Source organism: Ensifer sp. ENS07, from assembly GCF_014852185.1.
GTDB classification, from domain to species: Bacteria; Pseudomonadota; Alphaproteobacteria; order Rhizobiales; family Rhizobiaceae; genus Ensifer; species Ensifer adhaerens.
In genome coordinates, this window is record NZ_JACVBE010000001.1 from 1,117,199 (window position 1) to 1,174,616 (window position 57,418).

Below are 57,418 nucleotides of genomic sequence, written 5' to 3' on the forward strand. Positions count from 1 at the left end.
TGGCGTCGGGACGACCGATGACATCGCCGGGTCGGCGCAGGAACTGGCAGCGCTGATGCCGCGTGCGCGTGCGCTCGACATTCCGGGCCGCGACCATATGCTCGCCGTCGGCGACCGGGTTTTCAAGAAAGCGGTGCTCGAATTTCTGGCAGAGATCGATCGCATCTAGCGTATCGTCATTGCCGCCAGTCGCCATTTAAGTCACGCCTGATTTCCCCTATAGTGGTGGCAGGCACGGACAAGGAAGGAGAGCGACGATGGTCGCCAAGACCGAACTTCGCCAGGCAGAAGCGCTGCAAGTGATGGACCCGATCTGGAATAGCCTGCGCGAAGAAGCCCGGATTGCCGCCGAGCAAGACCCAATGCTCGCGGCCTTCCTCTATTCCACCGTGGTCAATCAGCACTCTCTCGAAGAAAGCGTGATCTACCGCATCTGCGAAAGGCTGGATCACCCGGATCTGCAGGCGAACCTTTTGCGCCAGACCTTCTCGGAGATGCTGGAGGACTGGCCGGAATGGGGCACCATTCTGCGTGTCGACATCCAGGCCGTCTACGACCGCGACCCCGCCTGCACCCGCTTCATCGAGCCGGTGCTCTATTTCAAGGGCTTCCATGCGATCCAGACGCATCGCCTGGCGCATTGGCTATTGAAGCGCGGCCGCAAGGATTTCGCCTTCTACCTGCAGAGCCGGGCGTCGAGCGTCTTCCAGACGGACATCAACCCCGCCGCCCGCATCGGCCGCGGCATTTTCCTTGATCATGCCACCGGCCTTGTCGTCGGCGAGACCGCGGTCATTGGTGACAACGTCTCGATCCTGCACGGCGTGACGCTCGGCGGCACGGGCAAGGAAGGCAGCGATCGCCACCCGAAGATCGCCGACGGTGTGCTGATTGGCGCCGGCGCCAAGATCCTCGGCAATATCCATATCGGACACTGCTCGCGCGTCGCTGCGGGTTCGGTCGTGCTGAAACCGGTGCCGCCGAAGTCGACGGTCGCCGGCGTACCGGCAAAGGTCGTGGGCGAGGCCGGCTGTTCCGAGCCGTCGCGCCAGATGGACCAGATCCTTGCCAGCTTCGATATCTGACATGCGGGAACCGGTGTGTAGCCTCTTTCGAGGGGTTTACACCCGCCGATGCAGCGTGCGAGAAGCGCCGCACAGTTTAAACGGCTACGGAGACGTGTTTTGAAGCCCGAAGAAATCCGCAAGCTTGAAGCCTACTTCAAGCGCACCTTCAATCAGCAGATGGTCGTCAAGGCTCGCCCGAAGAAGGACGAGTCCGCTGAAGTCTATCTCGGTGACGAGTTCCTCGGTGTGGTCTTCCGCGATGAGGAAGACGGCGAGCTTTCCTACAACTTCTCCATGGCGATCCTCGACATCGACCTCTAAGTCGCGACGCCGGACGCTTTCAGTATAAACCCCGAAAATCCATGGGATTTTCGGGGTTTATTGTTTTGTGCGGGATGTTGATGTCTTGCTGGGCAATTGCTCGCTAGTGCTTATCTTGCGGCTGTAGCGAGCGCGGCAAGAAATTTCATGCCGGACCGCGATATTTCATCAAGTTGTTGCATCTGTTGTATTTTATTGCATCGCACACTCGTCTTGACTTTTTGTGCAGTGCACATAAACTGAAGCCTCCAGATCAGGCCGTCACCAAGGAGACACCGGATGTTCAACTTCGACGATGCAAACAAGAAGAGCAAGGAAGCCATTGATGTGGCTGTGAAGAGCTATTCCGCTTGGACCAAGGGTCTCCAGGCTATCGCGACCGAAGCTGCCGACTTTTCGAAGAAGTCCTTCGAGGACAGCGTCGCGCATGTCGAAAAGCTGACCAGCGTCAAGAGCGTCGAGGCTGCTTTCGAACTGCAGACCAACTTCGTGAAGTCGAGCTACGAAGGCTTTGTCGCCGAAGCAACGAAGATCGGCGAAATGTATGCCGACCTCGCCAAGGACGCCTACAAGCCCTACGAAGCGCCAGTTGCCAAGGCAACGGCAGCAGTTAAGGCCGCCGCTGCAGCAGCCTGATCACCGGCTAAAACAATTTCTCAACAAAAAGGCCGGTCGCAGCGCTTGCGACCGGCCTTTTTGTTTTTCGCATAAGCTGTGCGCAGCCCAAAGAAAGTTGATCAATCTTGCCGGTCAACGTGCGATTATGATTGCAGTGTGTTGGTTCGGTCTTAAAATCTGAAAACGAACCATTAGATAAAGGGCAAGCAGGCTGCGGCCGAGTTCGATGGGTCGCTACTGTACAAGGAACTGACAAGAATGATCGCCATGCCGGTCCGGATGCAGCAAGGTAGCGATGATGAGGGGAACGGCAACAACCGCAGCACGTCCGTCATCACGCGTACCAAGCCGAAGACCAAGAAGCCAAGTTTGTATCGTGTTCTGCTTTTGAATGACGATTACACGCCGATGGAATTCGTCATCCATATTCTGGAGCGCTTCTTTCAAAAGAACCCGGAAGAGGCGACCCGCATCATGCTCCACGTCCACAATCACGGTGTGGGAGAGTGCGGCGTCTTCACCTATGAGGTCGCCGAAACCAAGGTGACGCAGGTGATGGACTTCGCCCGGCAGCATCAGCATCCGTTGCAATGCGTCATGGAAAAGAAATGAGGAACTAACGTGCCAACATTTTCGCCCAGCCTCGAAAAGGCGCTGCACCAGGCACTGACTTTTGCCAACGAGCGCCACCACGAATACGCTACGCTCGAGCATCTGCTTCTGGCATTGATCGACGATGCCGACGCGGCGGCCGTGATGGGCGCCTGCAACGTCAATCTTGAGACGCTGCGCAAGACCGTAACCGATTACGTCGACAACGAACTGTCGAACCTCGTGACCGGCTACGACGAAGATTCCAAGCCGACGGCCGGGTTCCAGCGCGTGATCCAGCGGGCGGTGATCCACGTGCAATCGTCCGGCCGCGAGGAAGTGACCGGCGCCAACGTGCTGGTCGCGATCTTCGCCGAGCGCGAAAGTCACGCAGCCTATTTCCTGCAGGAGCAGGAGATGACCCGCTACGACGCGGTCAACTTCATTTCGCACGGCATCGGCAAGCGGCCCGGCAGCTCTGAGTCCCGTCCTGTGCGTGGCTCTGACGATCATGAGAGCGAGCAGAAGCCCGCGCGCGACAACGAAGAGGCCAGCGCCAAGAAGCAGCAGGACGCGCTGACCGCCTATTGCGTCAACCTCAATGAGAAGGCGAAATCCGGCAAGATCGACCCGCTGATCGGCCGTCACGCCGAGGTGAACCGCACCATCCAGGTGCTGTGCCGCCGCTCGAAGAACAATCCGCTCTATGTCGGGGACCCCGGCGTCGGCAAGACGGCGATCGCCGAAGGCCTTGCCAAGCGCATCATCGAAAAGAAGGTGCCGGAAGCGTTGCAGGATGCGACGATCTTCTCGCTCGACATGGGCACGCTTCTTGCCGGCACGCGCTACCGTGGCGATTTCGAAGAACGGTTGAAGCAGGTCGTCAAGGAGCTCGAGGACTATCCGGGCGCCGTGCTCTTCATCGACGAGATCCATACGGTCATCGGCGCCGGAGCTACGTCCGGCGGCGCGATGGATGCATCCAACCTTTTGAAGCCGGCGCTTTCCTCCGGCGCGATCCGCTGCATCGGTTCGACCACCTACAAGGAATACCGCCAGTTCTTCGAGAAGGATCGGGCGCTGGTCCGCCGTTTCCAGAAGATCGACGTGAACGAGCCGACGATTGCCGACGCGATCGAGATCATGAAGGGGCTGAAGCCTTATTACGAGGAATATCATCACCTGAAATACTCGAACGAGGCGATCAAGGCCGCGGTCGAGCTTTCGGCCCGCTACATCAACGACCGCAAGCTGCCGGACAAGGCGATCGACGTGATCGATGAATCCGGTGCCGCACAGATGCTTCTGCCCGCCAGCAAGCGCCGCAAGCTGATCACCGAGAAGGAGATCGAGGCGACGATCGCGACGATGGCGCGCATCCCGCCGAAGACCGTCTCCAAGGACGACGAGGCCGTGCTTGCCAATCTCGAGCGAGAGCTGCGCTCGGTCGTCTACGGCCAGGACCTGGCGATCGAGGCGCTCGCTTCGTCGATCAAGCTGGCGCGTGCCGGCCTGCGCGAACCGAACAAGCCGATCGGCTGCTACGTCTTCTCCGGCCCGACCGGCGTCGGCAAGACGGAAGTCGCCAAGCAGCTTGCGACCTCGCTCGGCGTCGAGCTCCTGCGCTTCGACATGTCGGAATACATGGAGCGGCATACGGTTTCGCGCCTGCTCGGTGCACCTCCCGGCTATGTCGGCTTCGACCAGGGCGGCCTCTTGACCGATGGCGTCGATCAGCACCCGCATTGCGTGCTGCTGCTCGACGAGATCGAGAAGGCGCATCCGGACCTGTTCAACATCCTGCTGCAGGTCATGGACCATGGCTCGCTGACGGATCACAACGGCAAGAAGATCGACTTCCGCAACGTCATCCTGATCATGACGACCAATGCCGGCGCATCGGAAATGGCCCGGGCCGCCATCGGCTTCGGTTCTTCCAAGCGTACGGGCGAAGACGAAGAGGCGCTGAACCGCCTGTTCACGCCGGAATTCCGCAACCGTCTGGATGCGGTCATTCCGTTTGCTTCGCTGCCGACACCGGTTATCCACCAGGTGGTTCAGAAGTTCGTCATGCAGCTTGAAACCCAGCTTGCCGAGCGCAACGTCACCTTCGACCTCGCGCCGGAGGCGATCGCCTGGCTTGCCGAAAAGGGCTACGACGAGAAGATGGGCGCGCGACCGCTGTCGCGTGTCATCCAGGAAAACATCAAGAAGCCGCTCGCCGATGAAATCCTCTTCGGCAAGCTGAAGAAGGGCGGGGTCGTCAAGGTGACGATCGGCACGAAGGCCGATGGCACCAAGGGCCTGCTGCTCGATGCCGTTCCTGAGACGACGCCAATCAAGCCGAAGGCGGAAGTATCCCGCCCGGCGATGAAGGCCGCCAAGCCGAAAAAGGCCGAGGACAAGGAAGAGGTGGGCGCCGAGCCTGCGCCGAAGTCCAAGCCGAAGAAGGCTGCCGCCAAGGCGTCAACGGATGACGAGGCCGGGGCGGGCGACGCGGCTCCCAGAAAGGGCCGCACGGTGCCGAAGGTGCCGCGCAAGAAGTAGCCCCCGCAAGACACGTTTGACGGTGCTGGATGCAAACCATTCGGCACCGTTTTTCTTTAAAGAAGAAATGAGAAGAGCCTGCGTGGTTTTTCGTCCGCGTGCCGGTCTGATAGCCTATATTCGGTCATGCTGATCCCGGACGATTCGATCCGGGGTGGTCGTATTCGAGTTGAAAACAATCCGGAATCGCCGATGAAGAGAGAAGAAGACGAGCAATCTTCGCTCGCCTGGTTCGGGAAAGGCATGCGCGGCATTTTCAGTCTGCCGGCCTTCATTCTGATGTTGTCCTTTGTCGGCTTCTGTTCGCTGACGGCTCAGGCCGGCATCCCGGTCGAGCAGGTGGTCTTCATGGTCGGCATGGTCTGGGCGCTTCCGGCCAAGGTCATTCTCGTCAGTTCGATGATGAGCGGAGCCGGGCTCGCGACCGCGTTCCTCGCGGTCTCGCTGTCGTCCGTCCGGCTGATGCCGATGGTCGCCGCGCTGATACCGGAGCTGCGCGGGTCGCGCACGCCGACTTGGCTTCTGCTCTTCCTGTCGCATTTCGTCGCGATCACCGCCTGGGTGTTCGCGATGGAGAAGGTGCCGCACGTGCCGCGCGAGCGTCGCGTCGCCTTTTTCGCGGGCTTCGGCATCACGCTGGTGGCGGCAAACATGCTGCTCGTCGCTGTCGTCTACCACTTCGTCGCCGATTTCCCGCCGATCGTTGCCGGCTGCCTTTTCTTCCTGACGCCGGTCTACTTTCTCGCCTCGATCTGGCATTCGGCGCGCCATCCCGTCGTCTATGTGGCGTTGCTCTTTGGTCTTGCAGGCGGGCCGCTGTTCTACTGGCTGTTTCCGGAATTCGACATCCTGCTCGCCGGCCTCGTCGGCGGCACGCTTGCCTGGCTCATCGAGCGCCTCTGGCGGCGCCGCAAGGAGGTGGGAGCATGACCTGGCAGGATGGTTGGTGGGCCTATGTCTTTATCGCGATTGCCGGCTGGCTGGCGACCGACATCTGGCGCTGGTTGGGTGTCATCACAGGCAACAGGCTGCGCGATGATTCCGAGGCGCTGAACTGGGTGAGGGCGGTTGCCACCGCGCTGGTCGCAGCGGTCATCGCCAAGCTTATCCTCTATCCGACCGGCGTACTCGAACAATCCCCGCTCTGGCTGCGCGCAGGTGCCGTCGCGCTCGGGGCGGCCGCCTTCTTCCTGTTCGGAAGAAAGCCGGCGATCGGGATCGCGTCAGCGATTGCCGCGTTGGCGCTGGGCCTGTGGTGGTTGGGTTTTTAGGCCGGGTGAGGTGCTTTCACCTGACCGTCGGTTAAAGAGCCGGCGCGTCGCCGGCTCCCTGGCTCCTGCGCGGATAGTATGAGCGCGATCAGAGCGCCTGCCGAACCTTTTCGGCATTGGCAGCCAGAACGGCGCCGTCTTCCATCGTGCCGGAATGCGGCTTCAGCGGCACGCCTGCTTGCCGCGGAATGACGTGGAAGTGCAGGTGGAAGACCGATTGTCCAGCCGGTGCTTCGTTGAACTGCATGATCGTCACACCATCGGCGTCGAAAGCTTCCTTGGCGGCAACAGCCAGCTTCTGTACGGTGGCAATCAGCGCCGGCAGCGTTGCTGCATCGGCGTCGAGCAGGTTGCGCGAAGGGGATTTCGGCACCACGAGCAGATGGCCTTCTGCCTGCGGCATGACATCCATGAAGGCGATCGTCGCGTCGTCCTCGTAGACGCGGTGCGAGGGAATTTCACCGCGCAGGATCCTGGCGAAAATGTTGTTGTCGTCGTAGCTCATTGTTCTTCCTCGTGTAATGAAGCCGGCCTTCACGAAAAGGCGGTCAGTCGTCCTGCCGTTCACCTTTGCGGAAAGGTCCGTGCTCGGCAAGAAACTCGCCCGTTTCCTCCACATCCCTGCGCTCGCGCTGAAGATAGTCGCCGACGGCGCGGGCAAGTCCCGGATGTGTGATGAAATGGGCGGAATGGGTGGTGACGGGCATGTAGCCGCGCGCAAGCTTGTGCTCACCCTGGGCGCCAGCCTCCACCCGTTTCAGCCCCTTGGCGATCGCGAAATCGATCGCCTGGTGATAGCAGACTTCGAAATGCAGGAACGGGTGATCCTCGATGCAGCCCCAGTGGCGACCGTAGAGCGCATCGCCGCCGATGAAGTTGATCGCGCCGGCGATGTAGCGGCCGTTGCGGCGTGCCATCACCAGCAGGATATCGTCGGCCATGCGCTCGCCAATGAGCGAATAGAACGCGCGCGTCAGATAGGGGCGGCCCCATTTGCGTCCGCCGGTGTCCATGTAGAAGGCGAAGAACTCGTCCCAGATCGATTCCGTCAGGTCGCTGCCGGTCAGCCAGTCGATCGAAATGCCGTTTTCGAGCGCAGCCCTGCGCTCCTTCTTCAGCGCCTTGCGTTTGCGTGAGGCAAGGGTCTCCAGAAAATCGGCGTGGGAGCCATAGCCTTCATTGGTGAAGTGGAACTGCTGGTCTGTGCGGTGCAGGAACCCGGCGCGCTCAAGCGCAGGGATCTCGGCTTCGGGCACGAAAGTCACATGTGCCGAAGAGACATCGTGTCTGCGGGCAAGCTCTTTCAGGCCCGCGGCAAGCGCATCCTGAACGGCGTTCGTATTTTCGTCCGGTGCCGAAAGCAGCCGTGGTCCGGTCGCAGGCGTGAAGGGGATGGAACTTTGCAGTTTCGGATAGTAGCGACCGCCGGCGCGCTCGAAGGCGTCTGCCCAGCCGTGGTCGAAAACGTATTCGCCCTGGCTGTGGCTCTTCAGGTAGCAGACGAGGCCGCCGCGCAATTGCCCGTCGCCGCCTTCAAGCAACAGATGCTGGCCGAGCCAGCCGGTCTTGGCCGTCGCCGACCCGGACTCTTCGAGCGCCGAGAGATAGGCATGCGAGAGGAAGGGATTGTAGACGCCGCCAGGAAACGCCTTCGATGCACCGGACAGCACATTCCAGCGTGCCGCTGGTATATCGGTGAAGGATTGCGCGATGCGGAGGGTGACGGCGTCTGACATTACTTTAGGAAACCAGGGCCTCCCGCGGGTCGAAACCCTCGAAGGTCATCTGATCCGCATGGGCAAACGTGTAGGCTTCGGCCTGCCGGTCGCGCACGGTCCAGGTGATGATCGTCTTGCCGAGCGTCCGTTCCTTGGTGATGAACGAGTTCGGCAGGTGGCCGTAGTGGTAGGAGATGAAATCGAGCCCGAGCTGCATCGCTTCCTCATGCACGAAGAAGGTCTCCGGATTGGCACCTTCCGCTGTGAGGCCCAGCGGGTAGGGCGCGTCGAGCGCCTTCAGGTCCTTGAGCAGCCAGTGATCGAAGCTCATCAGCGCAACGTGGCCCTTGTAGCCTTCGAGCGTTTCGAGCACGGCGGCGGCAAAGCCCTCGTCGTCGCCCTTGCGGCCCTTGAGCTCGATGACGAGCGGCACCTTGCCGGCAACCAAGCGCAGCATCTGCGTCAACGTCGGCACCTTGTCCTTCGTGCCGCCGATCGCCATCAGGCCGAGTTCGCCGGCGGTGCGCGCGCGAACGTCGCCCTTGATCCCGCACAGTCGCTCGGTATCGTCATCGTGGAAGACGACCGGAATGCTGTCGGCGGTATACTGCAGATCGCATTCGATCGCGAAACCGGCGTCGACGGCGCGGGAGAAGGCCGAAAGCGTATTCTCCCACACCTGCTTGTTCATGTCGTGATAGCCGCGATGGGCAATCGGTTGGGCCTTCAGCCAGGAAATATCAGCCATGCCGGGCACTCTGTCAGGCGATTTCGATGACGGCGTCGATCTCGACGGCGGCATTGAAGGGAAGGGAAGCCATGCCGACGGCGGCACGCGCGTGCTTGCCGGCTTCACCGAGCACGGTCGCAAGCAGATTGGATGCGCCGTTGATGACCAGATGCTGCTCGACGAATTCCGGTGTCGAGGCGACGAAGCCGTTGATCTTCACCAGGCGTCGGATGCGACCGAGATCGCCGCCGAGTGCTGCCTTGGCCTGGGCGAGGATGTTGATTGAGCAGAGTTCGGCGGCGCGCTGTGCGCGGGCCACGTCCACATCCTTGCCGACGATGCCGGTCACAGCGACCTTGCCGTCTTCCATCGGAAGCTGTCCGGAGATGTAGAGCATCGAGCCGCTGATGACGTAGGGCACGTAGTTTGCAACCGGGGTCGCAGCCTGGGGAAGTGTGACTCCGAGGTCCTTGAGGCGCGCTTCGATCTCTGCCGACATGGAAAGCTCCATTGTTGTCTTTTGTGTTAAAATCCTGCATTCAGGCCGGATCGCGGCGGGCACCGGCTTTTTCCTGCGAACGCCGCCTCGCTTCTGCCGAACGCTTGTTTATAGCATTGCCGGCGAGTCCAACAGGAGGAAACGGATGTTTCATAAAGGCTTCGGTCTCGTCACTTTGGGCAGCGCCTGTTTCGCCGTCATGACAGTATCGGGCGCCACGGCGGCACACGCAAACGCCCTTGTGCCGCACCGCGCCGTCTATGATCTCGAACTCAAGGATGCATCGGATCGTTCGGGCATTGCCGGAATGTATGGTCGCATGGTCTACGAGTTCAATGGCTCGGCCTGTGCGGGCTATACCGTCAGCTTCCGTTTCGTCACCCAGGTCGATACCGGCGAGGAAGTGCGCCTGACCGATCAGCAGACGACCACCTACGAAGATCTAAAGAATGGCAATTTCCGCTTCCTGACCCGCTCCTTCACCGATGAGAAGCTGGACAAGGAAGTACGCGGTACAGCGCATGAGGAAAAAGCGGGCGTTAAGGTCGAGCTGACTGCGCCGGACAAGCGCGAAATCGAGCTTGCGGCGAGCCGGTTTCCGACGGCGCACATGATGGAGGTGATCTCGCGAGCGAAGAAAGGCGAGAGCCTCTTTGAGGCGCGCATCTTCGACGGCTCCGATTCGGGTGACAAGACCTTGATCACCTCGACCTTCGTCGGCAAATCGCGCAAACCCACGGCGGACGAGCCGGATGCAGGCAAGGCGGGCAAGCTCAGCGGCGACAATTACTGGCCGGTGACGATCTCCTATTTCAACGATGACAAGAGCGGCGACGCGCTGCCGATCTACCGTATGTCGTTCAAGCTTTACGAGAACGGGATTACCCGCGACCTGACGATGGACTACGGCGATTTCGTCCTGAGCGGCAAGCTTGCGGACCTCGAAGTGTTCAAATCCGAGGACTGCAAATAGCCGATTGCGGTAAAAAGCGGCGTTTGCGGCTTGATTTCTCGGGCAGTTGCCGTTAAGGGGCTGCCCATTCCACACGTGAAGCTTGGGATGTTCCGGGAGAAATCCGGATCGTTCCGCCGGTGGGCCGGTCGAAAGACATGCTCGACGCTTCGCGGAGGTTCAACCGGAAAAGGAGAAAAGGCATGGCATTGCCTGATTTTAGCATGCGTCAGCTTCTGGAAGCTGGCGTTCACTTCGGCCACCAGACGCACCGCTGGAACCCGAAGATGAAGCCGTACATTTTCGGCGATCGCAACAACGTTCACATCATCGACCTCGCACAGACCGTGCCGATGCTGTCGCGCGCCCTGCAGATCGTCAGCGACACCGTTGCCAACGGCGGCCGCGTTCTGTTCGTCGGCACCAAGCGCCAGGCGTCCGAAATCATCGCTGACGCTGCCAAGCGTTCGGCCCAGTACTACGTCAACGCTCGCTGGCTCGGCGGCATGATGACCAACTGGAAGACGATTTCGAACTCGATCCAGCGCCTGCGCAAGCTCGACGAAATCCTCTCTTCGGAAGCTTCGGGCTTCACCAAGAAGGAACGCCTGAACCTCGAGCGCGAACGCGAAAAGCTGAACCGCGCTCTCGGCGGTATCCGCGACATGGGCGGCACGCCGGACCTGATGTTCATCATCGACACCAACAAGGAATCGATCGCGATCGACGAAGCCAAGCGCCTCGGCATCCCGGTTGTCGCAGTCATCGACTCGAACTGCGATCCGGACCAGATCGACTATCCGATCCCGGGCAACGACGACGCTTCGCGCGCCATCGCTCTCTACTGCGACCTCATTGCACGCGCTGCCATCGACGGCATCGCACGTCAGCAGGGCGCATCGGGCCGTGACCTCGGCGCATCTGCCGAAGCTCCGGTCGAGCCGGCGCTCGACGAGGCCTCCGACGCCTGATCGGGCCTTGGCGGCAGGTAAGCCTGCCGCCCCCAATGAAATGTCGGGACAAGGCCGTTTGTGATGAAAATCTGAACGGCCTTGTTCTTTTCAGCCGGGGATGGCGCTGATCCGTTCGGATCTTTGGAGCCGAGCAACCCCGTGATGGTTCAGTCATCACGGTGTCACATTGAAAAGCCATTCCCTGCCACACCTCCTGGTACCGCGCCCTCAAGGGCAGCGCGCCAACCAAACAGACAAAGAGGCAATAAGATGAGTGTAACTGCAGCAATGGTGAAGGAACTGCGCGAAAAGACCGGCGCAGGCATGATGGACTGCAAGAAGGCGCTCGCCGAAACCAACGGCGACATGGAAGCTGCGATCGACTGGCTGCGCGCCAAGGGCATCGCCAAGGCCGACAAGAAGTCGGGCCGCACGGCTGCTGAAGGCCTCATCGGTATTGTCAGCGGTGGCGTCAAGGCTGTCGTCGTCGAAATCAACTCCGAGACCGATTTCGTTGCCCGCAACGAAGCCTTCCAGGAACTCGTCCGCGGCGTTGCCAATGTAGCGCTGACCACCGACGGCTCGGTTGAAGCCATCGCGGCTGCAAACTACCCGGCAACCGGCAAGTCGGTCGACGAGACCATCAAGGACGCGATCGCCACCATCGGCGAGAACATGACGCTTCGCCGCGCAGCCCTCCTCAAGGTCGAAGACGGTGTTGTTGCTACCTACATCCACAACGCTGCCGGCGACGGCATCGGCAAGCTCGGTGTTCTCGTCGCCCTGAAGTCGATCGGCGACAAGGAAGTTCTCTTCTCGGTTGGCCGTCAGATCGCCATGCACATCGCTGCGACCAACCCGCTCGCGATCCGTGCGGACGAAGTCGACGCCGCTGTTGCCGAGCGCGAACGCAACGTCTTCATCGAACAGTCGCGCGCTTCGGGCAAGCCGGACAACATCATCGAAAAGATGGTCGAAGGCCGCATGCGCAAGTTCTTCGAAGAAGTCGCTCTGCTGTCGCAGGCCTTCGTCATGAACCCGGAAATCACCGTCGGTCAGGCCGTCAAGGACGCTGAAAAGCTCGCTGGCGCACCGATCGAAGTCACCGGCATGGCTCGCCTGCTGCTCGGCGAAGGTGTCGAGAAGGAAGAGTCCGACTTCGCTGCAGAAGTTGCAGCCGTCGCCAAGGGCTGATTTCTTCACCCATATTGGGAAAACCTTGGGGCATCGCGTGACAACGCGGTGCCCTTCGTGTATCCGGCTTCGTCAATGCGCTGGACCCGCCGGAAAATAAGCCGCTGCGGTTGAAACCATGGTGCGCAATGTGTCCTTATGCGCTGTGCGCCGCCATCGTGCGCACGCGCGCCGATCTGTTCAGGAGCGATGATGCCGGCCGAGCCACTCTACAAACGCGTTCTACTCAAAGCCTCCGGTGAAGCTCTCATGGGCAGCCAGGGCTTCGGCATCGATGTGGCGGTCGCTGACCGGATCGCCGCAGATATCGCGCAAGCGCGCGCCATGGGCGTCGAAGTGGGCGTGGTTGTCGGCGGCGGCAATATCTTCCGCGGCGTGGCCGTCGCTTCCAAGGGCGGCGACCGGGTAACCGGCGACCACATGGGCATGCTGGCAACCGTCATCAACGCGCTGGCGCTCGCAACGTCGCTGCGCAAGCTCGACATCGATACGGTCGTGCTCTCGGCAATCGCGATGCCGGAAATCTGCGAGAGCTTCTCGCAGCGCGCAACGCTCTACCATCTTTCCCTCGGCCGCGTCGTGATCTTCGCCGGCGGCACGGGCAATCCTTTCTTCACGACCGACTCTGCCGCCGCCCTTCGCGCCGCCGAAATGGGCGCGCAGGCGATCTTCAAGGGCACCCAGGTCGATGGCATCTATTCCGCGGACCCGAAGAAGGATCCGGACGCGACCCGCTTCGACCGCCTGACGCACAGCGAAGTCCTCGAGAAGGGGCTTGCCGTCATGGATGTTGCCGCCGTCGCGCTTGCACGCGAAAATGCCATTCCGATCGTTGTCTTCTCCATTCATGAGAAGGGTGGCTTTGCGGAAATATTGACCGGCGGCGGTCGCGCGACCATCGTCACAGACAATTAAGAAGCTGCAGAACGGCCCTCGGGCCGGCGAATGATAGAACGGGAGTTTCGACCATGAGTGAAGGTGTTGACCTGAAGGAACTGAAGCGTCGCATGGATGGCGCCATTTCCGCATTCAAGAGCGATATCGCGTCGCTCCGTACCGGCCGCGCGTCGGCGAACGTTCTCGACCCGGTGACCGTCGAAGCCTATGGCTCACGCGTGCCGCTCAACCAGGTGGCGAACATCACGGTTCCCGAGCCGCGCATGCTGTCCGTCTCGGTCTGGGACAAGCAGATGGTCGGCGCTGTGGATCGCGGCATTCGCGAATCGAACCTCGGCCTCAATCCGATCATCGACGGCCAGAACCTGCGCATTCCGCTGCCGGAACTCAACGAAGAGCGCCGCAAGTCGCTCGTCAAAGTGGCACATGACTACGCCGAAAAGGCGAAGGTCGCCGTGCGCCACGTGCGCCGTGACGGCATGGACGACCTGAAAAAAGCCGAAAAGGATGGCGACATCGGTCAGGATATCAGCCGTTCTCAGTCCGAGCGCGTGCAAAAGATGACCGACGAAACGATTTCCGATATCGACCGCTTGCTCGTCGAGAAGGAAAAGGAAATCATGCAGGTCTGATCTGCTCTGCTCGTGATCTGAGTCTCCTTTCGCGGACGCCTTATGCAAAACCTCACTTCCACGACCGTTCCGGAACATGTTGCCATCATCATGGATGGCAACGGGCGTTGGGCGAACGCGCGTGGTCTGCCGCGCACGATGGGGCACCGCAAGGGTGTCGAGACCGTTCGCGCCGCCGTCAAGACGGCGGGCGACTTGGGGATCCGCTACCTCACGCTTTTTGCCTTTTCCTCGGAAAACTGGAGCAGGCCGGCGGCGGAAGTCAGCGATCTGATGGGGCTGCTCAAGACCTTTATCCGCCGGGATCTTGCCGATCTGCACCGCGAGAATGTCCGCATCCGAGTCATCGGTGACCGCTCCAACCTCAGAGGCGACATTCTACCGTTGCTGGTGGAGGCGGAAGAAACGACGCGGGCAAATACCGGGATTACGCTCGTCATTGCCTTCAATTACGGCGCCCGGGACGAAATGACACGAGCCATGCGGCGGCTGGCGACGGAAGTCGCCGAAGGACGCTTGCGGCCGGAAGACATCAACCCCGAGCGTATCGCGGCGATGCTGGACACGTCGGACATTCCCGATCCGGACCTGATCATCCGCACCAGCGGCGAAGAGCGTCTCTCGAATTTCCTTCTTTGGCAGGGCGCCTATTCGGAACTGATCTTCGTTCCGGAGTTGTGGCCGGACTTTACGCGCGAAACGTTCCAGGCGGCGCTTGAAAAATACGCCTGCCGCGAGCGCCGCTTCGGCGGCGTCGCCGAGCCCACGTTGGCGGTCGGTTCCTGATGCAGACTGAACTTAAGCTTCGTATCGCTTCGGGCGTGGTCCTCGCAGCGGTGACACTAGCGGCGACCTGGTTCGGCGGTTTGGCGTTTCAGTTGCTGTCGGCGCTGATTGCGCTGCTCGTCTATTATGAGTGGTCGACGATCACGGACCTCCAGGAGCGGGATTTCCAAGGCAATGCCGTTGGTTGGCTGGGCGTCGTGATCATCGCCGGCCTGATCGTGACCGGCTATATCGGCTACAGCCTTCCGGTCCTAGCCGCTTTTGTAGTTCTCACTGTCCTTTGGGTATTTCTGCAGAAGACCAGTTGGTGGCTGCCGGGTGGCATCGCCTATGCCGGGCTGACCGGCATTTCGCTTGCGGCCCTTCGCGGCGCCGACGATCTTGGCTTGATGGCGACGCTGTTCGTCTTTGCCGTCGTCTGGGCGACCGACATCTTCGCCTATTTTACCGGCCGCGCGATCGGTGGACCGAAGCTCGCGCCACGCATATCGCCCGGCAAGACATGGTCGGGTGCCATCGGTGGCACAATTTGCGGCATTGTTGCCGGTGTTGCCGTCTTTATGGCTTATTTTTCACTGCAAGATCTCCGCATTCCGATCATTGCGCTGGTGCTTTCCGTCGCCAGCCAAGTGGGAGACTTGTTCGAATCCTTCATCAAGCGCCGTTTTGGGGTGAAGGATTCCAGCCGTCTCATTCCGGGGCATGGCGGCGTTATGGATCGGGTCGACGGGTTGATTTTCGCGTGTGTCGCGGCGTTGATTCTGGTCATGGTTCAGTATTTCGTCAGCGATGGGCGCCAGATCGCTTTCGGATCCGTCCTGTATAGCCTTTGAGCTTAGGCCCGCGGGTGCTTGAGGAACGTTCATGACATATCTGCTTGATGCCCTTCAGATTCTGACCGGCTACGTCGTCCCATTTCTTCTGGTGCTGACGCTGCTGGTCTTTGTGCACGAGATGGGCCACTACCTCGTTGGCCGCTGGTCGGGCATCCGCATTCTGGCTTTTTCGATCGGCTTTGGCCCTGAGCTCGTCGGCTGGACCGATCGGCACGGAACGCGGTGGAAACTGGCGGCGATTCCCCTTGGCGGTTACGTCAAGTTCTACGGCGACGAGGATGCGGCGAGCGTGCCGGACTACAAGCGCCTGGAGGCGCTGGCGCCGGAAGAGCGCAGCCAGACCTTCCTCGGCGCCAAATTGTGGAAGCGTGCGGCAACCGTCGCCGCCGGACCGATCGCAAACTTCATTCTCGCCATCGCCATCTTTGCCGTGCTGTTTTCCGTCTACGGGCGTCAGGTCGCCGATCCGGTGGTTGCGCGGGTGAATGAGAACAGTGCTGCTGCGCAAGCCGGTGTCGTGCCGGGAGACCGTCTGATTTCGATCGACGGCACGCCCGTCGTCACCTTCGACGACGTTCGCCGCTACGTCAGTGTTCGCCCGGAAATGCCGATTTCGATCCGAATCGAACGCAACGGCGCGATGCTCGATCTGTCCATGGTGCCGCAGCGTACCGAGCTCACGGATCAGTTTGGCAACAAGATGGAAATCGGCGTCATCGGTATCCTGACCGACCAGGAAGCCGGCAATTTCCGCACGGTCAGCTATGGTCCGATCGAGGCCGTCGGGCAGGGCGTCCTGCAAAGCTGGCACGTTGTCACCGGTACTTTCGACTATCTCTCCAATGTCGTGACCGGGCGGATGAAGGCGGATCAGATCGGCGGACCGATCCGCGTCGCCAAGGTCTCGGGGCAGATGGCGACGCTTGGAATTCCGTTTTTGCTGAATATTGCCGCGATCCTGTCTGTTTCCATAGGATTGCTTAACCTCATGCCCGTTCCGGTGCTTGATGGCGGCCACTTGATGTTCTATGCGGTTGAGGCCTTGCGCGGAAGGCCGGTGGGCCCGGCCGCGCAGGATGTCGCCTACCGGATCGGTTTTGCCATGGTGCTGATGCTCATGGTCTTTGCCACCTGGAACGACATATCGATGTTCTTCGGCTAGCGTTCGGCCGGGGAAACGGCGAGGGGGATTTCGACGGATACTGTGAACGATTGGTTTTCAACGGCTTGCGACGAAAGGTTTTGTTTACGATAAATCGAAGCTGTAGTGGCCGTTAAGCCACGGTTCGAATTGAAGTAAACAGAAATTAACGAGCTGGCTTGCTTGTATGGGAAAAGCGGTTAAAACGGCAACCGTGACCGGAGTCGGCACGAAACTGCCGCGCGACGTTTGGAAAAGGTAAGATTTGAACATGAAAGCTGGTTCAAGGTTTTTGAACGCGGTGTCGGCGGCTGCGCTGTCAACAAGCATTGTTGTTTCCGGCGCTGGTGTTGGGTTGCTCGCAGGCACGTCCGTTGCAGAAGCTGCGGTCATCAATCGTGTCGAAGTGCGCGGCGCCACGCGCGTCAGCGCTGAGACGGTTCGCGCCAACATCACGATCGTTCCGGGCAAGAGCTTCAACAACACCGACATCGACGCTTCTGTGAAGCGCCTGTATGCGACCGGCTACTTCTCCGACGTCAGCATCAATGTTTCCGGCGGCACGCTGGTCGTCAGCGTCAGCGAGAATCAGCTTGTCAACCAGGTCGTCTTCAACGGCAACCGCAAGATCAAGGACGACAAGCTGCAGGGCGTCGTGCGCACGCAGCCGCTCGGTCCTTACAGCGAAGCGACGGTCGAGACGGACATCCAGTCGATCAAGGACGCCTATGCGGCGATCGGTCGTGGCGATGTCACGGTGACGACGCAGGTCGTTCCTGTCGCCGAAGGTCGCGTCAACCTCGCGTTCGTCATCAACGAAGGCGAGCGCACCAAGATTTCTCAGATCAACTTCGTCGGCAACGAAGCCTACAGCGACGGTCGTCTGCAGTCGGTCATCGCGACGAAGGAATCGGGCATCTTCTCCTTCATTACGCGGAAGGACGTCTACAATCCTGACAAGCTGCGCGCGGACGAAGAACTGCTACGTCAGTTCTACTACAACCGCGGCTACGCCGACTTCCAGGTCGTTACTTCGGATGCGACCCTGAATGAAGCGACCAACGAATACACGGTGACGATCACAGTCGAAGAAGGTCCGCGCTACGACTTTGGTTCCGTCAATGTCGAATCGACCGTTGAGGGCATCAACGCCGAAGAACTGAAGGGGCTTATCGTCAGCCGTCAGGGTTCGGTCTACAAGGCCAAGGACGTTCAGGCGACGATGACCGAGATCTCGAAGCGCGTCGCTTCGGCTGGCTACCCGTTCGCTCGCGTCACGCCTCGCGGCAACCGCGATCTCGGCAACCACACGATCGCCGTCGACTACCTCGTCGACCAGGGCGAGCGCGCCTATGTCGAGCGTATCGAAATCCGCGGCAACACCCGTACCCGCGACTACGTTATCCGTCGCGAGTTCGACATGGGTGAAGGCGACGCCTTCAACCAGGAAATGGTAGCGCGCGCCAAGCGTCGTCTCGAGGCTCTCGGTTACTTCTCGACGGTCAACGTTTCGACCGCTCCGGGCAGCGCCGCTGACCGTGTTGTCGTGATCGTCGACGTACAGGATCAGTCGACCGGTTCGTTCGGTATCGGTGCAGGTTACTCCGCCGGTAGCGGTGGTGGCTTCCTCGTCGAAGCTTCGATCGAAGAAAAGAACTTCCTCGGCCGTGGTCAGTACATCCGCGTTGCCGCTGGTCGTGGTGACGAGAGCCGCACGTACAACGTTTCGTTCACGGAGCCGTATTTCCTCGGCTATCGTCTGGCCGCAGGCTTCGACGTCTTCAAGAACGAAAACGACTTCGATGACGACAACTACAGCTACGAAGATCAGGGCTTCAGCCTGCGCGTGACCGCGCCGATCACCGAGAACCTGTCGACGACGCTGCGTTACAACTTCACGCAGTTCGATTATAGCGGTGACCGGTCGAAGCTTTCGTCGCCCTACATTCGTGCGATCGACGGCGGCAACTGGGTCCGTTCGTCGGTGTCGCAGTCGATCACCTACAACACGCTCGACGATGCGCAGCTGCCGCATGACGGCATTCTTGCGACCTTCACGCATGAATTCGCCGGCCTCGGCGGTGACTCCGACTTCTACAAAATGACCGGTAAGGCCAAGTGGTACTACACGGTCAACGACGAAGCCGACATCATCGCCTCGCTCGGCGGTAGCGCTGGCCATATCTTCGAGACCGGTAGCGATCTGCAGGTCTTCGACCAGTTCCAGCTCGGCACCAGCGACATCCGCGGCTTCGAGCGGAACGGTATCGGCCCGCGCGAAAAGCAATCGGGTGACTCGCTCGGTGGTACGACCTATTTCACGGCTTCGGCCGAGGCGACGTTCCCGCTTCCGGGTATCCCGCGTGACAGCGGCTTCCGCGGTGCGGTCTTCGCTGACGCAGGAACGCTCTACAGCAACAAGGTCGCGCTCACCGGTCCTGGTGAATCGGTCCAGGGCAACGACGCCTCGCTGCGCGCCTCGGTCGGTATTGGTCTGATCTGGGCTTCGCCCTTCGGTCCGCTGCGAGTCGACTACGCATGGCCGGTTGCCAAGGAAGATTTCGACCGGGTTCAGAACCTGAAGTTCGGTATTTCGTCGTCGTTCTGATAAGAAGCAGTCCAGAACTGCCAGAAAAGATCGTTCTGGAGTGTACATGGAACAGAACTGGTTTTTTCCGCCCCACGATGGGATCCGCCTGGGCGACCTGGCGGATCGAATTGGGGCGGAATTGGTGGATGTCGCGGTCGCTGACCGTGCTGTCCGCTCCGTAGCGCCGGTCTATCGGGCAAAGCCCGGGGACGTCTGCTATATGTTGTCTCGCAAGAGCCGTGCCGAGCTCGAAACGTGTGAAGCATCGGCGATCATTTGCGATAAGACGATTTCGTCTCTCGTCCCTGCACATATTCCCGTCCTTTTGACAGCGCGGCCGCACACGGCCTTTGCGCTTGCCGGCACGTTGTTGCACGAGATTGCGATGCGTCCGGCACGCAATACGAGCCTGCGCGGCATCGCGCCTGGGGCGTTCGTGGATCCGACGGCGCGGCTTGAGGACGATGTCGAGGTCGAACCGACGGCTGTGGTTGGTGCCGGCGCCGAGATCGGCCGCGGCACGCGGATCGCGGCCGGCGCGGTCATCGGCCCAGGCGTGCGCATCGGTCGCGAGTGCACGATTGCCGCAGGTGCAAGCGTGCTTTGCGCTCTCGTCGGCAACAGCGTGATCATTCACCCCGGCGCTCGCATCGGTCAGGACGGCTTCGGCTATGCGCCGGGTCCGAAAGGCGGGATGATCAAGATCGTTCAGGTCGGACGGGTGATCATTCAGGATCATGTCGAGATCGGCGCGAATACGACCATCGACCGTGGCACGATGGATGACACAGTGATCGGCGAGGGTACGAAGATCGACAATCTCGTTCAGATCGGTCACAACGTGCGCATTGGTCGCTATTGCGGCATCGTCAGCGGGGTCGGCATCGCCGGCAGTACAAAGATCGGCGATGGCGTCATGATCGGCGGCGGCAGCGGCGTCAATGGCCATATCACGGTTGGTGATGGCGTCCAGATCGCCGCCATGAGCGGCGTGGCGGCTGATGTTCCCGCCGGCGAACGGTACGGCGGTATTCCAGCGCGCCCGATGCGTGATTTCCTGCGCGACGTTGCGGAAATGGCCATGCGGGCAGAGGAAAGACAGAAAAAGAAGAAGGGCGGCGCGAATGAGTGAAGCAGCAACGGTTCTCGGCACGGCGGATATTCAGGAAATCCTGAAACTGCTTCCCCATCGCTACCCATTTCTGCTCGTCGATCGCATCATCGAGATCGACGGCGACAATTCGGCGATCGGCATCAAGAACGTTTCGGCGAACGAGCCGCATTTCACCGGCCACTTCCCGGAGCAGCCGATCATGCCGGGCGTCCTGCTGGTCGAGGGCATGGCGCAGACCGCCGGCGCGATCTGCGCCCGCAAGGTGGGAACCGGCACGAACCTGGTCTATTTCATGACCATCGACAATGCCCGTTTCCGCAAGCCGGTCGTGCCCGGAGATCGCGTCGAATTCCATGTCGTGAAGCAGAAGCAGCGCGGCAATATCTGGAAATTTCACTGTGACGCAAAAGTTGACGGGCAACTTGTCGCAGAAGCTGATATCGGCGCGATGATAGTCAGCAAGGAAGACGCCTGAACATGATTGCAGCATCTGCGAAGATCCACCCGTCCTCGATCGTCGAGAGCGGTGCTGTGATCGGCGAGAACGTCAAGATCGGCCCGTTTTGCTACATCGGGCCGAAAGTCGTTCTGGGCGACGATATCGAGCTTCTCAGCCATGTCGCGGTGATCGGCCGGACGACCGTCGGCAAGGGAACGAAGATTTTCCCGAACGCCGTTATCGGCGGTGACTCCCAAAGCGTTCATCACAGTGCCGTCGACACCGAGCTTCTGATCGGCGCCAATTGCACGATCCGTGAAGGCGTGACGATGAACACCGGTACAGTCGAGCATGGTGGTAAGACGGTCGTCGGCGATAACAATCTCTTTCTCGCCAACTCGCACGTGGCGCATGATTGCCGCCTCGGCAGCAACATCATCCTGTCCAACAATGTGATGCTGGCGGGCCACGTCACGGTCGAAGATCGCGTCATTCTCGGCGGCGGCTGTGCGGTCCACCAGTTCACCCGCGTCGGCCGTCAGGCCTTTGTCGGCGGTCTGTCGGCTGTCAGCTACGACGTCATTCCCTATGGCATGCTCAACGGCAATCCCGGTCTGCTGAGCGGTCTGAATGTCGTCGGCATGAGCCGGGCTGGCATCGATCGTGCAACGATCCATGTGGTTCGCCGCGCCTACAAGCAGATCTTCGAAGGGCCGGAATCGATCCGCGCCAATGCCGCAGCGATTCGCGAAGACTATATGGATTGCGCGCCGGTCATGGAAATCCTCGATTTCATCGGCGCCGAGAGCGACCGCGCGCTATCTTCGCCGCAACGCGGCAAGGCCTGACCGTGATGTCTTCTGCTGCGAGCCGCGCGGCGACCAGCGGCCGGCTCGCAATCATCGCTGGTGGCGGCGCGCTGCCTCATCACGTTGCCGAAGCGGTTCGTGCACGCGGCGAAGATCCCTACATCATCGCGCTCACGCGTGAAGCGGAAGAAACCGATTGGGTCGATTTTGACCATTCGGTTCTGGCGATCGGCGATTTCGCCAATATCAGCCGCACATTCAAAGAAGAGGGCATCGACCGCGTCGTCTTGTCCGGGTGGGTTCGGCGTCGGCCGGAGTGGCGCGATATCCGCCCGACGTTGCGGACCCTCGCAAAGATACCGTCAGTGCTGAAGACCTTGGTCTCGGGCGGGGACGATGCGGTTCTGCGCATGGCGATGCAGCTGATCGAGGCAAGCGGCGCGCACGTCATCGGCGTGCACGAGGTGGTACCCAATCTCCTGGCCGAATCAGGCCCCATCGGTGCCGTGAACCCTGACGGTGACGACCAACGCGACATAGAAGCGGGCATCGCTGCGGCCAACGCGCTCGGCGCGCTCGACGTGGGGCAGGGGGCGGTTGCGGTCGGCGGGCGTGTCGTAGCGCTCGAGGGCGCGGAGGGCACGGACGCCATGCTGGAGCGTGTCGCTGTCTTGAAGGCGGAGGGGCGCGTCTCTTCGCGCCGGCGCGGCGTTCTCGTCAAACTTTGCAAGCCCGGGCAGGATCTGCGCGCGGACCTGCCGTCGATCGGCCCGTCCACCATCGCGCTTGCCGAGCGGGCCGGTCTTGCCGGTGTTGCCGTCGAAGCCGGACGGGCGCTGGTGCTGGAACGTAGCGAAGTGGTCAAGGTCGCCGATCAAGCGGGGCTTTTTGTCGCCGGAGTGGAGCGCACTTCCGGAGGTATCAGACGATGAACGCGCCACGTTACAAGCTCGCAGTGATCGCGGGTGAAGTTTCCGGCGACCTTCTGGGTGCCGATCTCGTCCGCGCGCTTCGGGCGCAAAGCCATTCTGACGTCGAACTCGTCGGGGTCGGCGGCGAGGCGCTGGAGGCCGAGGGCCTTCGCTCGTTGTTCGACTATTCCGAACTGTCGATCATGGGCTTCACCCAGGTGCTCGCCCGTCTGCCGAAGCTGATCATGCGTATTCGCCAAACGGCAAAGGCGATCATCGCAGCCCGACCCGACGCGCTTCTGATCATTGATAGCCCGGATTTCACCCACCGCGTGGCGCGAAAAGTGCGCGCCGCATTGCCGGATCTGCCCGTCATCAACTACGTCTGCCCGAGCGTCTGGGCCTGGAAGCCGGAGCGAGCACCGCGCATGCGCGGCTACGTCGATCACGTGCTCGCCGTCTTGCCGTTCGAGCCGGAGGCGATGGAGCGGCTGCAAGGCCCCCCGACCACTTATGTCGGCCATCGCCTTGCAAGCGACGCCAATGTGCTCGCCGTTCGCGCAAGCCGCCAGCCGCGCCTTGCGGGCGCCAAGGAGGGGCGTGTTGAGACATGCCTTCTATTGCCGGGCTCGCGCTCCAGCGAGGTCGGTCGCCTGCTGCCGATCTTCCGCGCGACAGTCGAGGAACTCGAAGCCCGCCATCCGGGAATTCGCTTCCTGCTCCCGACCGTCCCGCGCCAGGAGAAGCTGGTGCGGGAAATTACCGCATCCTGGACGATCCAGCCGGAAATTTCCGTCGGTGCGGCCGACAAATGGGCGGCCTTCGATCGAGCCGACGCGGCGATTGCTGCTTCGGGTACGGTCATTCTGGAACTCGCTTTGGCTGGCGTGCCCGTGGTTTCAACCTATGCGCCGGATTTCCTGGTGAAGTTCCTGCACAAGCGCATCCGCATCTGGAGTGGCGCGCTGCCGAACCTGATCGCGGATTTCCCGATCGTCCCGGAATATTTCGGCGAATCGATCCGCCCCGGCGCGTTGACGCGCTGGATGGAGCGGCTTTCGGGCGCAACGGCGCAGCGGGCCTCGATGCTCGACGGTTACGCGCTGGTGCAGCAGCGCATGACGACCGATCATCCGCCGGGCGAGATGGCGGCCAAGATCGTTTTTGGCTATCTCAACAAGAGCCAGCCGTAAGACTTAGCGCCGCCCGAGCGCACGACTGCCGCAATACTTCTGAAGACGGTGCCTGGTGCACAGTGCGCGCTAGGGTGGCGTTGTGTTGCCGCCATTACGAGACCGGCCACAACCGGTGCGAAACGTCGATCCTACCCTGCAAAAACAAAAGCCCGGCCATCGCTGACCGGGCTTTGTTGTCTCTGCTGATTGTCAGTCTTAGCGCTTGGAAACCGGCACGTAGTCGCGCTGCGGAGCGCCGACATAGAGCTGGCGCGGACGGCCGATGCGCTGTTCCGGATCCTCGATCATCTCGTTCCACTGCGCGATCCAGCCGACGGTACGGGCAAGCGCGAAGAGAACGGTGAACATGGTGGTGGGGAAGCCGAGAGCCTTCAGCGTGATGCCCGAGTAGAAGTCGATGTTCGGGTAGAGCTTCTTCTCGATGAAGTACTCGTCGGTGAGCGCGATGCGTTCGAGTTCCATCGCCACTTCGAGAAGCGGATCGTCCTTGTGGCCGAGTTCGGCGAGCACTTCATGCGTGGTCTTCTGCATGATCTTGGCGCGCGGATCGTAGTTCTTGTAGACGCGGTGACCGAAGCCCATCAGGCGGAACGGATCGTTCTTATCCTTGGCGCGGGCGATGAATTCCGGAATACGGTCGGCCGTGCCGATTTCGGCAAGCATGTTGAGTGCCGCTTCGTTGGCGCCGCCGTGCGCCGGGCCCCAGAGGCAGGCGATGCCGGCCGCGATGCAGGCGAACGGGTTGGCACCCGACGAGCCGGCGAGACGAACCGTCGAGGTCGAAGCGTTCTGTTCGTGGTCGGCGTGCAGGATGAAGATACGGTCCATGGCGCGCGACAGAACCGGGTTGACGACATATTCTTCGCAGGGAACGGCGAAGCACATGCGCAGGAAGTTCGAGGCGTAGTCGAGGTCGTTCTTCGGGTAAACGAATGGCTGGCCGATGTGGTACTTGTAGGCCATGGCCGCAATCGTCGGCATCTTGGCGATCATGCGCAGCGACGCAACCATGCGCTGGTGCGGATCGGTGATGTCGGTCGAGTCGTGGTAGAAGGCAGAAAGCGCGCCGACGCAGCCGCACATGACGGCCATCGGGTGTGCGTCGCGGCGGAAGCCGGTGAAGAAGCGCGACATCTGCTCGTGCACCATGGTGTGGTGCGTGACGCGGTAGTCGAAGTCAGCCTTCTGCGCCTTCGTCGGCAGTTCGCCGTAAAGCAGCAGGTAGCAGACTTCCAGGAAGTCGCCGTGCTCGGCGAGCTGTTCGATCGGATAGCCGCGGTGGAGCAGCACGCCTTCGTCGCCGTCGATATAGGTGATCTTGGATTCGCACGACGCCGTCGACGTGAAGCCCGGGTCGTAGGTGAACATCTTCGTCTGCTTGTAGAGCGAGCCGATGTCCACGACGTCAGGGCCGATGGACCCAGATCGCACAGGAAGATCCGCCGACTTTCCATCGAGTGTTACAACCGCGGTTTTATCAGTCATCGGACCCTCCGTCTTATGGCAACGTGGCACACAGACGTGCCACGACAATGAACGTTGCGAATTTGCTATATGATTTATTTTCGACTGCCAAGCTGTACGAAAGGCAAATTGTGCGATGCGAAAATGTGCATATGGCGACGCAATAATGGCATGTTACGGCAATAAGTCCAAAGAGATCAATAAGCTCGTCCGATGATGGTGCGGTACCATTCTATATAGGTTTGCCGCTTTTTTCGGCAGATAGCGCCTCGGTTGCAGTTGCGCTGCGTTGGTTGCATGATCGACCGCGAAGTCAGGGTCCAAAGTGCGGGCGCAATGAGCGAAACGGAAATGCGGCAAGCGTCGCTCGACGTCGAACGCGGAAGCTTCAGGCTTCCCGGATCCGATGCCGCCGTTATCGCCGCGACATTACCTACGCGAGGCCGGTTCTCCCTGTTTCTCCGGCCATCGTGGCAAGCAATTGCGGGCCGCGCAGCCCGTTTCCGGCCTGCCGCGCTTAAACCGGCATTCCTCGCCGCCATCGAAGAGGAACGGGCATTCGGTCACGGTTTCGTGTTGATCCCGGTGTTCTTGATCTTCGGCGTGCTCGCCTGGCTGGCGCTGCCCTTCGATATCCGGATTGCCAATCTTGCAGTGCTGCTGTGCATTTTCGGAATAGCAGCGCTGGCCTGTCGGTGGCGGCTGGCGCCTTTGAGGGCTCCGTTGATTGCGGTTACGCTCTTCATCTCCGGCATGCTGCTGGTCGCGATCGAGACATGGCGCACCGACACCATTGTTCTCGACGCTCCGGTGACCACGAACCTTCGGGGTGTGGTCTTTTCACGCGAGCAGGATGATCGCGGCCGGTGGCGCTACGGGCTGGAGATCGAGGAAACGAGCCGGCCAAAGCTGCGCCGCCAGCCGCTGAAGGCGACGCTGGTGACGCGGGGCTCCGGAGAGCCGTTTCCGCTCGGCGCCCTGATCGAGGGCAGGGCGCGGCTGTCTCCGCCCTCGGGTCCGGCGCTGCCCGGCCTGAACGATTTCGCCTTCGACAGCTATTTCAAGGGAATCGGCGCCGTCGGGTTTTTCTACGGCGCGCCCAAACTATCCGAGAAGGTGGCGACCGAAGAGCCGGGGACGGCTTTCTCGCTGCGTTCGGCAGCGGCAAAAACGATGGCCGCAATGCGGGAAACGGTTGGCGAGAGGATTCGCGCCTCGATCGGCGGCGATACCGGCGCGCTAGCGGCGGCTCTGGTGACCGCAGAGGAAAGGGCCATCAGCCGGGAGACGGTCGAGGTGCTGCGACAGGCGGGGCTAGCGCATGTGCTGGCGATCTCCGGCCTCAACATGGCGCTGGCAGCCGGCACGTTTCTGATCGGCGCACGCACTGTTCTCAGCATGGTTCCGGGGCTGGCGCACCGTGCGCCGATCAAGAAGGTTGCCGCTGCCGGTGCGCTGCTGATGGTCTGCCTCTACATCCTCATTTCCGGCGGCGCCGTATCGGCACTTCGCGCCTGGATCATGATCTCGATCATGCTGGTCGCGGTGTTTTTCGACCGCATGTCGATCAGCCTGCGCAACGTCGCGCTCGCCGCAATCGTCATCGTGGTTCTCATGCCTTCGGCTGTGGCCGGGCCAGGCTTCCAGATGTCCTTCGCCGCCACCCTGGCGCTGGTTGCCGGCTACGGGCGCTGGCGCGAACGGCGCAACGGCAAGGCCGAAGCGGCTGGCGGCCGCACCAAGGGGCGCCTCATCACCGGCGTCGCCGCAGGCATCCTCATCACCTCGCTCATCGGCGGCCTGGCAACGTCGGTCTATTCGATCGCCTACTTCCACAGGCTGCCGGCCTATGGCCTGCTCGCAAACATTCTCACCATGCCGCTGATCAGCATCGTGATCATGCCGTTCGGTCTGTTCGCCATGCTTCTGATGCCGTTCGGGCTTGAGCATATGCCTTTGATGGCGATGGCGTGGGGTCTCGATCGGATGCTCGACGTCGCCCGGTTCGTGACGTCGCTCGATGGCGAGGTCGTGACCGGCCGCATCGGACCCATCGGCTTCGTGCTGATCGCGATCGGCGGGGTTTTTCTCTGCGTGCTGCGCAGTTGGCTGGCAATCTCTGGCATCGTGCTGATCTGTGCAGGCTTCTTCAGTCTGGCATTGGAAGATGGGAGTCGGCCCGACATCGTGATCGCCGAGGACGGACGCCTTCTCGGCCTGGTCACGGATGATGCCATCGCAACGAACCGGCCGCGCCCGCCGGACTTCATATTTTCGCAATGGCAACGAGCGCTCGCCGTGGGGGAGCACGAGCGGCCGGTCATGCTCCCGCCTGCAGCCGATGATCTTTACCCGGCTATGGAACAGGCGGTCCGACGAGCGCCGCCGATCGATGGAGAGAAGGCTACGGCGATCCGTGCGGATTTTTCATCGGCCATCGAGGCAAGCCGGCCAGGCCGATTTGTCTGCCGCGACAAGCAATGGTGTGCGGCGCGCAGCGCCATCGGCTGGACGATCGTCACCCTCGAAAATCCGCGCCTCTTTCCCGCCCTGTGCGATCAGGCAGACTTGATCGTGGTCGCCGCGCGGGTCGATGTGGAAGCGTGCGCGCCGCGCCGAGCCCGCATCGTCGACGCACGGACGCTGCGCCGCATGGGCGCAATCGAAATTCGGGCGGAGCAGCAGGAAGGGCAGGGCTCACCCGTCATGCAAATCCGGCCGGCTTTCACGACGCTTGCCCGTCCATGGGAGCGCCATCGCACCTATGATTGGCGCAGCGACACCTTCATCGAAGATCAGCCGACGCCCTGAAAACGCCTGTCCAGCTCCGGCAATGGGTGGTTGCGAAATTATTCTTGATTGATAAACTCCACAAATCCTTGTCATTCGGTTTTCCTTTGCTTAAAGAGCCCCGGAAGCGCGCAAGGGTAGCGGCGGATGACGGAAAACCCTTCGCCCTGACACGACGAAATGGACCAGTACGTGAGGAACGAGATGCCGAGACGAGCCCGATCGACGATCAATTTGTTGGCAGCCGCGATGCTGGTCCTGTCCTCCGCAGCTTCGCCAACGGCCGCCTTGGCCCAAGCGACGACGCAGGCACCCGCGGTTAATGGTACGCAAAGCGGAGCAACGGCGCCGTCCGCATCCGCGCCGACGGCAGAAAGTCAGGGCACGGCCGTAACCGTTCCGCCAGCGGAACCGGCGACGCAGGCGCAGCCGACACTGCAAGCTCCTGCCGCTACGTCGGGCGAGGGGGCTCCGGTAACCGTTGAAGGCGCCCCGGTGACGGCGGAAAGCGGGCCGGCAACGGGCGAGGGTGCAGCAAGCCCGGTGTTGCCGCATGATCTTTCGCCGATTGGCATGTTCATGGCCGCCGACGTGGTGGTGAAGAGCGTGATGATTGGCCTTGCGCTGGCGTCCGTCGCCACCTGGGCGATCTTTGTGGTCAAGTTGCTGGAACTCTTTGGCGCCAAGGCGCGCCTGACGCGCGCAGTTCGCCTGCTGTCGGCTGCCAACGGCCTGGCAGACGTCAAGGGAGCCTTTGACGGCAAGTCGGGACCGGCGCCCGAAATGGTCGCCGCGGCGATCGACGAAATGGCCCGCTCGGAGGCGGTGATCGACCATGCGCCGACGGGCGGCCTGAAGGAGCGTGTTTCCTCGCTTCTGACCCGCATCGAGGTTCGCGCCGGTAAGCGCATGACAAGTGGCACCGGCATCTTGGCCTCGATCGGCTCCGTCGGCCCATTCGTCGGCCTGTTCGGCACGGTCTGGGGGATCATGAATTCCTTCATCGGCATCAGCAAGGCGCAGACGACCAATCTGGCGATCGTGGCGCCGGGCATCGCGGAGGCGCTTTTGGCGACCGCTATCGGCCTGGTGGCGGCGATCCCGGCCGTCGTCATCTACAACTATTTTGCCCGCTCGGTCGGTGGCTACAAGGTCATTCTCGCCGATGCCGCGGCGGCCGTGGAACGGCTCGTCAGCCGCGACCTCGACCATCGCCTGGCCCGCAAGGCGCAGCCGCGCCGCCAGGACTTCGGTCACACCGAGACGACCATCGCAAGGATCGGGTGACCTATGGCCGGAAAAATCAGCGACGGTGGCGGCGATCTCGATGAAAACGCCGAGATCAACGTCACCCCCTTCATCGACGTCATGCTGGTGCTGTTGATCATTTTCATGGTGGCGGCGCCGCTTGCCACCGTGGACATGAAGGTGGACCTGCCGCAATCGGCTGCAAAGCCGGCTCCGCGGGACGACAAGCCGGTCTTCGTGACTTTGAAGGCGGATCTGGCTCTGGCGATCGGCAACGATGAGACGGCGCGCGAGAGCTTTGCCGACGAGTTGAAGCGCCTGACCGAAGGCAATACCGAGACGCGCGTTCTGCTGCGCGCGGACAAAGCCGTCGACTACGGTGAACTGATGACGGTGATGAACCTCATTCAGAACGCCGGCTACACCAAGATTGCCCTCGTTGGGCTGGAAGGCGCGCCGGGACGCTGATCCCGGCCGGCAATCGTGTTGCCTCCGCCATTCGCAGTGCAATTCCCTCCCGTTTTTCCGGCGCAGATTGCCGCTATCGCTTGAAACCGGCCGGGCGCCGATTTATGAGCTTACCTCAAAGGCTTTCCGACGGGAGCCAGAAGACGATCGTGCGTGCTTGCCCGAAAGCGGGCGCCGCGCCTATCCGGACACGAGGGCACTACCATGAATTTCGAAGCAGCGCGCACCAAGATGGTGGACAACCAGATCCGCACGACGGATGTCACGTCCCACTCGGTTCTGTCCGCGTTCCTGAGCGTGCCGCGCGAGGAATTCGTGCCTGCCAAGATGAAAGAGCTTGCCTACATCGACACGGATATCGCGCTTGAGGTTACCAATGGCAACGCACCGCGTTTCCTGATGGAGCCGTCGCCGCTCGCCAAGCTTCTCCAGCTGGCCGAAATCGCCAAGTCCGATGTCGTCCTGGAGATCGGCTGCGGCACCGGCTACGCGTCCGCACTGCTGTCACAGGTTGCAGGTTCGGTCGTTGCGCTCGAAAGCGATGAAGGCCTCGCCGCCACCGCGACGGAAACGCTGTCTCGCCTCGGCTACGACAACATCGCCGTCGTGACCGGCGAACTCGAGAAGGGATATGCCGCCGAGGCACCCTATGACGTGATCTTCGTTCACGGCTCGGTCGAAGTCCTGCCGACCGCTTTGTTCGAGCAGCTGCGCGATGGCGGGCGGCTGGTCGTCGTTGAAGGATTTGGCAATGCTTCTCGCGCTAAACTCTATGTGCACGAGCACGGAAAGACGTCCGAGCGCCCCGATTTCAACACCGCGGTCAAGCCGCTTCCCGGCTTCCGTCGTGCACAGGAATTTGTTTTTTGAGGTCCCGCTTATTGAGGGATATCAACAATTAATTGCGTTGCTAAAATAACAATGTTGCCAATTCGCAACGCGGTACTTGTTTCTTTTTGAAATGGCTGCGCAGAGTATGGCTGCGCAGTTGTCGGAATGCTGATTCCGGGTTTCAAAGAGTGCAGTGGTAGTGATTTGCTCACCAGTGGGCGGTGTGAGCGCTTCATCGCCGTGTCTAGTTGGGGTCGCTTTTTGCACAAAGAGCGGCGCCGCGGAAATAGAGGGCAGGCTCTGCCGCCCCGATCGGAGAGAGAAGTAATGGTGTCGATTGTCCGCAAAGCGGCCCTCCTGGCCGCCGTTTCGACAAGCTTGCTGCTTGCACCGCACGCAGTACTGGCCGAAACGATCTTCGGCGCAATGGCCAAAGCCTACGCAAACAACCCTGACCTGAACGCCGCGCGGGCCGGCCTCAGGGCGACCGACGAGAGCGTGCCGATTGCCAAGTCCGGCTTTCGCCCCCAGGTGGCGGCATTCGCGTCCGGAACGCTTTCGACCATCGACAGAGAAAAGACCCTGAGCGAAGACCTCCACCAGGGACAGGTCGGCATCACCGTAAACCAGATGGTGTTTGACGGCTTTCAGACGCTGAACAATGTGCGCGCCGCTGAATCGAACGTCTTTGCGACCCGCGAATCGCTGCGCGCCAACGAGATATCGATTCTCCTTTCGGCCGCGACCATCTATTCCAACATCGCGCGCGACCAGCAGCTCGTATCGATCCGCAAGCAGAACATCGCCTTCCTTCAGGAGCAGGTTAACGCGGCGAAAGCCCGTCTCGATGTGGGCGAAGGCACCCGAACGGACGTGAGCCTCGCCGAAGCCTCGCTCGCCAACGCCCAGTCGCAGCTTATCGTCGCCGTCGCTCAGTTGAAGCAGAGCGAAGCGACCTATGTACAGATCGTCGGCGATGTGCCGCGTGGCATCAAGCAGGCTTCGCCGGCTTCGAAGGCCCTGCCGCGCACGCTCGATCAGGCCGTCGCGACCGGTCTGCGCGAAAGCCCGATCATTCTGTCGGCGCAGTACTCCGTTGATTCGGCCGGTTATCAGGTCAAGTCGGCGGAAGGCACGATGCTCCCCGGTGTGACGCTGCAGGGCCAGGTTGGCCGCACCACCGGCAATGCCAGCCAGTTCGATAGCAATGCATCGAGCATTACGGCTCGCCTCGAAGTTCCGATCTATCAGGGTGGCGCCGAGTACGGCCAGATCCGCCAGGCCAAGGAACGTCTCGGCCAGCAGCGCATCCTCGTCGATTCGGCGCGTGCGGCGGTACAGCAGACTATTGTCTCCGCCTATGCTCAGCTGGAAGCCGCGATTGCGCGCATCTCCGCCAACAAGGCGCAGATCTCCGCCGCCAAGCTGGCTCTCGATGGCGTGATCGAAGAGCGCAAGGTCGGCCAGCGTACGACACTCGACGTGCTTGATTCGCAGCAGGACGTGCTTCAGGCACAGGAACTTCTGGCCGTTGCCCAGCGCGACGCGGTCGTTGCGAGCTATTCGCTGCTTGCTGCCGCCGCGCGGCTGACCGTGAAGGATCAGGGCCTGCAGGTTGCCGAATACCGTGCCGAAGAGCACTACGAAGTGGTCAAGGACAAGTGGTTCGGTCTGCGAACCGTTGACGGTCGCTAAGGCGTCCGTTCGCATCATTGAGTACCTGCCAACGCCTCGGGTCTTCCCCGGGGCGTTTCTATTTTTTCCCCTGAAAACAAATCTGTGCAAGAATCCTTAGCGTTGATTCGTGGCGTATGTTTCGTTCGCGAACTCACTTAAGGTTTGTCGGAAATCGGCGCATGTCCAGTTTTGGGACACATGTCTGCCGCGTCAAACGAGGATGGAAATGGCACAGCTCAATGTCGCGCGTGAACCGTCGATGGATGAAATCCTGGCATCCATTCGCAAGATCATTGAGAGCAACGAACCCGGGCAAGCCGGATTTGCGCCGCAGGAGCAGTTCGAGGACGAGGGCAACGACGAGATCGAGCTGACTATCGACAGCGAGATCGAGACGATCGCCTTTGGCCGACGCGATGAGGCGCCCAAGGCCGCGTTTGTCGAACCGGTCGTGGACAGCCAGGCCGGGCTGTCGGAGCCGTCGCCGGCAGCGCAGCCGCCGCTTTCACTTGCCGATGTCGCAGCACGGGTTCGCGCCGCGTCCGAGCGTCATACGACGAGCTTTGCCGGACGTGAGGTGCCGCCTGCGCCGCAGGTCGTCGCTATTCAGGACAGTCCGGTCGTCACCTCGCGCATGGCAGCAGTTTCCGCGCCGAAAGCGCCGGTGATCGAGCCCGTTGCTGCAGTTGAGGCGCCGGCAGAGCCGGAAGTCGTAGCGCCGCCGCCAGTCGAACTCCCGGAAGTTCTAAGCGCGGTTCCGCCGGTGGCCGCCGTCGTTCCGCCGGAAGCGCCCGCGCCGGAGACGGCGCTTGCCGCGATCGTCTCGCCGGAGGTCGGCCGCAAGGTCGCTCAGTCGTTCGGCGATCTTGCCCACGCAGTGGATCAGGAATCGCGGCGTTCCTTTGATGAAATTGCCGAAGCGATGCTACGGCCGATGCTGCAGGAATGGCTCGATGACAATCTGCCGACGCTTGTCGAGCGGCTCGTCCGCGAGGAAATCGAACGCGTCGCGCGCGGCCCCCGCCGCTAAATGCCGAATCCGAACACGAAAGAAGCCGCGCGATCGTCGCGGCTTTTTGCGTTCGTGTTGACTTGCACCGGCCGTTCCGGTTTACAAGACGCTGACATCAATCTCGTAAATTGGCTCCAAAATGCTTGATAAGACCTACGATTCCGCATCCGTCGACCCGCGTATCGCCAAGAAGTGGGACGAAGAAAACGCGTTTCGTGCAGGGGCGGGTGCCAAGCCCGGCGCCGACAGTTTCTGCATCGTGATCCCGCCGCCGAACGTGACGGGTTCGCTGCACATGGGCCACGCGCTCAACAACACGCTTCAGGACGTGCTCGTTCGTTTCGAACGCATGCGCGGCAAGGATGTGTTGTGGCAGCCGGGCATGGACCATGCAGGCATCGCCACCCAGATGGTCGTCGAGCGTAAGCTGATGGAGAGCCAGCAGCACCGCCGGCAGATGGGCCGCGAAGCCTTCATCGAGAAGGTCTGGGAATGGAAAGCCGAATCGGGCGGGCTCATCTTCAACCAATTGAAGCGTCTTGGCGCGTCCTGCGACTGGTCGCGCGAACGCTTCACCATGGACGAAGGTCTGTCCGAAGCCGTTCTCGAGGTCTTCGTTTCGCTCTACAAGGAAGGCCTGATCTACAAGGATAAGCGCCTGGTCAACTGGGACCCGAAGCTTCTGACCGCGATTTCGGACCTGGAGGTCGAGCAGCACGAGATCAACGGCAACCTCTGGCACCTGCGCTATCCGTTGGAGCCTGGCGTAACCTTCGATTACCCGGTCGCCTTCGATGAAGACGGCAAGGCGACCGAGTGGGAAAAGCGCGATTACCTCGTCGTCGCCACGACGCGTCCTGAAACCATGCTCGGAGACAGCGGCATCGCGGTCAATCCGGAGGATGAGCGCTACAAGCCTTTGATCGGCAAGCACGTCATTCTGCCGATCGTCGGTCGCCGCATTCCTGTCGTTGCCGACGACTATGCGGATCCGACCGCCGGCACCGGTGCGGTGAAGATCACGCCTGCGCATGATTTCAACGACTTCGACGTCGGCAAGCGCGCCGGTCTGCGCGCGATCAACATCATGACGATCGAAGGCCGCATCACGATCAAGGACAACGAGGATTTCCTCGAAGGGCTCAGCGATCCGGCTGCCCTGCACGGCGCCTGGGACGAACTCGAAAGCAAGGACCGCTTCGAAGCGCGCAAGATCATCGTTCGCATCTTCGAAGAGGCGGGCCTGCTCGACAAGATCGAGCCGCACAAGCACATGGTTCCCCATGGCGACCGTGGCGGCGTGCCGATCGAACCGCGTCTGACGGAGCAATGGTACGTTGACGCGAAGACGCTGGCCAAGCCCGCGATCGCCGCCGTCAAGGAAGGTCGGACCAACTTCGTTCCAAAGAACTGGGAGAAGACCTACTACGAGTGGATGGAAAACATTCAACCCTGGTGCGTTTCGCGCCAGCTGTGGTGGGGGCACCAGATCCCGGCCTGGTACGGTCCGGACGGTCAGGTCTTCGTCGAAAAGACCGAGGAAGAGGCGTTGCACGCGGCGATCCAGCATTATCTGGCGCATGAAGGCCCGATGAAGGCCTATGTCGAGGATCTGCTCGAGAACTTCAAGCCGGGCGAAATCCTGACGCGTGACGAAGACGTTCTCGACACCTGGTTCTCCTCGGCGCTTTGGCCGTTTTCCACGCTCGGCTGGCCGAACGAGACGCCGGAACTGGAGAAGTACTATCAGACCGACGTGCTGGTCACCGGTTTCGACATCATCTTCTTCTGGGTTGCCCGGATGATGATGATGGGCCTGCATTTCATGAAGGATGCCGACGGCACTCCGGTCGAGCCTTTCCATACGGTCTATGTCCATGCGCTCGTTCGCGACAAGAACGGCCAGAAGATGTCGAAGTCGAAGGGCAACGTCATCGATCCGCTCGAACTGATCGACGAATACGGTGCTGACGCCTTGCGCTTCACGCTGGCGATCATGGCGGCCCAGGGGCGTGACGTGAAACTCGACCCGGCCCGCATCGCCGGCTACCGCAACTTCGGCACCAAGCTGTGGAACGCGACGCGTTTTGCCCAGATGAATGGCGTTACCAGCAGCGATGGTTTCATTCCCGAAACCTCATCGCTCACCGTCAACCGCTGGATCCTGACGGAGCTGTCGCGGACCATCCGCGACGTCACCGAGGCGCTCGATGCCTATCGCTTCAACGACGCGGCCGGCAGCCTCTATCGGTTCGTCTGGAACCAGTTCTGCGATTGGTACCTCGAACTGCTGAAGCCGATCTTCAGTGGCGAGGACGAAGCGGCAAAACGCGAGTCGCAGGCCTGCGTCGCCTACGTTCTCGACGAGATCTACAAGCTGCTGCACCCGTTCATGCCGTTCATGACGGAAGAGCTCTGGGCGCAGACGGCAGGCGAGGGCCAGGAGCGTTCGACGCTGCTGTGCCACGCCGAATGGCCGGCGCCGTCCTATGCTGACGACACGGCGGCCGACGAGATCAACTGGCTGATCGATCTGGTTTCGGGCATTCGTTCGGTCCGTTCGGAGATGAACGTCCCGCCGGCGGCAACCGCGCCGCTGATCGTTGTCGGTGCCAACAACCTGACGCGCGAGCGCCTGCAGCAGCATGCCCAGGCCATCGGTCGTCTGGCGCGCGTCGAGCATATCGACCACGCCACTGTTGCGCCGCGCGGCAGCGCCCAGATCGTCGTTGGCGAGGCAACGGCCTGCCTGCCGCTCGGCAACCTGATCGACCTTTCCGCCGAGAAGGCCCGACTTGAGAAGGCGATCGCCAAGGTGGAAGCCGAGCGCGAGCGCATCCTCGGCAAGCTGGCCAATGAGAAGTTTGTCGCCAACGCAAAGCCGGAACTGGTCGAAGCGGAACGTGAACGCCTCGTAGAGCTCGATCTCCAGAAGGAATCGCTGAGCGTTGCGCTGACGCGCGTCGCCGAGGCCGGTTGAGGCCGTTAATCGACGGATTCAACGAGAGGGCGTTCAAGAGAATGCCTGACCGTCAGAAATCGAAATCCGCGGCAGAAATGCCGCGGATTTTTTATTTTAGAGATACAAGATAGACTTCAGCCTATCGAGATTTGGCATTGATTCGATCAGTTGAATCTGCTGCGCGGGTCATTAAGCGCGCGTGGCGTTTGAGCGGAACTTCAACGGAGTTTTTCGCTGTTCTACCGCAAAAAGCGATAATGTTGTTCAGGCGACACAGGTTTTCGATGGTTTGGAAATCCATTCTAATTCAGTGGATTTCATCCATGATTCTGGAAAAATGGTTCCGATCTGGCGCCATTGTGGCTAAATCATGAGAATCTTACGTAAATTCTGTGACCGATCGAGCCTGCTAACTGCTAGATCTCGCATTTGCGATTTCACGGGATCGTGAGAATACTTCGGCCCACACGACATGAGGTGGAATGTCGCAGTTTTGCAGTGCAGGGGGAGGAGCTGGATGGCTCACATGAATTTAAAGCGGGGTGTTCTGTCGGTAGCAGCGGGTTTGCTGTTTGCCTCCGCCGCGCACGCGGGCGGTCTTGAGCGCGGCGGTTACAACATCGATCTGCTGTTCGACCCGTCGGATTATGCGGGGGAAGCGTCGGCGACCTACGTCAATCCGCAGCGCGAATTGAAGAACGTCCGTGATACCGATACCGGGAACACCAACATCCTTACCGGGACTTTTGGTGGCGGCAATCTCAACAACAGACCGAATACTGCTGACGACACCGAGAGCTACTGGGTTCCGCGCGTCGGCGTTAAGGCGGCCTTTGGTGACAGCGTCGACTGTATGGCTGACTACTCCCAGCCCTGGGGTGCCCACACCAATCCGGGGCAGAACTGGGCCGGTGCCAACAGCAATATCGAAACGAAGGTAGAGAGCGACAACTACGCCGCGACCTGCTCCTACAAATGGGACATGGGGCCAGGCCAGTTCCGTGTGATCGGCGGCGTCTTCTATCAGGAAGTCAACGGCTTCAAGGAACGGCTGGTTCAGGATTATACAGGCACGCCGCTCGCTGGTGCCTTTACCGGCATTGGCAGGCTCGAGCTTGGAGGGCATGGCTGGGGCTGGCGCGCAGGTGCTGCCTACGAAATCCCCGAGTATGCCTTGCGAGCGAGCCTCGTCTACAACAGTGCTGTCGATCTGGATAACCTCTCGGGCTTCATCGACCTTCGCCAGTTGGGCTTCGTTGTACCGGGTGTGGGCCTTGTGACCGGTACGAAATACGACGTAAACGGTGCGGCTTCGATGCCGGACTCGCTGGAACTCAAGCTGCAGAGCGGCTTTGCACCCGGTTGGGCGGCATTTGGCTCGGTGAAGTGGACGGACTGGAGCCAGCTTCAGGTCCTGAAGTTCTGCCCCGCCACGGTCTCCCGTACTACGCCATGCACGAGCCTTGATCTTCTCTACCGTGACGGCTGGACGATCACCGGCGGTGTCGGCCACAAGTTCAATGATCAGTGGAGCGGCGCCGTCAGCCTGACCTGGGACCGCGGCACCAGCCACGGTTATGGAACGCAGACCGACACCTGGACGCTGGGAACCGGTGTTTCCTACACGCCGACCGAGAACCTTGAGTTCCGTCTTGCTGGTGCTGTCGGCATCATGACCGGCGGCAGTTCCGGTGCGGTGAAGTATGGTGACGACGTCATTGGTGACGACGTTTCCTACGATTTCGACGACGACTTTGTCGGTGCCATTTCGACATCGATCAAAGTGAAGTTCTGATCCTTCGTCATCTGATCCTGCAAGGCCCGGTTTTACCGGGCCTTTCTTATGTGTGGAGCCTCTTAACCACGCGTCCGCACTGTCCCGCAATGTGACGATTCAGCAACACTTTTAATGCTAGAGTTTGCTAGGATCAGACTCGTTCCGGCTATGTCCATTTCCCGCCACAAACAGGGAGCAGCGATATAGGGACAAGCCTGCAATGTGAGTGCGATACCTGCAGCGTTTGGGGTGAAATGAAACTTGGATCGATGACCGTCATGAGAAATGTGGCCTCCGGCACGCCAGTGCAAGTGGTCCATCAAAATGACTGCTTCGGGGACTATGTCGAAGTTTCATTGTGGAAAGGTTGCGCCGGCTTTGTCGGCGGAGTTGGTGCAGTTCCCGGCGGCGGGTCGTCCGGGCTTGTGTGTTTGCAGCGGTGATGGGTTCGGCGTGGCCGGCTGGAACGGAAGAATTAGACTGTGATGCTTGCGGGTGAACTAAAGTCACTAAAGGTTGCGATACTCGGCGTGTCGCTGGCGGTCTGTGGGACCTTCGCCATGCCGGCCTACGCTTTTGATCCCGGTGCGGGCGTCACCAAGGAATCAGGTCCGTTCGCGCTCTTCAAGTTCGGGTTTTCCGCCTACAAGAATGGCCGCAAGGACGAGGCCGTAGAAGCTTACAAATACGCGGCCGAGAAGGGCCACACCGGATCCCGCTGGGCCCTCGCCAACATGTACGCCTATGGCGACGGCGTCGCCGAGAACGACCTCGAAGCCTTCAAGATCTATAGCGAAATCGCCCAGGAGGGCGTGGAGCCGGGGTCGGAAGACACCGGTTACTTCGTCAACGCGTTGATCTCCCTTGCCGGCTACTATCGCCGCGGCATTCCCGACAGCCCGATCAAGTCCGACATGTCCCAGGCGCGCCAGCTCTATTTCCAGGCGGCATCGACCTTCGGCGTCGCCGAGGCGCAGTTCCAGCTCGCGCGCATGCTCTTGTCGGGCGAGGGCGGTAGCGTGAACGTTCAGCAGGCCAAGAAGTGGCTCAATCGTGCGCGCAAGAGCGGTCACGCCGGCGCCATGGGCGTCTTTGGCAATGTGATTTTCCAGGAAGGCCAGACCGTTCGTGGTCTCGCGTTCATGACTGCGGCACTCGACCAGTGTTCGCCGAAGGATCGGCCCTGGATGCAGTCGATGCAGGAGCAGGCCTTCTCGCTTGCCAGCGAGGACGATCGACGCACGGCAATCGCACTGTCGCAGAACCTGCACATGCAGGGCGACGACGACTGATTGTCATCGTCGAGCGTTCCCCGAACCGCCGCCGGCCCAGGGATCATTCTCCACACACTAAGATCTGGAAAAATGCGCCTTAAGCGGGCGCGAACGCAAACGTCCCGATGACGGGCACGTGGTCCGAAGGCTTCTCCCAGGCGCGGACATGCTTGTCGATGGATGTTGACACCAGCCGATCGGTCGCCTCCGGCGACAGCATCAAATGGTCGATGCGGATGCCGAAATTTTTCGGCCAGCAGCCGGCCTGATAATCCCAGAACGTATAGAGCGGCACAGCGTCCGACGTCGCGCGCACAGCGTCGGTGAAGCCGAGGTTGCGCAGCCGGCGAAATGCCGCGCGCGTTTCCGGCAGGAAGAGGGCATCGTTCTGCCAGACCTTGATATCCCAGCAGTCGTGTTCCTCGGGGATGACGTTGTAGTCGCCGGCAAGGATGAAGGGTTCTTCGAGCAACAGGCGCTGCTTCGCATAGGCCTCCAGCCGGCGCATCCAGGCGAGTTTGTAGGGATATTTCTCGCTGTCGACGGGGTTTCCGTTCGGAAGGTAGAGCGAGCAGACGCGGATCGCGCCGCCTTCGACCGAGAAGACACCTTCGATGAAACGTGACTGTTCGTCCGTATCGTCACCAGGCAGGCCGCGATTGACCTCGTCCGGCCGCAGCTTGGAAAGCAGCGCGACGCCATTGAAGCCCTTCTGGCCGTGTGTTTCGACATGATAGCCAAGCGCCTCGATCTCGAGGCGCGGAAAGCCGTCGTCGACCGATTTGATCTCCTGCAGGCAGACGATATCCGGTCCGCTTTCCTTCAGCCAGGCCAGCAGGCTGTCGATTCGCGCCTTGACGCCATTGATGTTCCAGGTGGCAATCTTCATGGCTCGAAACGCCCTTCCATGTCGGTTAAGTCCTTGGCGGGGTCATTTCTAGCCGCTCCGGATTCTTTTGACAAATCCGTTGCCTGCGGGTTTTCAACAGCGCGCGCGAGCCGCACCGACGCTTCCCATCAGGGGGCAGCGGTCGATACGGTATACGCTGCAGGCGTCGAATTGATTCCGCCCGTTGGCGGGCTATAGTCCCGCCCATGATCGATCTCGTGCAGAATTATTGGCCGCATATCCTGGCGCTTTTGTCCTTCGCGCTGGGCATTCCCGCGGCCATTCATGCCGCGATGACGAAGGACGACGTGCGCGCCGCGGCGGGCTGGGTCGGTGTCGTCCTGCTTTCGCCGATCGTCGGCGCGCTGATCTATGCCGTTGCCGGAATCAACCGTATCCGGCGCTCCTCAATCGGCTCGCAACGCGCTCTGTTGCGCGGGCAGGGGCCGGATCAGTTCGGCCGCTTCGACGTTTCGGATGCCGACATATCGGTGCAGTTCGGAGAACGATTTGCGGCGATGAAGATCCTCGGCGACCGCGTTTCACGCCATCGCATGTGCACGGGCAACCGTATTTCGGTGCTCGCCGGCGGCGATACCGCCTATGCCGCGATGCTGGAAGCGATCGCCGGCGCCCGGCGCTCGATCCTGCTCGAAAGCTATATCTTCGATCGCGACGTCATAGGCCTACGCTTTGCCGACGCCCTGATCGCGGCGGTGGCGCGCGGTGTCGAGGTGCGGGTGCTGATTGACGCCGTAGGCGCGCGCTACTCGGTGCCGAGCATTGTCGGTCATCTGGAGGCGGCGGGCGTTCCGACGGCGGTTTTCAACGGCAACATCATCATGGGGCTACGGCTGCCCTATGCCAACTTGCGCACGCACCGAAAGATCCTTGTGGTCGACGGTCAGGTTGCCTTTGCCGGCGGCATGAACATCCGGGTGGGCTTCACCAGCGAGATCGCCGGTCAGGCGCCGGCACAGGATACGCATTTCCGCATGGCCGGACCGGTGGTCGCCGATATCTTCCAGGTCTCGTCCGAAGATTGGCAATTCTCAAGTGGCGAGGTTCTGGCGGGCCCCGCATGGGCGATCGAAGAGGCACCGCTGCCGGCGGATGGGCCGTCGGTACTGATGCGTGCCGTGCCATCCGGACCTGACGCCACCAATGAGACCAATCACAAGATGCTCATGGGGGCGTTTTCGGTCGCGCAGAAGAATATCCGCGTGATGTCACCCTATTTCCTGCCGGACCGCGAACTGATCAGCGCGCTCGTCACCGCCGCGCGCCGCGGCGTCGAGGTGGATATCATCGTTCCCGCAGTCAACAATCTGCTGCTGGTCGACAGGGCGATGACTGCGCAGTTCGATCAGGTGCTGAAGGGCCATTGTCGTGTCTGGCGGGCGAAGGGCGCATTCAACCACTCCAAGCTTTTGACCGTGGACGAGCGTTGGGCCTATGTCGGGTCCACCAATCTCGACCCGCGCTCCCTGCGCCTCAACTTCGAGTTCGACCTTGAGGTTCTCGACCATGGCTTCGCCGAGGCGATCAATGGCACGATCTCCGACATTCTCGCCTCAGCCGAGCCGGTCACGCTCGAAAGGCTGCGCAAAAAGTCGTTCGCGGATCGATTGGCGAACCGCATTCTCTGGCTCGGATCGCCCTATCTCTGACGCAAACGGCTCCGTTCGTTGTTGAAACGGAGCCGGCTAAGAGAGACGTGGGGCGCTGGCGTCAGATGGAGAAACTCGTTCCGCATCCGCAGCTTGCAACCGCGTTCGGATTCTTGATCTGAAACGACTGGCCGAGCAGGTTGTCGACGAAGTCGATTTCCGAGCCGCCCATATAGACGAGCGACAGGCTGTCGATCAGGACCTTGGCTTCGTTCTTTTCCAGCACCAGGTCGTCGTCATTGCTGCTGTCGACCAGGTCGAACTTGTAGGAGAAGCCCGAGCAGCCGCCGCCCTCAACGGACACTCGCATGGCGTTGTTGTGGCTGTCGGAACGCAGGATCGTGGCGATCCGCTTCGCTGCAGCGTCCGAGAGGGTCACGGTTTCATGCGTCATATCTGCCTCCTGCCGGGGTCAAGAACCGGAGAGAATTGCCCTGTGTTAAAGCATGCGATCTGGTCGGTTTCGGGGCCTCTTTCAAGACCCGCGGCCAAGCCGTTGCTTCCGCTTGCGGAATCGGTCGATCTTGCATGACGTGTTTCCGTAGCTTTCACTATAGGTATGAAGGCTTGAATGTCCCGTCAATGGGACGACGAATTAGGTGGAAGATGACATTCGACAAAAATGCGCTCGGCTTCGGTTATGGTGAACATGCGCCGTTCGCGTCGAATCCCTGGATGACGCGCGGCAGGCTCTTTCCCGAAGCGACGAGCGCGACGCGCTCCGATTTTCAGCGCGACCGCGACCGCATCGTGCACACCACTGCGTTTCGCCGCCTGAAGCACAAGACGCAGGTCTTCATTGCCGCTGACGGCGATCACTACCGCACCCGTCTGACGCACACGATCGAGGTGGCGCAGATCGCCCGGGCTCTGGCGCGCGCGCTCAAGCTCGACGAAGATCTGGCCGAAGGCGTCGCTCTCGTGCATGATTTCGGCCACACGCCCTTTGGCCATACGGGCGAGGATGCCCTTCACGAGATGCTGAAGCCCTATGGCGGCTTCGATCACAATGCCCAGTCGCTGCGCATCGTCACCAAGCTCGAGCGGCGCTACGCCGAGTTCGACGGGTTGAACCTGACCTGGGAGAGCCTGGAAGGTCTGGTCAAGCACAACGGGCCGTTGCTGACCGCGGACGGTGAGGGCACGCGAGGGCCCGTGCCGCAGCCGATCCTCGACTATTGCGCGCTGCATGATCTGGAACTGGCGAGTTTTGCGAGCCTCGAAGCGCAGGTCGCGGCCATTGCTGATGATATCGCCTACAACACCCATGATATCGATGACGGTCTGCGGGCTGGCTATCTCACCTTCGAAATGCTCGAAGACGTGCCGTTTCTCGCGCGCCTGATGCGCGAGGTCCATGACCGCTATCCCGGTCTTGAAAGCAGCCGCTTCACGCATGAGATCATGCGGCGTCAGATTACCGCGATGGTCGAGGACGTGATCGGCGTCGCGCAGCAACGGATCGGCGAGATAAGGCCGCAAAGTGCTGCCGATGTGCGCCAGGCCGGCACCGTGATGGCAACCTTCTCTGAGGAGATGGGCGAGACGGACAAGCAGATCAAGCGCTTGCTGATGACCCGGATCTACCGGCACCCGGAAGTCATGCGCGTGCGCGAAAATGCAGCCTCGATCGTCTGCGATCTCTATCATGCCTTCATGGACGACCCGCAGCTGATGCGTGAGCACTATTGGATCGACCAGATTGCCGGCATGGCGGAGCCGGCGCGGGCGCGGCACGTCGGCGACTACCTCGCCGGCATGACCGACACTTTTGCGATCAGCGTGCACAAGCGCTTGTTTGACCATACGCCCGATTTGCGCTAGGGACCCCCCGCCCGGAGGCTTGCGGTTCGGCCGAACCGAGCCTCCTTTTTGAGTTTTGCGCCGGTCACTTGTGGCCGGGAAAAGCGGACGGATCAGATGAATCTCTTCACGGACTTCGAATCAAGAATTAAGGACATTCTCGAAACGCTTGAAAGCGTTCGAGAAAAGCGATCCGAGCTTGACTTCGGCCGTGTCAATGTCGAGCCGCCACGTGATCCGAGCCATGGTGATGTTGCGACCAATGCTGCGATGGTGCTGGCAAAGCCGCTCGGCATGAATCCTCGCGCGCTTGCCGAACTCATCGTCGAGAAGCTCAAGCAGGATCCGGAAGTCACCGACGTCTCCGTCGCCGGTCCGGGCTTCATCAACGTCCGCCTTTCTGTTTCCTACTGGCAGAAGCTGCTGTCGGGCATGGCGCGTGCGGGCGTCGACTACGGCCGTAGCGCTGTCGGTGGCGGCCGCAAGGTCAACGTCGAATACGTATCGGCCAACCCGACCGGCCCGATGCATGTCGGCCATTGCCGCGGAGCCGTTGTCGGCGACGCGCTGGCCAACCTTTTGGCCTTCTCCGGCTATGAGGTCACGAAGGAATACTACATCAACGATGCGGGGTCGCAGATCGACGTTCTCGCGCGGTCCGCATTCCTGCGTTATCGCCAGGCGCTGGGCGAAGAGATCGGCGAGATCCCGCCGGGCCTTTATCCGGGCGACTATCTCGTGCCGGTCGGCGAGGCGCTCGCCGACGAATTCGGCACGAGCCTCAGGCTGATGCCTGAAGACAAGTGGATGCCGCTCGTCAAGGACCGGACGATCGACGCGATGATGGCGATGATCCGCGAGGATCTCGCGGCGCTGAACGTCAATCACGACGTCTTCTTCTCCGAGCGCACGCTGCACGCGAACGGTGCTGCCGCCATCCGCACGGCGATCAACGACCTGACCTTCAAGGGCCACGTCTACAAGGGCACCCTGCCGCCGCCGAAGGGCCAGCTGCCGGAAGATTGGGAAGACCGCGAGCAGACGCTGTTCCGTTCGACCGAGGTCGGCGACGATATCGACCGGCCGCTGATCAAGTCGGACGGCAGCTATACCTACTTCGCCGCCGACGTTGCCTACTTCAAGGACAAGTTCGACCGCGGCTTCGACGAGATGATCTATGTGCTCGGTGCCGACCATGGCGGCTACGTCAAGCGCCTGGAAGCGCTGGCGCGCGCCGTCTCCGGCGGTTCGTCGAAGCTTACGGTTCTGTTGTGCCAGCTGGTCAAGCTCTTCCGCGACGGCGAGCCGGTGAAGATGTCGAAGCGCTCCGGCGACTTCGTCACGCTGCGCGATGTCGTCGATGAAGTCGGCCGCGATCCGGTGCGCTTCATGATGATCTACCGGAAGAACTCGGAACCGCTCGACTTCGACTTTGCTAAAGTAACAGAACAGTCGAAGGATAACCCGGTCTTCTATGTGCAGTATGCGCATGCGCGCTGCCGCTCGGTCTTCCGCCAGGCCGCGGACGCATTCCCGGATCTGAACCTCGAATCGGTCGATCTCGCCAGTGCCGTTCTGGGCCAGATCACGGATCCGACGGAGCTCCAGCTCGTCGCCAAGCTCGCAGAATATCCGCGAGTCATCGAGGCTGCGGCACTGGCTCAGGAGCCGCATCGCATCGCGTTTTACCTGTATGATCTTGCCGCCGCCTTCCACGCACATTGGAACAAAGGTAAAGAGAATCCGGAATTACGTTTTGTTAACGATAAAAATAGAGAATTAAGTACTGCCAGACTCGGGCTGGTGCATGCTGTCGCTTCGGTATTGAAATCCGGCCTGTCTATTACAGGCACCTCCGCACCGGAGGAAATGCGATAAGTATTGTCACCATTTTCCCACAATGCACTGGCACAGCGATACAGGCAATTGTGAGTGGAGAGCATGGCAGACAAACAATTCGCACGAAGCGGGCCGGCTGAATTCGATGTATTGGCAGACGATGATCCGTTGGCCGAACTCGCCCGGATCGTCGGTTACGATGCCCGGCCGGCCGTCCAACAGTTGCAGGAACTGCAACGACACCAGGAGGCGGTGCGTCAAGATCCCGCCTTCGATCTCGAAGGCGAGCTGCTTCGCGCGTTCGACAGCTACGACGCGCCGCGGTCCGCACCGCAGCCGGCTCCGATCGAAGAGCCCCGGTTCGAGCCGGTAGCTGAACACGTCGTCGTTCACGATGAGCCGGTGGCGGAGCCCGTCGCCGAGCTTGACGAGCCGGTGTTCGTCCAGCCCGAACGCGTCGAAGCGGCGCCAGCCCCCGTCGCTGACGAGGACTATGCCGAGGTTCACGCCTTCTCCGTGGCGCCGCAGGTTGCCGAAGACGGCAACGCCGAGGCCGTCGTCGACGAGCCGGCGTTTGACCTTGAGCGCGAACTCGAGTTGTCGCTTGGCGAAGCCGATCTGTTGTCGGACGACGTTGCCGAGGTTGCGGCGCACGTCGAGCCGCAGGATATCGATCCGCGTGATCAGTTCGTCGATGCATGGCAGGCGCCGGCCGTCGAAGCCGCTCCGGTCTGGGCCGAGCCGGCTCCGGTTGCGGATGCATTTTCGGCCTATGAACAGCCGCGCTTCGATGTCGCGGCCGAAGAGCGTGAAATTGAGCCTTCCTATCAGGAAGACGTGGTCGCAGCTCAGGCAGTCGTCGAGCAGGATGCTGGCCGTGACGATCTTCTGGCGGACATAGAACGGTTCCCGGTTCCGCCGGTCTCAGCGATGGTTGCCGCTGCGGTCCAGTCGCATCCGGCTCTCCATCTGGAAACACAGCCCGTCGTTGCGCCGGTGGTCACGCCAGCGGTTGCCACTGCCGCTCCGATAAAGAAGAGCCCTTATCCCTTTACGCCCACCTTCAGCCGTGCGACGCCGGTTGCGTCCGCCTCGGGCGCCAGCCAGCAGCGTGCCTTTGCCGGCCCGTTGGTATCGTCGGTCGCAGCACCGGTGGCCGCTGTTGCAGCGCCGGTTGCGGCAGTGGCTACTGCTCCCGTTCAGGTCGCGGAACCCTTGGTCGAGCTGGCCAAGCCAATTGCGCAGCCGGAGCACGAGCCGAGCTTCGACATCGAGAACTTCGAAATTGAGCTCTCCGACGAGGCGCTGAAGCTCGACTTCGCAGACGTCACAGTAGATGAGCCGGTCGTTGCTGCCGTCGTGCCACAAGCACCGGTGCAGCCGGTCGCGCAGGCGGCCGTTCCCCAGCGCGAGCCGGAGCGGTTCGTCGAGCCTTACGTCGCTCCCGCGCCGGTCGAGCGCCAGGAAGCACAGCCCGAGAGCACGCTGCCCTTCGATCCGTCGATGATTGCCGAAGCCGAGAACGGCGTCGCCCCGATCGCGGATATGGACGTGCCGCAGCTGCCGGTTATCGAGACCGAGAAGCCGGTCGCTTATCCGGCCGACTACGATCTCGACATCGACGCGGAAATGGCCCAGCTCTTCGGAACGCCGGCTCCGGTCAAGGAAAGCCGTCCGGCGGCCGTCGAAAAGGTGGAGCCGGCCCGTCCGGCACCGGCCGCTGCCGCTGCGCCGGCTTTCGGTCAGGGTTCGCTTGACGATTTCGACGAGTTTGAAAAGGCGATGGAAGAAGACTTCCGCCGCTCGATCGTCGAGCGTCCGGCGGTTGCCCGAGATGCCGAACGGGTTTCAGCGGCGCAGAGCCAGCAGGATGCCGGCGAATACCGCGAATATGGCACCGGCCGTCGCTCGCAGCGCACGATGTTGCTGGCAGCAAGCGTTGCCGGCGTCATCATCCTTGGTGGCGCTGCCGTCTACGCCTGGATGGGCGGTAGCGGCGCGGTCAGCTCGGCCGAAGGCCCGAAGATCATTCTGGCCGACAAGGCCCCGGTCAAGGTCGTGCCCGAGGAAAAGGGCGGCAAGACCGTGCCGAACCAGGACAAGGCGGTTTATGACCGCGTTGCCGGTGCTCAGGCTGGTGCCCCGCAGCAGGAAGCCCTGGTCTCTTCGACCGAGGAGCCGATGGATGTCGTCCAGAGGACGCTGACGCCGGAGACCCTGCCGCTCGAAGGCAGCAACGAGGCCGAAACCCTGCAGACGGCATTGCCAAACGAAGAGGACGGCGATCGCCTGCTGCCGGATGGCGCCAACGGCGAGACCGCTGCCCAGGAAGAAGACAAGACGCCGGCCGTCGCACCGAGGAAGGTGCGCACGATGATCGTCAAGCCGGATGGAACGCTGGTCGCTCGAGAGGAGCCGGTTGCAGCACCGGCGACCGATGTCGCCGGCACGACCCAGCCGCTGCCCGCAACGCCTTCGAACGAAGTCGCTGCTGCAGGCCAGGCTGCGGCCAACACCGACCAGGTTGCGCTTGCCGCAACGGGTAACGCCAACATCGAACAGGTTCCGGTGCGCAGCGTCACGACGACGGCTTCTGCCGGTGGCGACAAGGCGCCGACGCCGCAGACCCGTCCGGCCGCACAGCCTGCCGAAATCGCCCGTCCGGCGGAAGAGCAGGCCGCTCTCCCGGCTGAGACCCAGCCCGCGCAGCAGGTTGCCACGGCATCGGTTCCGGCCGGTGGCTACTTCATCCAGGTCGCATCTCTGCCGTCGGAAGCCGAGGCGCAGAAGTCCTACAACAGCCTTTCGAGCAAGTTCGGAAGCGTCATCGGCGGCCGCGGCGTCGACATCCGCAAGGCGGAGATCGCCGGCAAGGGTACCTACTACCGCGTCCGCATCCCGGCCGGTTCGAAGGACGAGGCCAATGCCCTTTGCTCCAAGTACAAGGGCGCCGGCGGAAGCTGCCTGGTTACCAAGTAAACGGGCATAATGATCGAGTTGACGAAGGGCGCGGCCGAGGAGGCTGCGCCCTTCGCGTTTTCGGGCTTCCGATGCCCATGACCTTGTGCATGAGTGGGGGTGCGCTGTGTTTGTGGCTTCGCGCCGGGCAGCCCGCGCTCTATGCTTTTGGGATGAGCGAATCAAAAGCATTTATCTCCGGCTGCAAGGGCCTTTCCCTCACGAGCGACGAGCGCGATTTCTTTGCAGGAGAACGCCCCTGGGGCTTCATTCTGTTCGGTCGCAACATTGGCGAGGAGCAGCAGATCTCGGATCTGGTGGCAGCCCTTCGCGACAGCATCGGCAATCCCAATGCGCCCGTGCTCATCGACCAGGAAGGCGGACGCGTTCAGCGCATCCGCCCACCGCTCGTTCAGCAGTATCCGAATGGCGCGGCGATCGGCGAAATCTACCGCCGCGACGCGAAGCTCGGTCTGCGCGCCGCCTGGCTGATGGGACGCCTGCACGCCTTTGACCTGATGCGCTTCGGCATCACCGCCGATTGCCTGCCTGTGCTCGACGTGCCCGTGCCCGGCAGCCACGACGTCATCGGCAATCGCGCCTATGGGCACGATCCCGAGACCGTCACGGCAATCGGCCGTGCGATGGGCGAGGGACTGAAGGCCGGCGGCATGCTGCCTGTAATGAAGCATATGCCGGGCCACGGACGCACCTTCGTCGACTCGCACCACAACCTGCCTGTCGTCAGCGCCACATTCGACGAGCTTGCTGCGAGCGACTTCCTGCCCTTCGTTGCGATGAAGGACGAGGTGATGGCGATGTCGGCGCACATGGTGTTCACCGCGATCGATCCGGACAATCCGGCGACCACCTCTGCGAAGGTCGTGCGCGAGATCATTCGCGGCCATATCGGTTTCGACGGCTTGCTGATGTCGGATGACGTGTCGATGAACGCGCTTGCCGGCGACATGACGACCCGCGCGCGCAACATCATTGCCGCGGGACTTGATCTCGTCTTGCATTGTCATGGCATAATGGAGGAAATGAAGGCCGTCGCGGATGTCGTGCCGGTTCTGGCTGGCGAAAGCTTGCGCCGGGCGCGGGCCGCCGAAGCCGCGTTCCGGGCGCCTGACTGTGCGAGCGAAGTCGATCTGCGGGCGGAGTTCAATGCCCTGTTTGCAACCGTCTGAGGCAAACTGAGGCTGACGGCAAACAGGGATTGAAGGAAAGGATCGGGCTGCCAGTGAGCAATGCGGGCGAAAGACAAGGCAAGCCTGCGTCGAAGGCGCCGATGGAGCCCTTGTGGCAGGATGAGACTGCCGAGCGCGGACTGCATGAGGAAGCGCTGGTGGTCGACATCGCCGGCTTCGAAGGTCCGCTCGACCTGCTGCTGCATCTCGCCCGAAGCCAACGCGTCGACCTTTCGCGCATTTCCGTCCTGGCGCTCGCCGAACAGTACATCGCCTTTATCGAACGCGCGCGCAGCATCCGCATCGAGCTTGCGGCCGATTACCTCGTCATGGCGGCGTGGCTCGCCTATCTGAAGTCGCGGCTGCTGATCCCGCAGCAGGCGAAGGATGACGGTCCTACCGGCGAGGAGATGGCCTCGGCGCTGGCCTTCCGGCTCAAGCGGCTGGAAGCGATGCGTGAGGCGGCGACGCGGCTCATCAACCGAAACCGGCTCGGCCGGGACGTTTTCGTCCGAGGCGCACCGGAGCATATCGTCACCGAGAGGAAATCCGGTTTCGACGCTTCGCTCTACGATCTGCTGAGCGCCTACGCGGGCCTGCGCCAACGACAGGCGATCACCCAGGTGACAATCGAGAAGCGCCACGTCTGGTCGCTGTCCGATGCGCGGCTGATCCTGGCCCGCATGATCGGTGGTCTCGACGACTGGACTGCGCTCGATCATTTTCTCGTGCGCTACATGACGACGCCGAAGGAGAGAGCGACGGCAATCGCCAGCTCCTTTGCCGCGTCGCTCGAAATGGTTCGCGAGGGCCGCCTGGAGATCCGCCAAGAGGAGGCCTTCGCGCCGATCTATCTCCGGCGCGGACCAAATCCGATCGATGCGGAGACTCTCGCCGAGATGGAGGCAGCCCGTGGCTGAAGCCCAGAAGTACCTGCCTGGCGTTCCCGACGAGGAGGACGAGATCGAAACGGCATCCCTCGACCCCCGGCTGGAGCAGGAAGCCGAGCGGATCGCCGAAGCCCTGGTGTTCGCTTCGGCGCAGCCGGTGTCCGAGGCCTATATCGAGAGCCGGTTGCCGCGTGGCGCCGATGTCCGCACGATCATGCTGCGGCTTAAAGCCGTTTACGCGACGCGCGGCGTCAACCTCGTTCAGGTGGCCGACCATTGGGCCTTCCGCACGGCCGCCGATCTCTCTTTCGTCGTTCAGACCGACGAACAGGAGGTCCGCAAGCTTTCAAGGGCAGCCCTCGAGGTTCTGTCGATCATCGCCTACCATCAGCCGGTTACGCGCGCCGAGATCGAGGATATCCGCGGCGTGCAGACCTCGAAGGGTACGCTCGACGTGTTGATGGAGGCGGGCTGGGTCCGGTTCCGCGGGCGCCGGCGCACACCGGGGCGTCCGGTGACCTTCGGTACGACGCGCGACTTCCTCGATCACTTCGGGCTTGAGGAACTGCGCGACCTGCCGGGCATCGAGGAATTGAAGGGCGCCGGGCTGCTCTCCGGCCGCGTGCCTTCGAACCTCAACATCCCCGTTCCGACCGGCGACGACGAACTGGCCGAGAACGAGGATCCGATCACCCAGCTCGACCTGGAGGAACTGGGGCTCTTGACACCGAAGGGCGAAGAAGCCGATTAGAAAAACCTGATTATAGATATCGGCTTTCCATGGCGTCGGGGCTCGCTGAGCCTGCGCCACTGGTGTCAAGGAATGCAAGAGCATGGTTTCAGATCCGCAGGACGCTCCCGTCATGACCACGCGACGGACAGCGGGCGTCTCCTTCGCGGCGAGCCTGACCTTCGAAGATATTCACCACAGCTATCACGCCAAGGAAACGATCAAGGGCGTCAGCCTGGCGGCAAAGGCCGGCGAGGTCCTTTGCCTGCTCGGGCCTTCGGGATCCGGCAAGACGACCCTGCTGCGCATCGCCGCGGGTATCGAGAGGCAGAGCGCTGGGCGTCTGATGCTTAATGGCCAGGAAATTTCCGGCCCCTCTGTCTTCCTGCCGCCGGAAAAGCGTGGCGTCGGGCTGATGTTTCAGGACTTTGCGCTTTTCCCGCACATGACGATCCGCGACAATGTCCGTTTCGGTCTGACGGCGATCTCCAAGAAGGAAGGTCTGATCCAGGCGGATGCGGCGCTCGAGCGTGTCGGCCTGTCGCACTATGCCGATCTGTATCCGCACGTGCTTTCCGGCGGCGAGCAGCAGCGCGTAGCGCTTGCCCGCGCGCTCGCGCCGCGCCCGGCGGTGCTGCTCATGGACGAACCATTTTCCGGCCTCGATTCGCGCCTGAAGGATTCGATCCGTGCCGATACGCTGGCGATCCTCAGGGAAACGCGGGCAACGGCTATCGTCGTCACGCATGACGCCGAAGAGGCGATGCGCATGGCGGATCGCATCGCGCTCCTGAAGGACGGGCGCCTCGTTCAGGTCGGAACGGCCGACGAACTCTACCGCGAGCCGAGGGATCTTTTTGCCGCCGGCTTCTTCTCGGAGATCAACGTCTTCGATGCGCAGGTTCGTGACGGCCGCGTCGAAACGCCGGTCGGAAGCGTTGCAGCCGGCCCCCATCCGGAAGGCAAGCGCCTCTCGGTGGCTGTCAGGTTGTCTGGAGTGCGCGTCGGCGAAGAGGATGGCGACATTCCCGCCCGCATTCTCTCCCGTCGCTTCATCGGCGTGGTCGAGCTTCTGGAGCTCGCTGTGCCGCGTTGTGAGGAGGTGGTTCGGGCGCGCATCAGGGCGGACCGATTGCCGCATGGATTGCGTGATGTAATGCTTTCAGTTAACGAGCGGGATATATTACTGTTTGAAAAAAGCAGTTCGGCATCTTAGGTTCTGTCACAACGAGACGCGTGCTTGAGGCACGCCTGAAAATTGACATGTGATAGAGCCTAAATCGGGGAAGGCTCAGAGGAGTAAGAGCATGGGTTCGTTAAGCATTTGGCACTGGCTGATCGTTCTGGTCGTGGTGCTGCTCTTGTTCGGTCGCGGTAAAATCCCCGAACTGATGGGTGACGTTGCTAAGGGCATCAAGAGTTTCAAGAAGGGCATGTCCGACGATGAGGCGGCTGCTACCGACAAGACGCTCGACAGCAAGACCGTTGACCACAAGTCTGACGAAGTTCGCTAACAGTCTGGTGTCGGTGAAGCCTGTCCGGTGTCCATACCGGGCTGGCGGCATCAAGGGTTTGCAGGACATATCGCATGCTTGATATCGGCTGGACCGAGCTCGTCGTCATCGCAATCGTTCTGATCGTGGTTGTCGGGCCGAAAGATCTTCCGCCAATGTTGCGGGCTTTCGGCCGCATGACCTCGAAGATGCGCGGCATGGCATCGGAATTCCGTCAGCAGTTCGATGAAGCGCTGCGCGAAGCGGACCTTGACGAGGTTCGAAAGACCATCAGCGACGCGCAAAGTCTCAATCCGGCCAATGCGTTGCGCGATGCAATCAATCCGCTGCGCCAGATGGGCAACGATATCAAGGCGGACCTGCAGAAGGCGGCCACACCCGCCCAGCCTGCGACATCGAACACCGTCGATACGGTTTCCGCCGTCGAACCAGCCGTTGCGCCGGCCGCGGTCGAAGCCAAGCCCGCAGATGCGGTTGCCGCTGCGGCAATCGGTTCGGCCAATCGCGAGATCGAGCGCGCAGAGGTCGCATCCGTACCGGCAGAAAAGCCGAAGCGTGCGACCAGGACGAAGGCCGATGCGACGCCGGCTGTAAAGAAGGCCGCGCCCAAGTCGACAACGGCAGCGCCCAAGACGGCAACAGCTGCATCCAAGTCGGCCACGGCAAAGTCTGCTGCCAAGGCGCCCGCGAAGCCGGCCGCTGAAAAGAAAAAAGTGACGCCGACAGTGGCAGAGCCTGCTGCCAAGACGTCAAAGCCGCGCACCAGCGCGCGCAAGAAAGGTGAAGCATGAGCGGCGATATCGAGGACCGGCCGCAGCCGCTGATCGAGCATCTGATCGAATTGCGCAGGCGCCTGATGTGGGCCATCGGCGCGTTCTTCGCTGCGTTCCTCGTCTGCTTCTACTTCGCCAAGGGCCTGTTCAACCTTCTGGTGCTGCCGTTCAAATGGGCCGTGAGCTGGGCGGGCCTCAACCATCGCAATGTCGAGCTCATCTACACGGCGCCGCAGGAGTTCTTCTTCACCCAGATTAAGGTGGCGATGTTCGGTGCGCTGGTCATCGCCTTTCCTGTAATCGCGGCACAGATCTACAAGTTCGTTGCACCGGGGCTCTATAAGAACGAGCGCGCGGCGTTTCTGCCGTTCCTGGTCGCGTCACCGCTCCTGTTTCTGCTTGGCGGCGCGCTTGTCTATTTCTTCTTCACACCGATGGTCATGTGGTTCTTCCTGGCCATGGAGCAGGGCGGTGGCGAAGGGCAGGTGGCCATTCAGCTCCTGCCGAAGGTTTCGGAGTATCTCAGCCTGATCATGTCGCTGGTCTTCGCCTTCGGCCTTGTCTTCCAGCTCCCGGTCATCACCACGCTTCTTGCCCGCGTCGGCTTCGTGAGCTCGCAGGGTCTTGCCGAGAAGCGCAAATACGCGATCGTAATCGCCTTCGTTGTCGCGGCCGTGCTCACGCCGCCGGACCCGATTTCCCAGATCGGCCTTGCGCTGCCAGCCATCCTTCTCTACGAAATTTCGATCTATACGGCGCGACTCGTCGAAAGGCAGCGGGCAGCGGACGCGCTCAAGAGCGAGGCTGCCGAGTCGCAGGAAGGATCTTCCGGAGAGGTCGGCCCCGCCAAGGGCTGAGCATTCGAGATTTCGCGCCGTGATCTGACCAACGCGTGGAACGAAAATGCTTGATATCAAATGGATCCGTGAGAATGCCGAGATGCTGGACGCCGCCCTGGCGAAGCGGGGCGCGGAGCCTTTGTCGGCATCTCTGATCGCGCTCGACGAACGCCGCCGTACGAACCTTCAGGCGCTGCAGGACATGCAGTCGCGCCGCAATGCGGCCTCGAAGGATATCGGCGCGGCCATGGCGCAGAAGAATGCCGAGCTCGCCGACAAGCTGAAGGCCGAGGTTGCCGACCTGAAGAACGCCATGCCCGCGCTCGAAGAGGACAGCCGCAATATCGAGGCCGAGCTCAACGACGCCCTCTCGCGCATTCCGAACATCCCGCTGGACGATGTACCCGTCGGTGCCGACGAGACCGGCAACGTCGTCAAGAGCGTGGTTGGCAAGAAGCCCACCTGGAACCACCAGCCGCGCGAGCACTTTGAAATCGGCGAAGCGCTCGGGCTGATGGATTTCGAGGGTGCGGCCCGCATTTCCGGTTCGCGCTTCACGATCCTGAAGGGCCAATTGGCGCGGCTCGAGCGCGCGCTCGGCCAGTTCATGCTCGACCTGCACACCCAGGAACATGGTTACACCGAAGTGCAACCGCCGCTTTTGGTGCGCGACGATGCGATGTATGGCACCGGCCAGCTGCCGAAATTTGCCGAAGACCTCTTCCGCACCACGGATGGCCGTTGGCTGATCCCGACGGCGGAAGTGCCGCTCACCAACATCGTCCGGGAGCAGATCCTGGAAGGCGAAAAGCTGCCGCTGCGTTTCACCGCGCTGACGCCGTCCTTCCGCTCGGAAGCTGGTTCTGCCGGTCGCGATACCCGCGGCATGTTGCGCCAGCACCAGTTCAACAAGGTGGAACTGGTCTCGATCACCGATGCCGAAACGTCCGTTGCCGAACACGAGCGCATGACCGCCTGCGCCGAGGAGGTGCTGAAGCGCCTCGGCCTGCATTACCGCGTCATGACCCTTTGCACCGGCGACATGGGCTTTGGCGCCCGCAAGACCTATGACCTCGAGGTATGGCTGCCGGGACAGGATACGTTCCGCGAGATTTCGTCCTGCTCGGTCTGTGGCGATTTCCAGGCGCGCCGCATGAACGCCCGCTATCGCACCAAGGAAGACAAGGGAACCCGCTTCGTTCACACGCTGAACGGTTCGGGCGTTGCCGTCGGCCGCGCGCTCATCGCCGTCATCGAGAACTATCTGAATGACGATGGTTCGATATCGGTGCCGGAGGTGCTGGTCCCCTACATGGGCGGCCAGACGCGCATCGAAAAGGTAGCCTGAGCGAACGTCGAGGGGAGTGCGGCATCATGCGGATCCTGCTGACAAACGATGACGGCATTCACGCCGAGGGCCTGTCGGTACTTGAACGCGTCGCCCGGACGATTTCGGACGATGTGTGGGTCGTTGCGCCCGAAGCGGACCAGAGCGGCCTTGCCCATTCGCTGACCCTGTCGGAGCCATTGCGGCTGCGGCAGATCGCGGAAAAGCGCTTCGCACTTCGCGGCACGCCGACCGATTGCGTCATCATGGCCGTCCGCAAGGTACTCGATCGCAAGCCCGATCTCGTGCTGTCCGGCGTCAACATTGGCGCCAACATGGCCGACGACGTGACCTATTCCGGTACCGTCGCCGGCGCCATCGAAGGAACGTTGCAGGGCATCCGCTCGATCGCGCTGAGCCAGGCCTACAATCACGCCGTCGGAAAGACCGTACCGTGGGATGTCGTCGAAATGCACGCGCCGGCCTTGGTCCGCAAGCTGATGAAGGTGGATCTGCCCGACGGCACGCTGCTCAACGTCAACTTCCCCAATTGCTCGGCGGACGCTGTTGCCGGTACGGAGGTGACGTCGCAAGGCAAGCTCGACTTCGGCCTGTCGATCGACGAGCGAACCGATGGCCGCGGCTTTCCCTATTTCTGGTTGCGTTTCGGCGAACGCTTCGGCGATTTCCGCGCCGGAACCGATATTCACGCCCTGCGTGAAAACATGATCTCGGTCACGCCGCTCAAACTCGACCTTACCGACTACAGTGTCCAGGATCGCCTGGCGCGGGCGCTCAACGAGGGAGCCGTTGCTTGAGTGCGCGGGTGACCGAACAGGAAGGCTTTGCCAAGATGGTGCTGCGTCTGCGCGCCGAAGGCATCACCAACCATGATCTGTTGAAGGCGGTTGAGCAGACGCCGCGAAGCCATTTCGCGCCGCCGCAGTACCAGGCCGAAGCCCATTCGCAGCGGACGATCCCGCTCGATTGCGGTTCGTTCATGGAGGGATACGACTTTGCGGTCCGTCTGCTGCACAGTCTCAATCTGAAATCCGGCCAGCGTGTTCTCGAAGTCGGCACCGGCAGCGGCTTCACGGCCGCGGTCATGGGACGCGTTGCCGAGCGGGTGCTGACGATCGACCGCTATCAGACGCTCGTTGGCATGGCCCAGAAGAACCTCGAAAAAACGGGTGTTCGTAATGTCATCGTCCGGCATGCCGACGGTAGCGCCGGCGTGCCGGGTGAGGGCACCTTTGACCGGATCCTGATCACGGCCGCCTTCAACAGTCTGCCGCGCATGTTTTCGGATCACCTCGTTTCGGGCGGCACCCTGCTGGTTCCGATCATGATGAGCGAGACCCATTGCCGGGTCGTGCGCGTCAGCCGCACGGGCAGCCGCTTCGATCGCGAGGATCTGTTCGACGCGCCTTACCTTCCGATCGTGCAGCAGCTGGCGTCGTTTCTCTAAATATTGAATTCCCGTCCGCGCGGGTGAGGAGCGCCGGTCGCGCCGGCGTCGACTATTAACGACCCCTTAACTTCCTCCAGCTTCGCGCAAGCTTCGCGCCATACGCCTGCCGTGCACGGACAGGGTTCCGCCTACGAGTCGTCGCTTGCCTTGCGACGTCGGCGGACACCGGTCGCGAGGTACGGAGACGGCACATGCAGATCGCGAACAGGT

Annotated in this window: 54 protein-coding genes (2 of these 54 cut by a window edge); 46 read left to right on the forward strand and 8 right to left on the reverse strand. The window is 61.5% G+C overall.

The annotated features are described in order from the left end of the window. From IB277_RS05625 to IB277_RS05660, 8 genes are all read left to right on the forward strand, one after another. Nucleotides 1-169, forward strand: partial view of an alpha/beta fold hydrolase gene (locus IB277_RS05625; RefSeq protein WP_034796743.1) — the 3' end only. 617 nt of this gene lie to the left of the window's left edge; 169 of the gene's 786 nt are visible here — the last part of the coding sequence; its start codon lies beyond the left edge, outside the window; its stop codon occupies nt 167-169. Nucleotides 170-257: 88 nt separating this feature from the next. After that, complete coding sequence (cysE, locus tag IB277_RS05630) at nt 258-1,085, forward strand: serine O-acetyltransferase (RefSeq protein ID WP_034796741.1); 828 nt, start codon at nt 258-260, stop codon at nt 1,083-1,085. Nucleotides 1,086-1,184: 99 nt separating this feature from the next. Further along, entirely contained in the window at nt 1,185-1,388 is a 204-nt protein-coding gene (locus tag IB277_RS05635; protein WP_034796738.1) for a DUF3126 family protein, read from the forward strand. Nucleotides 1,389-1,667: 279 nt separating this feature from the next. Continuing rightward, a complete protein-coding gene (locus IB277_RS05640; protein ID WP_034796735.1) occupies nt 1,668-2,024 on the forward strand; it encodes a phasin family protein in 357 nt (118 codons plus the stop codon). 240 nt (nt 2,025-2,264) lie between these two features. Next, on the forward strand, nt 2,265-2,618 hold the full coding sequence (clpS, locus tag IB277_RS05645; protein ID WP_043622145.1) for an ATP-dependent Clp protease adapter ClpS: 354 nt from the start codon (nt 2,265-2,267) through the stop codon (nt 2,616-2,618). A gap of 9 nt (nt 2,619-2,627) precedes the next feature. Continuing rightward, nucleotides 2,628-5,144, forward strand: coding sequence for an ATP-dependent Clp protease ATP-binding subunit ClpA (gene clpA, locus IB277_RS05650; protein ID WP_034796722.1), 2,517 nt, complete (start codon nt 2,628-2,630; stop codon nt 5,142-5,144). Between the two features lie 192 nt (nt 5,145-5,336). Then, entirely contained in the window at nt 5,337-6,074 is a 738-nt protein-coding gene (locus tag IB277_RS05655; protein ID WP_060607501.1) for an AzlC family ABC transporter permease, read from the forward strand. After that, nucleotides 6,071-6,415: an AzlD domain-containing protein gene (locus IB277_RS05660; RefSeq protein ID WP_034796719.1), complete on the forward strand. Its 345-nt coding sequence runs from the start codon at nt 6,071-6,073 to the stop codon at nt 6,413-6,415. Before IB277_RS05655 ends, IB277_RS05660 begins: the two co-directional genes overlap by 4 nt. Nucleotides 6,416-6,503: 88 nt before the next feature. Here IB277_RS05660 and IB277_RS05665 read toward each other — a convergent pair whose 3' ends face one another. From IB277_RS05665 to IB277_RS05680, 4 genes are read right to left on the reverse strand one after another with little or no spacing between them, the layout of a single operon-like run. Next, entirely contained in the window at nt 6,504-6,920 is a 417-nt protein-coding gene (locus IB277_RS05665; protein ID WP_090295669.1) for an HIT family protein, read from the reverse strand. Between the two features lie 43 nt (nt 6,921-6,963). After that, nucleotides 6,964-8,151, reverse strand: coding sequence for a GNAT family N-acetyltransferase (locus IB277_RS05670; protein WP_089044618.1), 1,188 nt, complete (start codon nt 8,149-8,151; stop codon nt 6,964-6,966). Between the two features lie 4 nt (nt 8,152-8,155). Beyond that, complete coding sequence (locus IB277_RS05675; protein ID WP_060585298.1) at nt 8,156-8,881, reverse strand: glycerophosphodiester phosphodiesterase; 726 nt, start codon at nt 8,879-8,881, stop codon at nt 8,156-8,158. Nucleotides 8,882-8,894: 13 nt separating this feature from the next. Next, complete coding sequence (locus tag IB277_RS05680) at nt 8,895-9,362, reverse strand: RidA family protein (protein ID WP_043622203.1); 468 nt, start codon at nt 9,360-9,362, stop codon at nt 8,895-8,897. Between the two features lie 145 nt (nt 9,363-9,507). On the opposite strand from IB277_RS05680, the gene IB277_RS05685 reads away from it, so the two are divergent. The 8 genes from IB277_RS05685 to rseP all read left to right on the forward strand — a co-directional run bounded on the left by IB277_RS05685 (nt 9,508) and on the right by rseP (nt 16,774). After that, a complete protein-coding gene (locus tag IB277_RS05685) occupies nt 9,508-10,335 on the forward strand; it encodes a cell envelope integrity EipB family protein (RefSeq protein ID WP_034796712.1) in 828 nt (275 codons plus the stop codon). Between the two features lie 182 nt (nt 10,336-10,517). Further along, nucleotides 10,518-11,285, forward strand: coding sequence for a 30S ribosomal protein S2 (gene rpsB, locus IB277_RS05690; protein WP_034796710.1), 768 nt, complete (start codon nt 10,518-10,520; stop codon nt 11,283-11,285). A gap of 252 nt (nt 11,286-11,537) precedes the next feature. After that, entirely contained in the window at nt 11,538-12,461 is a 924-nt protein-coding gene (gene tsf, locus IB277_RS05695) for a translation elongation factor Ts (RefSeq protein WP_034796708.1), read from the forward strand. A gap of 192 nt (nt 12,462-12,653) precedes the next feature. Beyond that, nucleotides 12,654-13,376, forward strand: coding sequence for a UMP kinase (pyrH, locus tag IB277_RS05700; protein ID WP_090295665.1), 723 nt, complete (start codon nt 12,654-12,656; stop codon nt 13,374-13,376). 53 nt (nt 13,377-13,429) lie between these two features. Continuing rightward, nucleotides 13,430-13,990, forward strand: a complete 561-nt coding sequence (gene frr / locus IB277_RS05705; protein ID WP_034796704.1) for a ribosome recycling factor — start codon at nt 13,430-13,432, stop codon at nt 13,988-13,990. A 42-nt stretch (nt 13,991-14,032) separates the two neighbouring features. After that, the gene (locus tag IB277_RS05710) at nt 14,033-14,776 is read left to right on the forward strand and encodes an isoprenyl transferase (protein ID WP_090295662.1); all 744 of its coding nucleotides are present in this window, start codon (nt 14,033-14,035) and stop codon (nt 14,774-14,776) included. After that, nucleotides 14,776-15,609: a phosphatidate cytidylyltransferase gene (locus IB277_RS05715; protein WP_090295660.1), complete on the forward strand. Its 834-nt coding sequence runs from the start codon at nt 14,776-14,778 to the stop codon at nt 15,607-15,609. The genes IB277_RS05710 and IB277_RS05715 overlap by 1 nt, the downstream gene beginning before the upstream one ends. Before the next feature lie 31 nt (nt 15,610-15,640). Further along, on the forward strand, nt 15,641-16,774 hold the full coding sequence (gene rseP / locus IB277_RS05720; RefSeq protein ID WP_090295657.1) for an RIP metalloprotease RseP: 1,134 nt from the start codon (nt 15,641-15,643) through the stop codon (nt 16,772-16,774). Between the two features lie 84 nt (nt 16,775-16,858). Here the strand turns inward: rseP and IB277_RS05725 are convergent, their stop codons facing one another. Then, the gene (locus tag IB277_RS05725; RefSeq protein ID WP_162251000.1) at nt 16,859-17,083 is read right to left on the reverse strand and encodes a hypothetical protein; all 225 of its coding nucleotides are present in this window, start codon (nt 17,081-17,083) and stop codon (nt 16,859-16,861) included. Here IB277_RS05725 and bamA point away from each other — a divergent pair. Genes bamA through lpxB form a run of 6 tightly spaced genes read left to right on the forward strand, consistent with a single transcriptional unit; the run spans nt 17,025 to nt 23,809 of the window. Continuing rightward, complete coding sequence (gene bamA / locus IB277_RS05730) at nt 17,025-19,361, forward strand: outer membrane protein assembly factor BamA (RefSeq protein WP_060607504.1); 2,337 nt, start codon at nt 17,025-17,027, stop codon at nt 19,359-19,361. The two genes, IB277_RS05725 and bamA, sit on opposite strands and share 59 nt — an antisense overlap. A gap of 46 nt (nt 19,362-19,407) precedes the next feature. Then, on the forward strand, nt 19,408-20,475 hold the full coding sequence (lpxD, locus tag IB277_RS05735; RefSeq protein WP_034796696.1) for a UDP-3-O-(3-hydroxymyristoyl)glucosamine N-acyltransferase: 1,068 nt from the start codon (nt 19,408-19,410) through the stop codon (nt 20,473-20,475). Then, entirely contained in the window at nt 20,468-20,932 is a 465-nt protein-coding gene (fabZ, locus tag IB277_RS05740) for a 3-hydroxyacyl-ACP dehydratase FabZ (RefSeq protein ID WP_034796695.1), read from the forward strand. Before lpxD ends, fabZ begins: the two co-directional genes overlap by 8 nt. After that, nucleotides 20,929-21,744, forward strand: coding sequence for an acyl-ACP--UDP-N-acetylglucosamine O-acyltransferase (gene lpxA, locus IB277_RS05745; RefSeq protein WP_162731877.1), 816 nt, complete (start codon nt 20,929-20,931; stop codon nt 21,742-21,744). The genes fabZ and lpxA overlap by 4 nt, the downstream gene beginning before the upstream one ends. Before the next feature lie 5 nt (nt 21,745-21,749). Continuing rightward, nucleotides 21,750-22,637, forward strand: coding sequence for an LpxI family protein (locus tag IB277_RS05750; RefSeq protein WP_060585276.1), 888 nt, complete (start codon nt 21,750-21,752; stop codon nt 22,635-22,637). Continuing rightward, on the forward strand, nt 22,634-23,809 hold the full coding sequence (gene lpxB / locus IB277_RS05755; RefSeq protein WP_090295651.1) for a lipid-A-disaccharide synthase: 1,176 nt from the start codon (nt 22,634-22,636) through the stop codon (nt 23,807-23,809). The genes IB277_RS05750 and lpxB overlap by 4 nt, the downstream gene beginning before the upstream one ends. A 198-nt stretch (nt 23,810-24,007) precedes the next feature. Here the strand turns inward: lpxB and gltA are convergent, their stop codons facing one another. Continuing rightward, entirely contained in the window at nt 24,008-25,297 is a 1,290-nt protein-coding gene (gltA, locus tag IB277_RS05760) for a citrate synthase (RefSeq protein ID WP_034796688.1), read from the reverse strand. 315 nt (nt 25,298-25,612) lie between these two features. Here gltA and IB277_RS05765 point away from each other — a divergent pair, with 315 nt between their 5' ends. From IB277_RS05765 to exoR, 9 genes are all read left to right on the forward strand, one after another. Next, the gene (locus tag IB277_RS05765; protein WP_244546739.1) at nt 25,613-28,087 is read left to right on the forward strand and encodes a ComEC/Rec2 family competence protein; all 2,475 of its coding nucleotides are present in this window, start codon (nt 25,613-25,615) and stop codon (nt 28,085-28,087) included. 183 nt (nt 28,088-28,270) lie between these two features. Further along, nucleotides 28,271-29,353 (forward strand): tonB-system energizer ExbB, encoded by a 1,083-nt coding sequence (gene exbB, locus IB277_RS05770; RefSeq protein WP_244546738.1) that lies wholly within the window; start codon nt 28,271-28,273, stop codon nt 29,351-29,353. A gap of 3 nt (nt 29,354-29,356) precedes the next feature. Then, nucleotides 29,357-29,782 carry a TonB system transport protein ExbD gene (exbD, locus tag IB277_RS05775; RefSeq protein ID WP_034796684.1) on the forward strand — a complete coding sequence of 142 codons (426 nt, stop codon included), beginning with the start codon at nt 29,357-29,359 and terminating at the stop codon, nt 29,780-29,782. Between the two features lie 204 nt (nt 29,783-29,986). After that, complete coding sequence (locus IB277_RS05780; protein WP_060583185.1) at nt 29,987-30,652, forward strand: protein-L-isoaspartate O-methyltransferase; 666 nt, start codon at nt 29,987-29,989, stop codon at nt 30,650-30,652. 288 nt (nt 30,653-30,940) lie between these two features. Then, a complete protein-coding gene (locus IB277_RS05785; protein WP_034796676.1) occupies nt 30,941-32,308 on the forward strand; it encodes a TolC family outer membrane protein in 1,368 nt (455 codons plus the stop codon). A 208-nt stretch (nt 32,309-32,516) separates the two neighbouring features. Then, the gene (locus tag IB277_RS05790; protein ID WP_060516970.1) at nt 32,517-33,320 is read left to right on the forward strand and encodes a PopZ family protein; all 804 of its coding nucleotides are present in this window, start codon (nt 32,517-32,519) and stop codon (nt 33,318-33,320) included. 121 nt (nt 33,321-33,441) lie between these two features. Next, a complete protein-coding gene (locus IB277_RS05795; protein ID WP_090295648.1) occupies nt 33,442-36,282 on the forward strand; it encodes a valine--tRNA ligase in 2,841 nt (946 codons plus the stop codon). 499 nt (nt 36,283-36,781) lie between these two features. Further along, complete coding sequence (locus IB277_RS05800) at nt 36,782-38,059, forward strand: outer membrane protein transport protein (RefSeq protein WP_034796673.1); 1,278 nt, start codon at nt 36,782-36,784, stop codon at nt 38,057-38,059. 467 nt (nt 38,060-38,526) lie between these two features. Continuing rightward, complete coding sequence (gene exoR, locus IB277_RS05805; protein WP_034796672.1) at nt 38,527-39,333, forward strand: exopolysaccharide production regulator ExoR; 807 nt, start codon at nt 38,527-38,529, stop codon at nt 39,331-39,333. Nucleotides 39,334-39,412: 79 nt separating this feature from the next. Here exoR and xth read toward each other — a convergent pair whose 3' ends face one another. After that, nucleotides 39,413-40,204 (reverse strand): exodeoxyribonuclease III, encoded by a 792-nt coding sequence (gene xth / locus IB277_RS05810; protein ID WP_060607481.1) that lies wholly within the window; start codon nt 40,202-40,204, stop codon nt 39,413-39,415. A gap of 206 nt (nt 40,205-40,410) precedes the next feature. Between xth and IB277_RS05815 the strand changes: the two genes are divergently transcribed. Continuing rightward, nucleotides 40,411-41,874 (forward strand): phospholipase D-like domain-containing protein, encoded by a 1,464-nt coding sequence (locus tag IB277_RS05815; protein WP_090295647.1) that lies wholly within the window; start codon nt 40,411-40,413, stop codon nt 41,872-41,874. A 61-nt stretch (nt 41,875-41,935) separates the two neighbouring features. On the opposite strand, the gene erpA is transcribed toward IB277_RS05815, so the two are convergent. Next, nucleotides 41,936-42,268, reverse strand: coding sequence for an iron-sulfur cluster insertion protein ErpA (gene erpA, locus IB277_RS05820; RefSeq protein ID WP_034796669.1), 333 nt, complete (start codon nt 42,266-42,268; stop codon nt 41,936-41,938). 212 nt (nt 42,269-42,480) lie between these two features. On the opposite strand from erpA, the gene IB277_RS05825 reads away from it, so the two are divergent. From IB277_RS05825 to IB277_RS05890, 14 genes are all read left to right on the forward strand, one after another. Further along, on the forward strand, nt 42,481-43,698 hold the full coding sequence (locus tag IB277_RS05825; RefSeq protein ID WP_034796668.1) for a deoxyguanosinetriphosphate triphosphohydrolase: 1,218 nt from the start codon (nt 42,481-42,483) through the stop codon (nt 43,696-43,698). A 96-nt stretch (nt 43,699-43,794) separates the two neighbouring features. Beyond that, nucleotides 43,795-45,555 (forward strand): arginine--tRNA ligase, encoded by a 1,761-nt coding sequence (gene argS / locus IB277_RS05830; RefSeq protein WP_034796661.1) that lies wholly within the window; start codon nt 43,795-43,797, stop codon nt 45,553-45,555. 63 nt (nt 45,556-45,618) lie between these two features. Then, nucleotides 45,619-48,495, forward strand: a complete 2,877-nt coding sequence (locus IB277_RS05835; protein WP_192370798.1) for an SPOR domain-containing protein — start codon at nt 45,619-45,621, stop codon at nt 48,493-48,495. Between the two features lie 152 nt (nt 48,496-48,647). Then, nucleotides 48,648-49,664 carry a beta-N-acetylhexosaminidase gene (gene nagZ, locus IB277_RS05840; protein ID WP_090295642.1) on the forward strand — a complete coding sequence of 339 codons (1,017 nt, stop codon included), beginning with the start codon at nt 48,648-48,650 and terminating at the stop codon, nt 49,662-49,664. Between the two features lie 53 nt (nt 49,665-49,717). Continuing rightward, nucleotides 49,718-50,584: a ScpA family protein gene (locus IB277_RS05845; protein ID WP_371813562.1), complete on the forward strand. Its 867-nt coding sequence runs from the start codon at nt 49,718-49,720 to the stop codon at nt 50,582-50,584. Next, on the forward strand, nt 50,577-51,305 hold the full coding sequence (scpB, locus tag IB277_RS05850; protein ID WP_060516985.1) for an SMC-Scp complex subunit ScpB: 729 nt from the start codon (nt 50,577-50,579) through the stop codon (nt 51,303-51,305). Before IB277_RS05845 ends, scpB begins: the two co-directional genes overlap by 8 nt. 82 nt (nt 51,306-51,387) lie before the next feature. Continuing rightward, nucleotides 51,388-52,500 (forward strand): ABC transporter ATP-binding protein, encoded by a 1,113-nt coding sequence (locus IB277_RS05855; protein WP_090295639.1) that lies wholly within the window; start codon nt 51,388-51,390, stop codon nt 52,498-52,500. A gap of 91 nt (nt 52,501-52,591) precedes the next feature. Further along, nucleotides 52,592-52,798, forward strand: a complete 207-nt coding sequence (locus tag IB277_RS05860; RefSeq protein WP_034796642.1) for a twin-arginine translocase TatA/TatE family subunit — start codon at nt 52,592-52,594, stop codon at nt 52,796-52,798. Nucleotides 52,799-52,872: 74 nt separating this feature from the next. Beyond that, the gene (tatB, locus tag IB277_RS05865; RefSeq protein ID WP_090295637.1) at nt 52,873-53,589 is read left to right on the forward strand and encodes a Sec-independent protein translocase protein TatB; all 717 of its coding nucleotides are present in this window, start codon (nt 52,873-52,875) and stop codon (nt 53,587-53,589) included. Further along, on the forward strand, nt 53,586-54,428 hold the full coding sequence (tatC, locus tag IB277_RS05870) for a twin-arginine translocase subunit TatC (protein ID WP_034796629.1): 843 nt from the start codon (nt 53,586-53,588) through the stop codon (nt 54,426-54,428). The genes tatB and tatC overlap by 4 nt, the downstream gene beginning before the upstream one ends. Before the next feature lie 46 nt (nt 54,429-54,474). Then, nucleotides 54,475-55,758: a serine--tRNA ligase gene (gene serS, locus IB277_RS05875; RefSeq protein WP_090295634.1), complete on the forward strand. Its 1,284-nt coding sequence runs from the start codon at nt 54,475-54,477 to the stop codon at nt 55,756-55,758. A 26-nt stretch (nt 55,759-55,784) separates the two neighbouring features. After that, entirely contained in the window at nt 55,785-56,555 is a 771-nt protein-coding gene (gene surE / locus IB277_RS05880; RefSeq protein WP_090295631.1) for a 5'/3'-nucleotidase SurE, read from the forward strand. Continuing rightward, nucleotides 56,552-57,205 (forward strand): protein-L-isoaspartate(D-aspartate) O-methyltransferase, encoded by a 654-nt coding sequence (locus tag IB277_RS05885; RefSeq protein WP_034796623.1) that lies wholly within the window; start codon nt 56,552-56,554, stop codon nt 57,203-57,205. The genes surE and IB277_RS05885 overlap by 4 nt, the downstream gene beginning before the upstream one ends. 194 nt (nt 57,206-57,399) lie before the next feature. After that, nucleotides 57,400-57,418, forward strand: partial view of a hypothetical protein gene (locus tag IB277_RS05890; RefSeq protein ID WP_034796617.1) — the 5' end (the start) only. The gene runs 626 nt beyond the window's last position; the window shows 19 of its 645 coding nt (coding positions 1-19); it begins with the start codon at nt 57,400-57,402; its stop codon lies beyond the right edge, outside the window.

Excerpts from the sequence above, each read along its gene's own strand:
- IB277_RS05725 (WP_162251000.1), bottom strand. The coding sequence starts at position 17,083 with ATGCTTGTTGACAGCGCAGCCGCCGACACCGCGTTCAAAAACCTTGAA.
- exoR (WP_034796672.1), top strand. The coding sequence starts at position 38,527 with ATGCTTGCGGGTGAACTAAAGTCACTAAAGGTTGCGATACTCGGCGTG.
- fabZ (WP_034796695.1), top strand. The coding sequence starts at position 20,468 with ATGAGTGAAGCAGCAACGGTTCTCGGCACGGCGGATATTCAGGAAATC.
- argS (WP_034796661.1), top strand. The coding sequence starts at position 43,795 with ATGAATCTCTTCACGGACTTCGAATCAAGAATTAAGGACATTCTCGAA.
- IB277_RS05750 (WP_060585276.1), top strand. The coding sequence starts at position 21,750 with ATGTCTTCTGCTGCGAGCCGCGCGGCGACCAGCGGCCGGCTCGCAATC.
- IB277_RS05660 (WP_034796719.1), top strand. The coding sequence starts at position 6,071 with ATGACCTGGCAGGATGGTTGGTGGGCCTATGTCTTTATCGCGATTGCC.
- IB277_RS05815 (WP_090295647.1), top strand. The coding sequence starts at position 40,411 with ATGATCGATCTCGTGCAGAATTATTGGCCGCATATCCTGGCGCTTTTG.
- IB277_RS05780 (WP_060583185.1), top strand. The coding sequence starts at position 29,987 with ATGAATTTCGAAGCAGCGCGCACCAAGATGGTGGACAACCAGATCCGC.
- gltA (WP_034796688.1), bottom strand. The coding sequence starts at position 25,297 with ATGACTGATAAAACCGCGGTTGTAACACTCGATGGAAAGTCGGCGGAT.
- tatC (WP_034796629.1), top strand. The coding sequence starts at position 53,586 with ATGAGCGGCGATATCGAGGACCGGCCGCAGCCGCTGATCGAGCATCTG.
- xth (WP_060607481.1), bottom strand. The coding sequence starts at position 40,204 with ATGAAGATTGCCACCTGGAACATCAATGGCGTCAAGGCGCGAATCGAC.
- IB277_RS05835 (WP_192370798.1), top strand. The coding sequence starts at position 45,619 with ATGGCAGACAAACAATTCGCACGAAGCGGGCCGGCTGAATTCGATGTA.
- IB277_RS05785 (WP_034796676.1), top strand. The coding sequence starts at position 30,941 with ATGGTGTCGATTGTCCGCAAAGCGGCCCTCCTGGCCGCCGTTTCGACA.
- exbD (WP_034796684.1), top strand. The coding sequence starts at position 29,357 with ATGGCCGGAAAAATCAGCGACGGTGGCGGCGATCTCGATGAAAACGCC.
- IB277_RS05825 (WP_034796668.1), top strand. The coding sequence starts at position 42,481 with ATGACATTCGACAAAAATGCGCTCGGCTTCGGTTATGGTGAACATGCG.
- IB277_RS05670 (WP_089044618.1), bottom strand. The coding sequence starts at position 8,151 with ATGTCAGACGCCGTCACCCTCCGCATCGCGCAATCCTTCACCGATATA.
- IB277_RS05790 (WP_060516970.1), top strand. The coding sequence starts at position 32,517 with ATGGCACAGCTCAATGTCGCGCGTGAACCGTCGATGGATGAAATCCTG.
- pyrH (WP_090295665.1), top strand. The coding sequence starts at position 12,654 with ATGCCGGCCGAGCCACTCTACAAACGCGTTCTACTCAAAGCCTCCGGT.
- erpA (WP_034796669.1), bottom strand. The coding sequence starts at position 42,268 with ATGACGCATGAAACCGTGACCCTCTCGGACGCTGCAGCGAAGCGGATC.
- IB277_RS05710 (WP_090295662.1), top strand. The coding sequence starts at position 14,033 with ATGCAAAACCTCACTTCCACGACCGTTCCGGAACATGTTGCCATCATC.
- rseP (WP_090295657.1), top strand. The coding sequence starts at position 15,641 with ATGACATATCTGCTTGATGCCCTTCAGATTCTGACCGGCTACGTCGTC.
- IB277_RS05675 (WP_060585298.1), bottom strand. The coding sequence starts at position 8,881 with ATGGCTGATATTTCCTGGCTGAAGGCCCAACCGATTGCCCATCGCGGC.
- IB277_RS05715 (WP_090295660.1), top strand. The coding sequence starts at position 14,776 with ATGCAGACTGAACTTAAGCTTCGTATCGCTTCGGGCGTGGTCCTCGCA.
- IB277_RS05795 (WP_090295648.1), top strand. The coding sequence starts at position 33,442 with ATGCTTGATAAGACCTACGATTCCGCATCCGTCGACCCGCGTATCGCC.
- serS (WP_090295634.1), top strand. The coding sequence starts at position 54,475 with ATGCTTGATATCAAATGGATCCGTGAGAATGCCGAGATGCTGGACGCC.
- bamA (WP_060607504.1), top strand. The coding sequence starts at position 17,025 with ATGAAAGCTGGTTCAAGGTTTTTGAACGCGGTGTCGGCGGCTGCGCTG.
- IB277_RS05765 (WP_244546739.1), top strand. The coding sequence starts at position 25,613 with ATGAGCGAAACGGAAATGCGGCAAGCGTCGCTCGACGTCGAACGCGGA.
- IB277_RS05665 (WP_090295669.1), bottom strand. The coding sequence starts at position 6,920 with ATGAGCTACGACGACAACAACATTTTCGCCAGGATCCTGCGCGGTGAA.
- exbB (WP_244546738.1), top strand. The coding sequence starts at position 28,271 with ATGCCGAGACGAGCCCGATCGACGATCAATTTGTTGGCAGCCGCGATG.
- IB277_RS05640 (WP_034796735.1), top strand. The coding sequence starts at position 1,668 with ATGTTCAACTTCGACGATGCAAACAAGAAGAGCAAGGAAGCCATTGAT.
- tatB (WP_090295637.1), top strand. The coding sequence starts at position 52,873 with ATGCTTGATATCGGCTGGACCGAGCTCGTCGTCATCGCAATCGTTCTG.
- IB277_RS05655 (WP_060607501.1), top strand. The coding sequence starts at position 5,337 with ATGAAGAGAGAAGAAGACGAGCAATCTTCGCTCGCCTGGTTCGGGAAA.
- nagZ (WP_090295642.1), top strand. The coding sequence starts at position 48,648 with ATGAGCGAATCAAAAGCATTTATCTCCGGCTGCAAGGGCCTTTCCCTC.
- IB277_RS05680 (WP_043622203.1), bottom strand. The coding sequence starts at position 9,362 with ATGTCGGCAGAGATCGAAGCGCGCCTCAAGGACCTCGGAGTCACACTT.
- lpxB (WP_090295651.1), top strand. The coding sequence starts at position 22,634 with ATGAACGCGCCACGTTACAAGCTCGCAGTGATCGCGGGTGAAGTTTCC.
- IB277_RS05860 (WP_034796642.1), top strand. The coding sequence starts at position 52,592 with ATGGGTTCGTTAAGCATTTGGCACTGGCTGATCGTTCTGGTCGTGGTG.
- IB277_RS05685 (WP_034796712.1), top strand. The coding sequence starts at position 9,508 with ATGTTTCATAAAGGCTTCGGTCTCGTCACTTTGGGCAGCGCCTGTTTC.
- IB277_RS05800 (WP_034796673.1), top strand. The coding sequence starts at position 36,782 with ATGGCTCACATGAATTTAAAGCGGGGTGTTCTGTCGGTAGCAGCGGGT.
- clpS (WP_043622145.1), top strand. The coding sequence starts at position 2,265 with ATGATCGCCATGCCGGTCCGGATGCAGCAAGGTAGCGATGATGAGGGG.
- cysE (WP_034796741.1), top strand. The coding sequence starts at position 258 with ATGGTCGCCAAGACCGAACTTCGCCAGGCAGAAGCGCTGCAAGTGATG.
- frr (WP_034796704.1), top strand. The coding sequence starts at position 13,430 with ATGAGTGAAGGTGTTGACCTGAAGGAACTGAAGCGTCGCATGGATGGC.
- rpsB (WP_034796710.1), top strand. The coding sequence starts at position 10,518 with ATGGCATTGCCTGATTTTAGCATGCGTCAGCTTCTGGAAGCTGGCGTT.
- IB277_RS05855 (WP_090295639.1), top strand. The coding sequence starts at position 51,388 with ATGGTTTCAGATCCGCAGGACGCTCCCGTCATGACCACGCGACGGACA.
- tsf (WP_034796708.1), top strand. The coding sequence starts at position 11,538 with ATGAGTGTAACTGCAGCAATGGTGAAGGAACTGCGCGAAAAGACCGGC.
- lpxD (WP_034796696.1), top strand. The coding sequence starts at position 19,408 with ATGGAACAGAACTGGTTTTTTCCGCCCCACGATGGGATCCGCCTGGGC.
- surE (WP_090295631.1), top strand. The coding sequence starts at position 55,785 with ATGCGGATCCTGCTGACAAACGATGACGGCATTCACGCCGAGGGCCTG.